Source organism: Lysobacter sp. MMG2, assembly GCF_016735495.2.
In the GTDB taxonomy this organism is placed as follows: Bacteria; Pseudomonadota; Gammaproteobacteria; order Xanthomonadales; family Xanthomonadaceae; genus Lysobacter_J.
The window spans coordinates 915,322-972,025 of sequence record NZ_JAERQY020000001.1; the positions used below are offsets into that span (position 1 = coordinate 915,322).

Below are 56,704 nucleotides of genomic sequence, written 5' to 3' on the forward strand. Positions count from 1 at the left end.
GCCGGGATCCATCTTGATCTCGACCTTCGCAGCGCCCACGTGCCTCGCGAACAGCCAAATGGATTCCAGCTTTCGCTGGAATGACGAGAGGGGGCGGGAGGCATGACGGCCTGGATTCCGGCCTTCGTCGGAATGACGGTAACGGAGGGGAAACGGCGTAGCCTGGGCAAGCGCAGCGCACCCGGGCGGGTCACACAAACCGCGCCAACACCTCACGCACGCCACCCAGATAACTGCCACCGAACAGATTGAGGTGGTTGAGCAGGTGGTACAGGTTGTAAACCGGCGCGCGCTCGCGCCAGTCCGGCGCGGGCTTGGCGATGCCCTCGTAGGCACGCCAGAACGCCTCCGGCGGTGCGCCGAACAGCGTGAGCATCGCCAGCTCCGATTCCGCCCAGCCGAAATGCACGGCGCCGGCATCGATCAGCGCGGGTGCGCCATCCCCACAGCAATGCAGGTTGCCCAGCCACAAATCGCCATGCAGCAGCACCGCCGGTTGCGGCGGGATCAGCTTGTGCAGGCGCGCGCACAGCGCGTCGACCGCATCCACGTCGTCGGCCGCGAGATGCCCTGCATCGAACGCGCGTCGCGCCTGCGGCAATAGACGATGCTGCGCGAAGAAGCGCCAACCGTCGTCCGCCCACGCATTCGACTGCGGCGTCGGCCCGCAGTAACCGTCGCGCTTGAAGCCGAACCGCGCGTTGCCGATCGCATGCTGCGCGGCCAGGCCTTCGCCGGCCTTCGTCCAGAAGCCGTCCTTCTGCACGCCGTCGCCGAGGTCCTCCAGCACCAGGCGTTCGGGTTCCAGCGCGAGCACGCGCGGGACACGCATCGCGCCCGCACCGGCCAATGTCGCCAGCCCTGCCGCTTCGGCACTGAAGAAATCCGCCGGCGCGCCCGGCCATCGCTTCACCACGACCGCGAGATTGCGGTACGTGGTGTGCTGGATCTGCTGGCGGCCGGTGTTCATCGCGTGCGTCTTACGCCGCTTCCGCGTCGGCACGACGATCGCGCTTGAGCACCGCCACCGGCTCCGCCCACGCATTGCCGCCACGGCGCTTGCTCGTGGCCAGCACCAGGTCGGACGGCTCGAACACGTTGAGGTTGTGCGTGATCGGCGTGGTCAGGATGTACTGCGCATCGGTCGAACGCAGGAAGCGGCCGACCTTCTCGATGTTGAACACGTCCAGATGCGCGAACGGTTCGTCGATGAAGACGAAGCCGCCCGGCTGATCCTCGTCGCGCAGCAGGCCGACGAGCAGCAGCAGCGACTTCATGACCTGCTGGCCGCCCGAAGCCTCGCCGTCGTCCAGGCCGATCCAGCCCTTGCGGTCGAAATCGAACTTCACCGTCAATCCCGCCTGCGCGAGTGCGACGTCCTCGTTCACCAGCTCCGGCATTTCAACGTCGACACCGATGCCCGCCAGTTCGCCCAGCGACGCCAGGTTCTTCTTGTAGCGACGCACGGTCGCGCGCAGCACGTTCATGTACGCACCGCGCGCTTCTTCGGTGATGCGGCGGGCGCGATGCAGATGCGCCTCGCGCTTGCCAATGGCCGATTCGAGTCCGTCGTGGTCGGCGGCAAACTTGTCGCGCATCGCGATGCAGGCCGCATCCACGATGTAACCGCCGCGTTGCAGGCGTTCGTCGATGCGTTCGATCTCGCGACGCACCGCGCCGGCGCTTTCGTATTCCTCGCGCGCCTGTCGCAGCGACTCGATCGAACGCCACGCCACCGGCATCAGCGCGCGCTTCCTGCGGAAGTCGACGATGCGTTGCACCAGCTGAGAGCGCTCCTGCGCGATCTGCTGGCCGCGCTCGCGCAGTTCGTTGTCGAGCGAACGGATCTCGCCCGCGCGCGTGGCGCCGGCGATGCCTTCGGCCTTGTCTTCGGCCTCCAGTCCGTCCAGTCGCGAACGCGCTTCGGCCAGCGCAAGGCCCGCCTGCTGCGCGGCCTCGGCCATCGCCGGCATGCGCTCGGCGGCGTCGGCGAATTCGGCCGCGCGCGTCACCAGCTCCTGTCCCGCGTCGAGCCCGAGCAGGCGCGACTGCTCGGCATCCACACGCTTGCCCAGCTCGCTCAGTTCGTCTTCGCGTGCGTGTGCGCGCTGCTGGATTTCGATCTGCTCGGCGCGCAGTTCCTCCAGCCTCACCTGGCGTGCGCCGCTGCCGAAGTGCGGTGCACCGCCGCCGATGTGGCGACCGCCGCGGTGCTCGCGCAGATAGCCCTTGCGCGTGATCCAGTCCTGCCCCTTCGGCAGTCGGCGGCCGTCGTCGATGTCCTCCACGCGCTGGACCTTGTCCAGTTGCTTGGGCAGCCACGCCGGCGGCTCGCTGGAGAACTTCACGATCTCCAGCAGCGAGCCCTTGGTCGCCTTCTCCACGGGCGCCCGCGCGCCGACGACGAAATGGCGGTACTGCATGCGTTCGCCGAGCTTCCACGCGGCGGCTTCATCGCGCGGGTTTTCCAGCACGATCAGGTGACGGTACGGCGCGAGCACGGCTTCCACCGCCACCGACCACTTCGGATCGACGATGTCGACCAGCTCGGTGAGCACGCGGTGCTCGATGCCCGCCTCGTCCAGCGCGTTACGGAAGTCGCGTTCGAACGGTTCGACGATGCGACCGCCGCCGCTGAGCGCGGCGACCTGCGCGGCGATCTCGCCCGTGCGCTTGCGGTCGCGCTCGCCTTCCAGCTTGAGTTCCGCCTGGCGACGGCGGCCTTCCTCGATGCTGCGGCTCAGCGCTTCGACGTCGACGACGCCGCGCTGGGCCTGCACGCGCGCCAGTTCGTCGCGACGCCGCACGAGCACTTCGGCGTCGCGCGCGTGGTCGCGCGCGGTGGTGAATTCGGCCTCGCATGCACGCACGTCGGCGCGGGCGCGCTCGATGGCGGCACGCAACTCGTCGCGCTGTCCGGTCGCACCGGACTCGCGCGTGCGCAGCTGGGCATGCACGCGTTCGCGTTCGCGCAGCGCGCGGCGCAGGCCGGTCAGGCGCGGGCGCGCGCCTTCCAGCGTGGCGCGCAGGTCGGCCAGTTCGATCTTCGGTGCGATCTCGGCCTGCAGGCGCTGGCGCTGGTTGTGCAGCGCCTGCCCTTCCTCGAACGAACGCACGTCCACGCGCGCCGATTCGAGCTTGAAATGCAGCTCGCCCAGGCCGTGGCGCAGCTGTTCGATTTCCTTCTCGACGTCGAGCTGTTCGTTCTTGGCGCGCTGGTAATCGTCCAGCACGGCCTTGTCTTCGAACACGTCGAACACCAGTTGCAGCAGCTCGCGCGGCGACAGCTGGCAGAGCTTGTCGGTCGCACCCTGTTCCAGCGTGAGCACGCGGCAGATCGCGCGCGTCAGGCCCGCGCCGGCCAGGCGCACGCGGTAGTCGCGCACGCCGAGCCATTCGCCGCCCTGATCGAGCTGTTCGACCGGCACGTCGCCGGCGACGATCTGGTAATCGCGCGACCAGTCGCCGCCACGCTTGCGGATGCGACAGGCCAGCGTCACGGCCTCGTCCTTGATCGGGAAGAACGGACGGCCGCCGCGGCGGTCGGGGCGGTTGCTGACGACGGCGCGCAGCCAGGCCTGGCCCTTGCCGTTGTGGCGCAGGTAGGTCTTGTAGTCGCGCGCGGTGTCGCGGTCCTCGATGGCCAGCAGCGTGCGCAGCGCATCGAGCAGCGTGGTCTTGCCCGAACCGTTCGGGCCGACGACGGTGATGACGGAGGCATCCAGCGGCAGCTGGAAGCGCTGCCAGTAATCCCAGTGCACGACTTCGAGGCTGCGGAACTCAAACATCGGCCTGCGCCTCCAGTGATTCGTCGGTGGTGTCGAGCACGTCGTCGTCCTCGATGCTGTCGGCATTGGCGGCCTGCGTCGCGCGCGCCTGTTCGACGACGTAACTCAGCGCGCCGTCCATCACGCGGCTGGCGATGCGTTCGTAGTCGAAGGCCAGGTCGAGCAGCGGGCCTTCGGCGATGCGCTCCTTGCGACGCACGATAAAGCCGTGGCGCTGCAACGCGCCCAGCGAAAGATTGATGCGGAACTTGCCGCCGAGCTTGTCGCCGAAGTCGGCGACGAGCGTGCGTTCGTTGATGGGCTCGACCATGTCCTGGCCGATGGGCACCGGCTTGAGTTCGGCGAACATCTGCTCCTGGTCCTGCTGGCGATCGCTTTCCTGCCGTGCGATCTGGCGCTGGCGTTTGGGCAGCACCAGCAGCGACCACAGCACGACCAGCAACGCGAGCGCGTCGCGGTCCAGTTGCAGGTTGCTCGCGGCCCAGGCGCGTGCGCTTCCGAAGACTTCGTTCTCCTGCGCGCGCGCCACGCCCACGGCGACGTATGCAGCGTAGGGATGTTCGAGCAGGCGCATGCCGGCGGCGGCGAGGCGACGGTCGAGTTCGTCGCGAAGTTCCGCGTCGACCAGGACCTGGCGCACCGCGTGGTCGTCGCGCGGCAGCCAGCGTTCGGCGAGCAGTCGGGCGATCAGGGTGGCGGTGGGGTCGCTCATTGGGGTTCCGGGGTAGTTGCGGCGGAGGTCGCGGGCTTCTGCCGCTTCGGCTTTTGTTCTTGCTCGTCATTCCCGCGAAGGCGGGGTCTTTCGGTCCGCCGCACGGCGGCACTCTCCAGTGCCTTGGCTGTTCCCTGTGCGCTTGTGGGTTTCAAGTCGCTGGATCCCCGCTTTCGCGGGGATGACGATGGGAGAGCGGCAGCGTCATCGGCTGTGGTGGCGTCGCCGTGGAGGGGCCATTCGTCGCCATCGGATACATCGCGCGCTCCGGATTCGACCATTGCATCGCCCTGCCCCACCAACCACGCCCGGCTCATGTACGCCACGCCCGCGCGCCCCACGTCCTCGAACTGCGTCCCCACTTTCCAGCGCAGCGGCAGTTGCGCGATGGAGGCGCTGACGCCGTTGCGGTTCTCCGCGCCGGGGTCGCCGATCAGGCCGAGCAGCGACAATCGGTACGCACTCACCGCGAAACCGTCCTGCGGCACCCAGTCCGACAGCGTGGTGTCGACGTCCGCATCCAGCGATGCCAGCTGCGACAGCCACTGCTCGGCGTGCGCGTAGTCGTTCTCGGCGACCGGCGCCTGCGTGTCGTGCGGTGCGCTCTGCGCCGGGGGCAGCGACGCGTCTTCCTGCGCTTCGCGCTCGCGTTCGACCAGTTCGTACTCGGCGATGTCCAGCGCGATGGGCGCCAGCACGAAGGCCGGCGCGACCACGTGCGCGAGCGCGTCGTGCGACAGCGCGGCGAGCGCGTCGGCGTCCATGCCGCGCAGGTAGCGGTTCACATCGGTGGACGACAGGCCGCTGGCGCCGATGTGCACGCGGTGGCGGTCGAGCTGGTTCAGCGCACGCTGGAACACCGAGGCCTGCCGCAGCATCGCGCTCTGCGCGCGGCCGATCTGCTGGGCGACGCGGTGCGTGGCCGCGTCGAGTTCTTCGTCGGCGGCGATTTCCTTGACGATCGCCGTGCCCTTCTCCACCCACTGCCACACCTGCTGCAAGGTGCCGGCGGCGCGCTGGATGCGGTGTTCGGAACCGCTGAGCACGGCCTGATCGAAGTCCTCGCGGTATTCGTTGAGGCGCGACAGCAGGTGCTGCAGGTCGTCGCCGCGCACCTTGCCGACCGACTGGCCGGCGGCAAGCTGCGCGGTGACGTAGGCCAGCTCGTCGCCTTCGCGGTTGAACTGCAGCAGCAGGCCGATGGACGACAGCGCCTGGCGGCCAACCGGACTGATGCGGTAACGCTGGGTGTCGTTGTCCCAGCGCAGCAGGTCGTTGTCGCGCAGGCGGCCCAGCACGGTGTCGAACTTCACCGGATCCAGGTAGGCGAAGTGATCGCGCAGTTCCTGCGGGGTCCAGTCCGGCGCGGCGCCGCGCTCGCCGATGGCACGCAGCACCAGCAGGCGCACCATCACGCTCTCCTCGCCGCCGTGGAACAGGGTCGAGAAGGCGCGCAGGAGGTCGCGGGCGGAAAGCAGCGGGTGCAGGTCGGGCAGATCGGCCGCGACGATGCCGTCGCGCAGATAGTCCTGCAGGGGTGCGGAAACGTCGTCCATGGAGGACCGGAAACTACGGGTGAGCCATGGTGGGTGAGGGGCGGGCGCGAGACAACTCTTGCGCGGCGGGCGGATTTGAGAGTGAGGCATGCCATCGAGGGCTAGGCTGCGGCGTAGCCCGGGTAAGGCGCAGCCGCATCCGGGGTTGGGGGGGCGTCGGATCGGTCTGGGCGTCGGATCGAACGTCCCGGGTGCGCTTCGCTTACCCGGGCTACGGGCTGTGTCACGTTTCCCGTTCCATCACTCCCGCCCACCCGCCGCCGGTCGCAAAGCCTGCTGCTGTCGATTCATTCCCGCGCCGTTCGTCGTATGCAGGAGGGCCGACGACCTGCCGTCCCCTCATCAACGAAGGAGTGACCTGATGAAACGATTCCTCGCCGTGTTCCTGGGTTCGCAGGCGTCGATGGACGCCTGGAAGGCCCTGTCCGAGGACGAGCGCAGCCGCCGCGAGAAGGCCGGCATGGAGGCCTGGGGCCAGTGGGTCGGCAAGCACCAGAAGGCCATCGTCGACAACGGCAGCCCGTTGGGGAAGACCAAGCGGATCAGCGCCAAGGGCGTGGGCGACGTGCGCAACGAGCTGGCCGCCTGGACGGTGGTCGAGGCGGACTCACACGAGGCCGCGGCGCGTATGTTCGAAGGCCACCCGCACTTCACGATCTTCCCGGGCGATGCGGTGGAGGTGATGGAGTGCCTGCCGATGCCGGAGGGGTGAAATAGGCCGACTGCCCTGCCTCTGCCCCTCCCCCTGCTTGCAGGGGAGGGAGATGACGGCCGAGAGGCTTCGTGCTTCCGGCGGCCTCCAATCAACTTCGGGCACCCGACCCGACGAACGCGCTTGAACGCCGCCGGCTTTCCCGTCATCGTGCCGGCTTCCGTACGCCAGCGTATTCATCATGACGATCGCCAGCCCGTTGAGCCCGGCCCCGGAGCCGATTTCGGTCCAGTCGCCGCACTCGCTCTACCCGCACCTGTTCGCGCCGCTGGACCTGGGCTTCTGCACCCTGCCCAACCGCGTGCTGATGGGGTCGATGCACACAGGGCTGGAGGACAAGGCCGCGGATTTCCCCAAGCTCGCCGCCTACTTCGCCGAACGCGCGGCCGGTGGCGTCGGCTTGATCGTCACCGGCGGCTTCTCGCCCAACCTCGCCGGCTGGCTCAAGCCCTTCGGCGGGACGATGCGCTTTCCGTGGGAGGTGAGCCGGCATCGCCAGGTGACCGGCGCGGTGCACGCGCACGGCGGGCGCATCTGCCTGCAGATCCTGCACGCCGGCCGCTACGGCTACAGCCCGCTGCAGGTGGCGCCGAGCAAGTTGAAGGCGCCGATCAACCCCTTCACGCCGCGCGCCCTGTCGGCCGGCGGCGTCGAGCGGCAGATCCGCGCCTTCGTGCGCAGCGCGACGATGGCGCGCGAGGCCGGCTACGACGGCGTCGAGGTCATGGGCTCGGAGGGCTACCTGCTCAACCAGTTCACCGCGCCGCGCACCAACAAGCGAAGTGATGCCTGGGGCGGCGACGCCGGCAAGCGCATGCGCTTCGCGGTGGAGATCGTGCGCCGCATCCGCGAGGCCTGCGGGCCGGATTTCATCATCGTCTACCGCTTGTCGATGCTGGACCTGGTCGACGACGGCCTGGCCTGGGACGAGGTCGTGCAGCAGGCCAAGGCGATCGAAGCCGCCGGCGCGACGCTCATCAACACCGGCATCGGCTGGCACGAGGCGCGTATCCCGACCATCGCCACTTCGGTGCCACGCGCGGCCTTCACCGGCATCACCGCGCGGCTGAAACCGCACGTGCGCGTGCCGCTGGTGACGACCAACCGCATCAACATGCCCGACGTCGCCGAGGGCATCCTCGCGCGCGGCGAGGCGGACATGGTGTCGATGGCGCGGCCGCTGCTGGCCGACGCGCAGTGGGTGAACAAGGCGCGCGAGCAGCGCGCGCTCGATATCAATACGTGCATCGCGTGCAACCAGGCCTGCCTGGACCACGTGTTCCAGAACAAGACCGCCAGCTGCCTGGTCAATCCGCGCGCCTGCGCGGAGACCGAACTGAACTACACGCCGACCGCGAATCCGAAGCGCATCGCGGTCGTCGGCGCCGGCCCGGCGGGCATGGCGACGGCGGCCGTGGCGGCCGAGCGCGGGCATCGCGTGACGCTGTTCGAGGCCTCGGGCGAGATCGGCGGCCAGTTCAATCTGGCCAAGCGCATCCCCGGCAAGGAGGAGTTCCACGAGACCCTGCGCTACTTCGGCCGCCGGCTGGAGCAGACGGGCGTGGAGGTCCGCCTGGGCACCTACGCCGAGGCCGCCACGCTGGCCGGCTTCGACGCGGTCGTGCTGTCCACGGGCATTCGCCCACGCGAGGTGGATTTCCCGGGTGCCGACCATCCCAAGGTCGTCTCCTACATTGACGTGCTCACCGGGCGCGTCGTGCCGGGGCGCAAGGTGGCGATCATCGGCGCCGGCGGCATCGGCTTCGACGTGGCGGAGTTCCTGGTCGAACATGGCCCCAGCGCCGCGCTCGACCCCGCGCGCTGGCGCGCCGAATGGGGCGTGGACCTGGGCTACGACGGCAACCGCGGCGGCCTGGCCGCGCCGGAGCCCGAGGCGCCCGCGCGCGAGGTCTGGCTGCTGCAGCGCAGCCCCGGTCGCCCGGGCGCCCGCCTGGGCAAGACCACGGGCTGGATCCACCGCGCCACGCTGAAGGCCAAGAAGGTGCGGATGCTCGGCGGCGTGGAATACCTGGGCGTGGACGACGAGGGCCTGCACGTGCGCGTGGACGGCAGCGATCAGGTGCTGGCGGTCGATCACGTGGTGATCTGCGCCGGCCAGGAACCCTTCAAACCGCTGGCCGATGAGCTGGCGGCGCAAGGCACTCCGGTGCACGTGATCGGCGGTGCGGACGTGGCCGCGGAGCTCGATGCCAAGCGCGCGATCAACCAGGGCAGCCGCCTCGCAGCCGCCCTTTGACCGAACTGCGCAAGCCTTGCAGGGCGGGGCCTGCAAGGCTGCCAAACGTACGAAACCGCATCGTCGAAACAGCGGCGCGGTCACCGGTTCGCTCCGAAGCTGAACAGGCCGTTGGGATTTCCGGGCATCGACAGTCCGGACAAATATCCTTTCGCAACAATCAGTTGCGCTGTCCGGTCGGATTTTCCAGCCGGATCGACAGGCCCCGGTCAAGTCCCCTGTATTCACGTAGCGTTTAGATTCGCAAAGCTACCGTGCGCCAACTTTTTCAGCCGCCCCGCTTGGGCGGCGACCCTCACCGCCCGCGCACCCGATCTTCCGCGCGGCTTTGGTGAATGGGCAAAAGCGCGCCGTAGAGTGCGCTGCCCTCCCCAGTACGCCATGCCGGTTCGTGCCGTGGTTGCCGTCCTCCTCATAGGAAGCGGACCTCGAAGCGGATCGGCGCAACGGAGCAAGGAGTCCGATTAGATGAAACTGGCTTGGATCCTGTGGCTGGCCTCTGTGCTTCCGCCGCAAACCGCCGATTCGCTGTGCCTGAGCACCACCGTCTACCTGGAAGCGCGCGACCAGTCGGTCCGCGGCCAGAAGGCGGTCGCCGAGGTCGCCCTGCGCCGCCGTGACAGCGGGCTGTGGGGCAACACCGTCTGCGACGTGGTGACCGCGCGCAAGCAGTTCGCGCCGACCCTGGTCTCGCCTGCCACGCGCCTGAGCAACACCGAGGCGTGGGCGGAGGCCGTCACCATCGCCCTCGACGCCGAGCGCAACTGGGCCCTGCCGCCCGGCCAGCGCAAGGAGATCGTCCCGGGCGCGAGCCACTTTGCCGCGCATGCGATCGCCAGCCCGTCGTGGCGCACGGCGTATCAGGTGGCGACGATCGGCGATCACACCTTCTATAAGGTGCAGTCGTTGAAGCCGAAGCGCTCGTAAGCGCTGCGCTTTTTCGGGTCGCCTGCGGCGGCCTGTCCCTCTCGCGCAAGGGAAGGGGCTGTGCATGACAGGCATCCATACCCCGTTCGCCCTGAGCGTAGGCCGCAGGCCGAAGTCGAAGGGTGGATGGGCCGGAAACACATCGGACTTCCCCGCCCTTCGACTTCGCCGCTCCGCGGCTACGCTCAGGGCGAACGGTTCCGTGGAAAACACCGCCTGGTCGCAACGGTAAATGCGTCCCCGGCCAGTGCGCCCAAGGCAATAGTCCGTTTCACACCGTCGCATTGAGGCGGGGACGGGCCATCGTCCATAGTTCGGGATTGCCGCACTTTCGAGGGATCCCCGCATGAAGCTCTACACCAAGCCCGGCGCGTGCTCGACCGCCGACCACATCGCCCTGCAGTGGACCGGCCAGCCCTTCGCGCTGGAGATCCTCGACAAGGAGACGATGAAGGCTCCGGCCTACCTGGCGATCAACCCGTCCGGCGCGGTGCCGGCGATCGTCGACGGCGACTTCGTGCTGACCCAGAACGCCGCGATCATGGGCTACATCGCCGACACCTTCCCCGAGGCCGGCCTGGCCGGCGACGGCAGCCCGCGCCAGCGCGGCGAAGCCGCCCGCTGGCTGGCCTTCGTCAATTCCGATATCCACCCGGCCTTCAAACCGCTGTTCGGACCGGCCGCCTTCATCGCCGACGAGGCCCAGCACGACGCCGTGAGGGACGCCGCGCGCAAGCGCGTGCGTGGGCTGTTCGAGTCGGCCGACCGCCAGCTCGCCGGCAAGCAGTGGATCGCCGGTTTCCGCAGCTACGCCGACCCCTACCTCTACATCACGCTGCGCTGGGCCGACGGCCTGGGCATCGACCTGTCCGGACTGGCCAACCTGGCGTCCTTCAAGGCGCGCATGGAAGCCGACCCGGGCGTGCAGAAGGCGCTGAAGATCGAAGGCCTGGCGTAAGCAAGGCGCACGGCGACGCGGAGGCGGTCCGGCCGCCTCCGTGTTCTCACCGCGGTGGCCTCAGGCTTCCGCGAGCGAGCGGAAACGCCGCTCCATCTCCATCGCGAATCCCACATCCCGGGCCTTGCCCAACGCCGTGTGGAAATCCGGCAACAGGGCCAGCAGGTCGCCGACGTCGCTGCAGCGTTCGACCTTGAGCTGCAGGAAGTACCCCCGCAGGCCCAGGTGCTCGCGCACCGTGTCGGACATCAGCGTGTACAGCGCGGAGTAGCCCACGGCCGATGCGATCGGCGCGGACGCCGTGGCGGCAGCCGGCTCGATCGCTGCGGGCCCCGGACGGGCGGCCTCGCGGATCGTGGCGGCCGCAGCGGCGGCCAGGCTCTGCGGCACGGCGATCAGCCCCATCGCTTCGAGCTGGGCCAATGCATCGTCCGGCCCCTTGAGCCCGCCGATCACGCCACGCAGCTGGCCGACATTGCGTTGGCCATCCACCATCAGCAGGATCGAGCGGAGCACGTTGGGCAGCTTCAGCGCGCGACTCTGAATCTCGTCGCGCCCGGCATCGGTCTTGTTCGGCACTTCGTCATCGCGCATGGTTTCCCCCAAACCACTAGCCACGAATGCCGGCCGACTATGCCACGGCCGGGCGTGGCGCGCGCGTGCCCGTGTTCATGGCCGCCTTCGGCAACGCAAAGGACTTCGTGCGTGCTGTTGCTGTTCCCTTCTCCCCTTGCGGGGGAAGGTGCCCCAAAGGGGCGGAAGAGGGGACGCGCGTAGCGCGTGCTGTACGGCAGCGGCCCTACCCTTTCCCTGGCCGCCTTCGGCGGCCTGTCCCTCTCCCGCAAGGGGAGAGGGATTTACACCCCTGAGTTCGTACTCGCCAAAGAAAAGGGCCGCATCGCGCGGCCCCTTCCTGTCTTGCAAACGTCGAATGCGATCAGCGCTTTTCGATCGGCACGTACGCGCGATCTTCCGGCCCGACGTAGTTCGCGCTCGGACGGATGATCTTGCCGTCCTCGCGCTGCTCGATCACGTGCGCGCTCCAGCCGGTGGTGCGCGCGATGACGAACAGCGGCGTGAACATCGGCGTCGGGATGCCCATCATGTGGTAGGCCGATGCGCTGTACCAGTCGAGGTTCGGGAACATCTTCTTGGTGTCCATCATCAGGTTTTCGATGCGCTCGGACACGTCGAACAGCGTCTGGTTGCCGCCGTCCGCGCACAGCTTGCGCGAGATCTCCTTGATGATCGGATTGCGCGGATCGCCGATGGTGTACACCGGGTGGCCGAAGCCGATGATGATTTCCTTCTTCTCCATGCGCGCACGGATGTCCGCCTCGGCCTCATCGGCGGTGCCGTAGCGGCTGATGATGTCCATCGCCACTTCGTTCGCGCCGCCGTGCTTGGGGCCGCGCAGCGCGCCGATGGCGCCGGTGATGCACGAATGCAGGTCCGAGCCGGTACCGGCGATCACGCGCGCGGTGAAGGTGGACGCATTGAACTCGTGTTCGGCGTAAAGGATGAGCGACTTGTCCAGCGACAGCGCATGCAGCGCGCTCGGCGCTTCGCCGTGCAGCAGGTGCAGGAAGTGCGCGGCGACGGAATCATCGTCCGTCTCGACGTCGATGCGGCGGCCGTTGCGGGTGAAGTGCCACCAGTACAGCAGCATCGAACCGAAGCTGGCGATGAGCTTGTCGGCGATGTCGCGGGCTTCGGAGGCCGGATGGCCTTCGCGCTCCGGCAGCACCGTGCCCAGCACCGAGCAACCGGTGCGCAGCACGTCCATCGGGTGCGCGTTGGCGGGCACCAGTTCCAGCGCTTCGGACACGATCGCCGGCAGGCCACGCAGGCGCTTGAGCTTGGCCTTGTAGGCCTTCAGTTGCGACGTCGTCGGCAGCGCGCCGTGCACGAGCAGGTGCGCGACTTCCTCGAACGTCGACTCGGTGGCCAGGTCGTGGATGTCGTAACCGCGGTAGTGCAGGTCGTTGCCGCTGCGGCCGACGGTGCACAGCGCGGTGTTGCCCGCGGCGGTACCGCTCAGGGCGACGGATTTCTTGGCCTTGGGCAGGACCTGGTTGGTCTCGGTCATGTGGGTATTCCTCCTCGTGCTTGTCCGGTCGTACCGGGGTGCGACGTTGTCAATTTTGCAGGGTGGCAAAGGGGATTCGATCAGATCAAAGCCTGACTGCGACGAGGTGTCGCAGGCGACCGTGGTGGGCACCTATCGCGCCCGCCACGGTCGAAATGGCGGACCGGACGCGCCGGCGGAGATAGGGACAGGGGGACTCAACGGGAAGGCCCTGTACGCTCCGTCGGCCGACCTTTTCATCGCGCCTTACTTCTTGCTCGCGAACAGCGCGTCGAGCTTGTCCTCGAACGCGTGGTAGCCGATGCGATCGTACAGTTCCTCGCGGGTCTGCATGGTGTCCACCACGTTCTTCTGGTGGCCGTCGCGACGGATGGCGGTGTAGACATTTTCTGCCGCCTTGTTCATGGCGCGGAACGCCGACAGCGGGAACAGCTGGATCGCCACGCCCACCGAGGCCAATTCGTCGCGGGTGAACAACGGCGTCTTGCCGAACTCGGTGATGTTGGCCAGCACCGGCACCTTCACCGCGTCGACGAAACGCTGGTAGGTGGGCAGGTCGTAGGCGGCCTCGGCGAAGATGCCGTCGGCGCCGGCCTCCACGCAGGCGATGGCGCGCTCGATCGCCGCGTCCACGCCATCCACGGCGATGGCGTCGGTGCGGGCGATCAGGAAGAAGTCCGGATCGGTCTTCGCATCGGCGGCGGCCTTGACGCGGTCGACCATCTCGCCCTGCGACACGACCTCCTTGCCCGGACGATGGCCGCAGCGCTTGGCCCCGACCTGATCCTCGATGTGACATGCGGCGGCGCCGGCCTTGATCAGCGACTTCACCGTGCGCTCGATGTTGAACGCGCTGGGCCCGAAGCCGGTGTCGATGTCCACCAGCAGCGGCAGGTCGCATACGTCGGTGATGCGGCGCACGTCGATCAGCACGTCCTCCAGCCCGGAGATGCCCAGGTCCGGCAGGCCCAGCGAGCCGGCGGCGACGCCGCCGCCGGAGAGGTAGATCGCGCGGTAGCCGGCGCGCTGGGCCAGCAGCGCGTGGTTGGCGTTGATGGCACCGATGACCTGCAGGGGCTTTTCGGCGGCGAGGGCGGCGCGGAAACGGGCGCCTGCGGAAGCGGAACTCATGGGGGAACTCCTGTCTGCGACGGGTGCCAATCTGGCACCATCCCACTGGTTGATCAATCTTGATCGTTCCAATCAATCTGTCTGGCAATCTATCGCCATGGACGACCTCCTCTCCGCCCGCGACACCTGCCGTCTGCTCGGCATCAGCCGGGCCACGCTGTACGCCTACGTCAGCCGCGGCCTGCTCGAATCGCGCCCCGGCCCCGACCACCGCAGCCGCCTGTACCTGCGCCAGGACGTGGAGCGGCTGGCGGAGCGCCAGCGCATCGGTCGCGGCGCAGCGCGCGGGGCGGCGCAGAGCCTGGATCGCGGTTTGCCCGTGCTGGAGACGCGGATCTCGCTGATCCGGCCGGACGGGCCGTACTACCGCGGCCGTTCGGCGATCGCGCAGGTGCGCGCCGGTGCCAGCCTGGAGGACACCGCGCGTCTCCTGTGGGACTGCGGCAGCGACGACCCCTTCGCGATGGCGGTGCCGGGCTGGCCGGACACCGTGGCGAGCATCGCCGTCGACGCACGTCTGCCGCCGCTGGAACGCACGATGGCGGCGATTCCGCTGCTGGCGCTGCAGGAGCGCCATTCGTTCAACTCGGCGCCGCAGGTGCGGCATCGCGTCGCGGCGACGCTGCTGCGTCAGAACGCCGCGCTGCTGGTCGCGCAACCGCCGTCGGCCGATCCCGTGCATCGCGTGCTGGCACGCGCGTGGCGGCCGGGCGATGCGGCATTCGAGGACCTCGTGCGCGCCGCACTGGTGCTGTGCGCCGACCACGAACTCAACGTCTCCGCCTTTGCCGCGCGCGTGGTCGCTTCGACCGGTGCGCATCTGCACGCGACGGTGTGCAGCGGATTGGCGGCCTTGTCGGGGCCGCGCCACGGCGGCGCCACGGCACGCGCCTACGCATTGATCGCCGAAGCGTCTCAGGCCGATTCGCCACGCGATGCGATCGCAGCGCGATGGCAGCGCGGCGACGACCTGCCCGGCTTCCGCCATGCGCTGTACCCGGACGGCGATCCACGCGCGGCGGAACTGCTGCAACGCCTGCGCGACGCGGCGCCGGATCCGGCGCAGCTGGATGCACTCAACGCGATGGTCGAAGCCACCGAGGAAATCAGCGGTCAGCACCCGAACATCGACTTCATGCTCGCCGCGATCTGCCACGCCTATGCATTGCCGGCGACGCCGGCGCTGGTGATGTTCGCCGCCGGGCGCCTCGCCGGCTGGCTGGCGCATGCGCTGGAGCAGCAGGCGCACGGTGGACTCATACGACCGCGTGCGCGCTATGCGGGTGTGCAACCGGGCGGAGTGGAAGAGCACGCCGCAGCGGTATCTCCTCACCATTCGCCCTGAGCGTAGGCGCGCAGCATCGGTCGGTCGCAGCCCCGTCCGCCCTTCGACTTCGCTCCGCTACGCTCAGGACGAACGGGAAATACGTCCGGTGTCAGCCTCCTGTATCGGGGCCCCGCTCCAGCGCGCGCTTCACTTCCTCCAGCGCACCGGGGTCGTCGAGCGTGGACAGATCACCCGGATCGCGACTCTCCGCCAGCGCCTGCAACGAACGCCGCAGCAGCTTGCCCGAGCGCGTCTTCGGCAACGCGTTGACCACGTACACGCGCGCCGGCTTCGCCACGCCACCGAGTTGTTCGACCACGCGCTGCTGCATCGCAGCGGCCGCATCGGCAGGCGATTCGTCGGGACGCTTGAGCGTGGCGAACACGACCGGTACCTGACCCTTGAGTTCGTCGTGCACGCCGATGACGGCGGCCTCGGCGACACTGGGATGCGTGGAGCACGACTCCTCGATCTCGCGCGTGCCCAGGCGGTGACCGGCGACGTTGATGACATCGTCGGTGCGGCCGAGGATGAAGGTGTAGCCGTCCTCGTCGCGGATCGCCCAGTCCAGCGAGCTGTAGACGAGCTGCTTGAAGTGGCTGAAGTAGCTGGAAAGGAATCGCGCGTCGTCGTTCCACACCGTCGTCAGGCAGCCCGGCGGCAGCGGCGGCTCGATCACCAGCACACCCTTCTCGCCGGCCTTCACGTCCTCGCCGCTGTTGTCGTCGATCACGCGCAGCTTGTAGCCCGGCGTGGGCAATCCGGGCGAACCGAACTTCACCGGTTTCAGGTCCAACCCCGGCATCAGCGACAGCACCGGCCAGCCGGTTTCGGTCTGCCAGTAGTTGTCGATGATGGTCTTGCCGATGCCGTCGGTGATCCAGTGCGCGGTGGGTTCGTCCAGCGGTTCTCCGGCGAGGAACAGCCACTGCAGCTTCGACAGGTCGTGCTTCTTCAGGAACGCGGGATCCTGTTTCTTCAACACACGGATGCCGGTGGGCGAGGAGAACATCGTGCGCACGCCGTACTGCTCGCAGATGCGCCACCACACGCCGGGGTCGGGATTCGTCGGTAGGCCCTCGTACAACACCGAGGTCGCGCCGGCGATCAGCGGCCCGTACACGTTGTACGAATGCCCCACCGCCCAGCCGACATCGGACGTGGAGAACATCACCTGCCCCGCGCGCACGTCGTAGATCGACCACATCGACAACGCCAGCGCGACCGCGTAACCGCCGACATCGCGTTGCACGCCTTTTGGCTTGCCCGTAGTGCCCGACGTGTACAGCAGATAGCTGGGCTCGTTGGATTCCAGCCATTCGACGTCGACTTCCTCGCCGTCGTACTGCGCGTGGAGCGCGGCATAGTCCGCGTCGCGGCCTTCCACGTTCGTACGTTGCGGATCGAGCCCGCGATCGACGATGAGCACCTTAGGAGGCGGCGATTTCGCCGCAGCGCAGGCGGCATCGACCAGCGGCTTGTACGCAATCACCTTGCCGCCGCGCATGCCGGCGTCGGCGCAGATCAGCAGCTTCGGTGTCGCATCGTCGATGCGCAGCGCCAGGTTGTGCGAGGCGAAACCGCCGAACACCACCGAATGCACCGCACCGATGCGCGCGCAGGCCAGCATCGCGAACACGGCCTCGGCCATGTTCGGCATGTAGATCACCACGCGATCGCCGCGGCCGACGCCGAGCGAACGGATCACCGCGGCGAAGGTGTTCACTTCGCGATGCAGCTCGCGGTACGTGATCTCGCGCGTGACCTTGGTTTCCGATGAGATCGCCACGAGTGCCAGCTGGTCGCCGCGTTCGTGCAGATGGCGGTCGACGGCGTTGAAGCACAGGTTGGTTTCGCCGCCGACGAACCACTTGCGGAATGGCGGAGTGGAATAGTCGAGGATCCGCTCCGGCGGCTTGTGCCAGTGGATCGCCCTAGCCTGCTCGCCCCAGAACTCCTCGGGCTGTTCGATCGAGCGGCGATAGAAGTCTTCGTAGCGCATGGCGGGGCCTTTCCAACGACGATCCGTCGAGGCTAGTCCGTGACACGTGAGCGTTCGTTACGACGATGGTCGAAGAGGCTGCGTGATGGCACGCCTGCGCACGTAAGCGGTTGATTTGGCAGGAACGCTCCCGAGCCCCGCTGCACGACATGGCGCGATGCAGCAAGGCGCGATGCGCGCAACGTCCAATTTTCAGCCGGTCGAGGCTGGCGCGTGGCGGCATTGTTGCGCCCCGTCCGCTTGCCTTGCTCGCACCGCTTGCAGCGCGAGCTGGCGAATCCGACGCCTGCGTCGGAACCGTTCAATGCGACCTCCAGCGTCGAAAGCGACTGACCCCTTCGCGTCCGTGCGCGACTTCGCACGCCTCCTTCTTCCGAACGACCGACTTCCCATGAATCCATCGATCCTGGCCGCCGCACTGGCCGGCCTGCTGCTTTGTGCGACCGACGCGACGGCCGGCGACTTCGACGCCTGGCCGACGCACCACACGTTCGCCGACGGCACCGATCTTTCCGCTTCCCTCAACTTCGCTTACGACCTCAACGATTTCTCCGGCGATCGCGGCTATGGAACGGCCACGACAACGCTGCACGACGACGATGGCATGCGCCGTCGCGAGTTCGGCGCCGCGCTGAAGAAGAAGGGCGTTTACGACGCCACTGTCGGCATGGACTTCGAAACGAACACCTGGCTCGATGTCGCACTGCGCGTGGAGACCAAGGCGTTGTTCGGACAGGACATGGGCCGCATCCGCGCGGGCTATTTCAAGACGCCTGTCGGTTTCGAGAGCAATTCGGCATCGCGCGCGGGCAGCCTGATGGAGAACGCGGCCGCGTCGCAGGCGGTGTTCGAAGGCCGACGCACGGGCGTTGAGTGGTCGCTCGCGCGACCTGATTACGCTTTCAGCGCCGCGTACTCCTGCAGGGCGACAACCCCGGCACGACGGCGGCGGCGCGCGCGTTCTGGCTGCCGCTTCACGGTGACGCGCGCGTGCTGCATCTGGGCGTGTCCGCGTCGGTGGAGAATCCGCACGGCAACACTGACGGGCGCGGCATCTACACGGCGCCGGGCGCGCGCTTCCGCGCACGTCCGCAAGCCGGCCTTACTGATGTGCGGCTGGTCGATTCGGGCAAGCTGATGCATGTGGACCGCATCGACCGTGCGGGGCTGGAGGCCCTGTGGATCGACGGCCCCTGGTCACTGCAGGGCGAATACCTGGTTGGCAGCGCGCAGCGCGATGATGGCTTGCGCGATTTCACCGCGCAGGGCGGCTACGTTACCGGCAGCTGGCTGCTCACGGGGGAATCGCGCCCTTACTCCGGCGGGAACGTCGCCAATGTGAAACCCGCGAAGGGCTTCGGTGCAGTGGAATTGCTGGCGCGCTACGGCCACCTCGATCTGAACGACGCGGGCATCGCCGGCGGCCGCCAGCGCGACATCACCTTCGGCGCGAACTGGTATCTCACTTCGCACTTCAAGTTCCAGGCGAACTACGTGCACGTTCTGGATGAGAAGCGCGCGGCGTATTCGGCGACCGACGAGGTGGAACTGCGGGCGCAGGTGCAGTTCTGATTCTGATCTCTTATCGACGCTCTTAATCTGTCATTCCCGCGGAATGACGACAGCAAGCACGAAGCGATGTAGCAGCCGACAGCTGCATCAACGAAAAAGGGCGGCCATTGGCCGCCCTTTTTCGTCTCGCGCGACTGCCGAAACAGTCGCGCGATGCGGATTACAGCAGGTGCGAAACGCCGGCGTGCTCTTCTTCCAGCTCGGCCAGCGTCTTGTCGATGGCCTTCTGGCTGAAGTCGTCGACCGGCAGGTCCTTCACCATCGTGTACTCGCCGTCCTTCGTGGTCACGGCGAAGCCGAACATCACGTCCTTCGGAATGCCGTAGCTGCCGTCGGACGGAATGCCCATCGTCACCCACTTGCCGTTGCTGCCCAGCACCCAGTCGCGCACGTGGTCAATGGCGGCGTTGGCAGCCGAAGCAGCCGACGACAGCCCGCGCGCTTCGATGATCGCCGCGCCGCGCTTGCCGACCTTGGGGATGAACTCGTTCGCGTTCCAGTCGGCGTCGTTGATCTTGTCCTTCAACGAAGCGCCGCCCACGGTGGCGAAGCGGTAGTCGGGGTACATCGTCGGGCTGTGGTTGCCCCACACGACCAGCTTCTCGATATCGCCCACGGCGACGCCGGCCTTGTTGGCCAGCTGCGACAGCGCGCGGTTGTGGTCCAGGCGCAGCATCGCGGTGAAGTTCTTCGCCGGCAGGTCCGGCGCCGACTTCATGGCGATGTAGGCATTGGTGTTGGCCGGGTTGCCGACGACGAGCACCTTCACATTGCGCGAGGCGACCTTGTTCAGCGCGGCGCCCTGGGCGGTGAAGATCTTCGCGTTTTCCAGCAGCAGGTCCTTGCGCTCCATGCCCGGGCCGCGCGGACGCGCGCCGACCAGCAGGGCGATGTCGGCGTCCTTGAACGCGACTTCCGCGTCATCGGTGCCGACCATGCCGACGAGCAGCGGGAACGCGCAGTCTTCCAGCTCCATCATCACGCCCTTGAGCGCGGCCTGGGCCTTCTCCATCGGCAGCTCGAGCATCTGCAGGATGACGGGCTGGTCCTTGCCGAGCATTTCGCCGGAAGCGATGCGGAACAGCAGCGAGTAACCGATCTGGCCGGCAGCACCGGTGACGGCAACGCGGACGGGGGTCTTCATGGTGAAACTCCGGGATTCGTGATTCGGGATTCGTGATTCGGAAACAGCGGCAGCGCTACGGGAGGATTCGGGATCCGCTTTTGCGAATCCCGAATCTCGAATCCCGAATCACTGCAGTTCCGCGAAGAATTCCTGGAAACGCTGCAGGCCCGGTGCGAGCTGCGGCGTCGGGCAGGTGTAGCTGATGCGCAGCGCGCGCGGCTCGCCGAAGGCCGAGCCCGGCACGCAGGCCACGCCCTTGGCTTCCAGCAGTGCGTTGCAGAAGTCGACGTCGTTGTTGATCTTCGTGCCCGTTGGCGTGTGCGTCTTGCCGAAGGCGACGCTGATGTCCGGGAACACGTAGAACGCGCCCTGCGGACGCGGGCAGACGACGCCCGGGATGGCGTTCATCACGTCCATCACCTGGTCGCGTTTGGCCTGGAACTCGGCGCACTTCTGCGTCGGCACGTCTTGCGGGCCGTTGAACGCGGCGATGGCCGCAGCGCAGACGACTTCCGGCACGTTGGTGATGTGGTTGGAATTCATCGTCACCAGCGCCTGCGCGACGACTTCCGGACCGGCCATGAAGCCCACGCGCCAACCCGGCATGCCGTAGGTCTTGGACAGCGAGTCGAGGAAGATCACGCGGTCCTTCAGCTCCGGGCGGGCGTGCACGAAGTTGTGGTAGCCCAGGCCGTCGAACACCATCCGGTTGTAGATGTCGTCGGTGATGATCCAGGTGTCCGGATACTTCACGATGACGTCGGCCAGCGCGTCGATTTCTTCCTTCGTGTACACCATGCCCGTCGGGTTGGACGGGTTGTTGAACAGGAACACGCGCGGCTTCTTGGCCAGCGCGACGTCGAGCTGCGCGGGCGTGAGCTTGTAGTTCTGTTCGGCCGGGCACGGCAGCAGGTCGATCTTCGCGCCGACGATCTCGGCGATGTCGAGGTAGCTGGTCCAGTACGGCGTCGGGAAGACGATGGTGTCGCCTTCGTCGAGCAGCGCTTCGGCGAGGTTGTAGATGACGTGCTTGGCGCCGATGCCGGTGGCGCAGTTGACGCGGCCGTAGCCGGTCAGACCGATTTTCGCCATGTGTTCGACGAACGCGTCGAGCAGCGCGTCGGGTCCGCGATTGCTGCCGTACTGGCCGCTGTCTTTCGACAGCGCTTCGCGTGCGGCGGCGTAGACGTGCTCGCCGGGGAGGAAGTTGGGAACACCAATCGAGAAACTGATGATGTCGCGGCCTTCGGCCTTGAGCCGCTTGGCCTTCTCGGCAACCTGCATGATCGCGCTGGGCTTGGCGCGACCGATGCGCCGGGCAAGCTGGGGCATCGCGGGAACCTCGTTGGGGTCGATGTGGGGTGTGCTCGAGGCTGGAACTGCAGCCGCGAAAACGGCCGCCATCGAGCCTTGCGATGTTAACACGCGGACCCGGGCGCCCCGCCCCGCCGGATGCGAAAACGCCCGCCCCGGCAAGCCGGAGCGGGCGCCTCAGTTCGACGGGGTATTCAAGCCGTCATCCCCGCGCAGGCGGGGACCCAGGCGTCCGACTTGTCACGCCCGGCAGCAGGCGCTGCGGGTACGGACAGTTGGATTCCCGCCTTCGCGGGAATGACATCGATCAGGTTACGGGCGCGCGTTCGCATCCAGGGTCTTGTTCCACTCGGCCACGCGGTCGGCCTTGGCGGCCAGCACGGCGGCAGTGTCGCCTTCGATCTTCACCGACTTGATCGTGTCGCCCTGCTTCACGCTGTCCACGATCTGCTGCCCTTCCAGCACCTTGCCGAACACCGTGTGCTTGCCGTCCAGCCACGGGCACGGGACGTGGGTGATGAAGAACTGGCTGCCGTTGGTGCCCGGGCCGGCGTTGGCCATGGACAGCACGCCGCGCTCGTGGGACAGGCCGGTGCGGGTTTCATCTTCGAAACGGTAGCCCGGGCCGCCGGTGCCGGTGCCCAGCGGGCAGCCGCCCTGGACCATGAAATCGTTGATGACGCGGTGGAAGCTCAGCCCGTCATAGAAGCCGCGCTGGGCCAGATTGACGAAGTTGGCGACCGTCAGCGGCGCCTTGTCGGCGGCCAGTTCCACGCGGATGGGGCCGCGGTCGGTGTCGAAAGTGGCGATCAGGCTCATGAATGCGTCTCCTGGACGTTGTTCGGGGAAAGGAATTGGTGGGAGAAAGGGGCAACTCGCCGTTCAGATGGCGGCGGTGGCGGGGCTTCACAAGGGTCCGCGAGCGCCTCCCGGCGCCGTCTGCCTGAACAAGCAACGGCCATGTTTGCAAGGTATAATATTCGGCTACCCCTCGCCTGAGCGCCGGTCTGCCGGCCTGTCCGCATGTCCATCGAACGCCTGCGCAATATCGCCATCGTCGCCCACGTCGACCACGGCAAGACCACCCTCGTCGACTGCCTCCTGAAGCAGTCCGGCACCCTTTCCGAGCGCACCGTGCTCGCCGAGCGCGCGATGGACAGCAATGACCAGGAAAAGGAACGTGGCATCACGATCCTCGCCAAGAACACGGCGATCACCTGGCAGGGCAACCGCATCAACATCGTCGACACCCCGGGCCACGCCGACTTCGGCGGCGAGGTCGAGCGCGTGCTGTCGATGGTCGACTCGGTGCTGATCCTCGTCGACGCGATGGACGGCCCGATGCCGCAGACGCGCTTCGTGACGCAGAAGGCGTTCGCGATGGGCTTCAAGCCGATCGTCGTGGTCAACAAGATCGACCGCCCGGGCGCGCGTCCGGACTGGGTCATCGACCAGGTGTTCGACCTGTTCGACAAGCTCGGCGCCACCAACGAGCAGCTCGACTTCCCGATCGTCTACGCCTCGGCGCTGCACGGCTACGCCAGCCTGGACGACGCCGCGCGTTCGGGCGACATGACCCCGCTGTACGAAGCGATCATGAAGCACGTCGCACCGCCGCAGGTGGACGAGGATGGCCCGTTCCAGATGCGCATCAGCCAGCTGGACTACAGCAGCTTCGTCGGCCTGATCGGCATCGGCCGCATCCAGCGCGGCAAGGTGAAGAAGAACATGCCGGTCAGCGTGATCGACCGTGAAGGCAAGAAGCGCCAGGGCAAGATCGTGCAGGTGCTGGGCTTCATGGGCCTGGAGCGCATCGAGACCGAGGAAGCCGGCGCCGGCGACATCGTCGCCATCGCGGGCGTCACCGACCTGTCGATCTCCGACACCGTCTGCGCGCTCGACGCGCCGGAAGCGCTGCCCGCGCTGACCGTGGACGAGCCGACGATCAGCATGACCTTCCAGGTGAACAACTCGCCGTTCGCCGGCCACAAGGAATACAGCGGCGGCAAGTTCCTCACCAGCCGCCAGCTGCGCGAGCGCCTGGAGCGCGAGACGCTGCACAACGTGGCGCTGAAGGTCGAGGAAGGTTCCGATCCGGACAAGTTCCTGGTGTCGGGCCGCGGCGAACTGCACCTGTCGGTGCTGATCGAGAACATGCGCCGCGAAGGCTTCGAACTCGCCGTGTCGCGTCCGGAAGTGATCATCAAGGAAATCGACGGCCAGCTCATGGAGCCGATCGAGCAGCTGGTGGTCGACATCGAAGAGCAGCACCAGGGCGGCGTGATGGAAAAGCTGGGCATCCGCAAGGCCCAGCTGAAGAACATGGAGCCCGACGGCAAGGGTCGCGTGCGCCTGGACTACATGATTCCGGCGCGCGGCCTGATCGGTTTCCAGAACGAGTTCCGCACCCTGACGCAGGGTTCGGGCCTGCTGTTCCACGTGTTCGACCATTACGGTCCGAAGGAAACCGGCGCGATCGCCAAGCGCCTCAACGGCGTGATGATCGCCAACGCCGCCGGCGCCACGCCCGCCTACGCGCTGGGCCCGCTGGAAGAGCGCGGCCGCCTGTTCGCCGCCGAAGGCGACAACGTGTACGAAGGCCAGCTGGTCGGCATCCATTCCAAGGACAACGACCTGACCGTCAACGCGATCAAGACCAAGCCGCTCACCAACATGCGCGCTTCGGGCAAGGACGACGCGATCAAGCTGACGCCGGCGATCAAGTACTCGCTGGAGCAGGCGCTGGACTTCATCGAGGACGATGAGCTGGTCGAAGTCACGCCCAAGGAAATCCGCCTGCGCAAGAAGCAGCTCACCGAGAGCGAGCGCAAGCGCGCCTCCCGCGCGGCTTGAACCAAAACGGTGGCGCCGTGTCTGATCACGCCATGACCGACGCCACCTACGACTCCCGGCCGCAGGCCCATCCGGGCCTGCATGCCATCGCGATCTTCGAGGCCGCCAAAGGCCTGCTGGCCTTCGCCGCCGCCAGCGGCCTGGAGCTGCTCGGCCCGGCCCCGCTGCTGCGCTGGCTGCACGAACTGATGACGCGGTTCCAGTTGGATCCGCAGACCGGCGCGCTGGCGCGCTTCTCCGACCTCATCAATCCCGACAGCGTCCATCTGGCCGCGGGTTTGATCTTCGCCTACGGCATCCTGCGCTTCGTCGAGGCCTGGGGCCTGTGGCGCGTCAAGGTCTGGGCGTCGTGGCTGGGCTGCATCAGCGCCGCGATCTACCTGCCGCTGGACGTGTACGCCCTGTTCCGCCACCCCGGCTGGATGTCGGTCGCCGTCCTGGCGATCAATTTGATCGTCGTCGCAGTGCTGGCACGCGACATCCGTAAGCGGCGCCCCTGAGCCCCCGCCAGCCAAGCTGAATGGCGTATCCTCGGGTCAGCCACCTGCGACCGGGGAATCGCAATGCGCTCTTTGATCGTCAAGACGTTGCCACTGGCAACGCTGCTCGCGCTCCTGCCCGCCTGTAACCGCGCCGACGTACCCGGCACGGCCAAAGCCGGTCCGACCGCGACGACTTCCGCCAAGCCGGCCGCCGCGCCCGCACCGGATGGAAACTTCGCCTTCGCCGAAGTCGGTATCGACGAACTTCAAGCCCGCATGGGACGTGGCGAGCTCACCAGCCACGCGCTGACGCAGGCGTACCTGGACCGCATCGCCGCGATCGACGACGCCGGCCCGCATCTCAACGCGGTGATCGAAGTCAATCCGGCCGCGCTGAAGGAAGCCGATGCACGCGACGCCGAGCGCAAGGCCGGCCGCGTGCGCGGCCCGCTGCACGGCGTGCCGATCCTGCTGAAGGACAACATCGACGCGACGCCGATGGCGAACTCCGCCGGCTCGCTCGCCCTCGCCTCGCACCATCCGCGCACCGACGCCTTCGTCGTCGCGCGACTGCGCGATGCGGGCGCGGTGATCCTGGGCAAGACGAACCTCAGCGAGTGGGCGAACTTCCGTTCCTCGCGTTCGACCTCCGGCTGGAGCGCGCGCGGCGGGCAGACGCGCAACCCGTACGCGCTGGACCGCTCGCCCTGCGGTTCCAGCTCCGGCAGCGGCGCGGCCGTGGCCGCCAACCTCGCAGCCGCCGCAATCGGCACGGAGACCGACGGCAGCATCGTCTGCCCGTCTTCGGTCGCGGGGTTGGTGGGCATCAAGCCGACGGTCGGCCTGGTGAGCCGCAGCGGCATCATCCCGATCTCGCACAGCCAGGACACACCCGGCCCGATGGCGCGCAGTGTCGCCGACGCGGCAATCCTGCTGTCGGCCATGGTCGGTCGCGACGACACCGATTCCGCCACGGCCGAAAGCACCGGCCGGGCGATCTTCGACTACCACGCGCGCCTCAACCGCGACGGCCTGCGCGGCGCCCGCATCGGCGTGCTGCGCAAGGCGATGGGTTTCCATCCCGCCGCCGACGCCGCGCTCGAGCGCAGCCTGGAGGCCATGCGCCAGGCCGGCGCGGAGATCGTCGACGTCGAACTGCCCACCGACGGGCAATGGAACGACGCCGAGATGGACGTGCTGCTGTACGAGTTCAAGCACGGCCTCAACGGCTATCTGTCGCGCAGCGGCGCGCCGGTGAATTCGCTGGAGGGGCTGATCGAATTCAACCGCCGCAACACCAAGACGGAGATGCCGTTCTTCGCGCAGGAGCTGTTCGAACGCGCGCAGGCGAAGGGCACGCTGGACGAGATGGCGTACATCGACGCGCGCAGCCAAGCCAAGCGACTGGCCGGCAGCGACGGCCTGCAGGCCGCGCTCACGGCTTCCACACTCGATGCCATCGTCGCGCCTGCCACCGCGCCGGCGTGGCTGATCGACCCGGTCAACGGCGATCATTTCCTCGGTGAAGGCTACGGCGCCGCCGCCGTCGCCGGTACGCCGAGCGTCACCGTGCCGATGGGCGATTATTTCGGCCTGCCGATGGGCATCGTCTTCATGGGCCCGGCGTGGAGCGAACCGCGTCTGATCGAGCTGGCGTTCGCATTCGAACAGAAGACGCGCGCGCGCAAGGCGCCGCAGTTCCTGGCGACGGCACCGCTAGGAACGACCAAGGGCTGATGTATGTCGCCCCCGCTGAAAATGCAAAAGGCCCGCCGAAGCGGGCCTTTTGCTTGCATGAGCCTACAGGTCAGGCCGGTGCCGCGATCTGCGCCTGCTTGCGCACGATCAGCATCGCGATCTCCAGTGCCTGCTCGTAGTTCAGGCGCGGATCGACCGTCGACTTGTAAGCGCGCGCCAGATCGCTCTCGGTGAGCTCACGCGCGCCGCCGAGGCATTCGGTGACGTCCTCGCCCGTCAGCTCCAGGTGCACACCGCCCAGCCGCGTGCCGGCGGCGGCGTGCAGTTCGAACGCGTCCTCCAGCTCGCTGCGGATGTTGCGGAAGCGGCGCGTCTTGTAGCCGTTGCTCGTGCTCTCGGTGTTGCCGTGCATCGGGTCGCACACCCACAGCACGCGGCGGCCGTCGCGGCGCACCGCCTCCAGCAGCGGCGGCAGCTTCTCGGCGATGCCGGTCGCGCCCATGCGGTGGATGAAGCTCAGGCGGCCCGGCTCGTCTTCCGGATTGAGCAGGTCGATGATGCGCAGCAGTTGGTCGGGCGTCACCGACGGACCGACCTTCAGCGCGATCGGATTGCGGATGCCGCGGAAGTATTCGGCGTGCGCGCCGTCGACCTGCGCGGTGCGCATGCCGATCCACGGGTAGTGCGTGCTGAGGTTGAACCAGCCCCAATGGCGCGGCACCTGGCGCGTCAGCGACTCCTCGTAGGGCAGCAGCAGCGCTTCGTGCGAGGTGTAGAAGTCGACGCGGTTGAGGTTGTGGACCTCGCTGCCCGACAGCGTTTCCATGAACCGCACGGCGTCGCCGATGGCATTGACCATGCGGCGGTATTCGTCGGCGAGCGGCGAATGGCCGACCCAGCTCAGGTTCCAGTATTCGGGATGGTGCAGGTCGGCGAAGCCGCCGTCGATCAGCGCGCGGACGAAGTTCATCGTCATCGCCGAACGCGCATGCGCCTTGATCATGCGACGCGGATCGGGCGTGCGCGCTTCGGGCGTGAACTCCGGCGCGTTGACCATGTCGCCGCGGTAACTGGGCAACGTGACCTCACCGATCGTTTCGGTGTCGGTCGAACGCGGCTTGGCGTACTGGCCGGCGAAGCGGCCCACGCGCACCACCGGCTTGCGCAAGCCGTGCACGAGCACCAGGCTCATCTGCAGCAGGACCTTGAGCCGGTTGGAGATGACGTCGGAGGTGCAGCCGGCGAAGCTCTCCGCGCAATCACCGCCCTGCAGCAGGAAGCGCTTGCCTTCCTGCGCGTCGGCGAGCTGCTGCTTGAGCGAGAGGATCTCCCACGAGGTCACCAGCGGCGGCAGCGAGCGGAGCTCGCCCAGCGCGGTCTCCAGCGCCTGCGCGTCGGGATACTGCGGCAACTGCATCGCAGTGCGGTTGCGCCAGGACTGGGGCGACCAGTCAGCGGGCAGGTTCACGGCGCGGAGGGTGCGGTCGGACGTAGGCATGACACGATGCTGCAATGCGGCGAACCACTATGGGCGCTCGCACGGCGCGCTGCAACCGTTACAGCGGCAACCGAGCCGGGCCACCCTTTCACGGGTCCGGGATAACTGGGGTAACGCAGTCAGCGGCGGCGAAAGGCCGCATAGCCCGCCCACGCCGCCAGCACGACGAAGCAGATGAGGCTCCACCACGGCATCGACAGGCCCCAGAAGGTCCAGTCGATGTCGCCGCAGTTGCCGGTGGCGGTCATCACCTTGCGCACGACATCCCACGTCGACATCGTCTCGCGCATGAAGGACAGCGGCGCGCCGCACGAGACGGCGCCCTGCGGCTGCATCTGCACCCAGACATGTCGACCGGCGACCGCGATGCCCGCCAGCGCAGCCAGCAGCGCGGCGGTGCCGTAACCGACCCGGCCCGCCGGCCGCTTCGGTCCGTGCAGTGCACCGATCAGGAACACCACGCCCAGCGCCGCGAACGCCACACGCTGGAAGATGCACAGGTTGCAGGGCTCCAGGCCGTCATGCAGCTGCAAGTAGATCGCATACGCCAGCAGGCCGGCACAGGCGAGGAAGCCGAGGAAGAACTGGAGGCGGAACGAGCCGCGCGGGAGTTGGGTCGTCATGGCGACAAAGCTTAACCGCCCAACCCTGTCCGTGGCATGGGCATTGGCCGCGGTTGCGCGCGTGGAGCGAACGTTTCGTCGCAGCGCCCTGCCATTGGACGCAGAAAGCAAAAGCCCCGGAAGAACCGGGGCTTTGCTGGATCGTCCCGATGGCAGGCCATCGAGTCGGCCGACGGATTACTCCGCAGCGGCTTCCGGACGATCGACGAGTTCGACGTAGGCCATCGGCGCGTTGTCGCCAGCGCGGAAACCGCACTTGAGGATGCGCAGGTAGCCACCCGGACGCGACTGGTAGCGCGGGCCGAGGGTGGTGAACAGCGTGCCGACGGCTTCCTTGTCGCGCAGGCGCGAGAAGGCGAGGCGGCGGTTGGCAACGCCATCGACCTTGGCGAGGGTGATGAGCGGCTCGGCGACGCGACGCAGCTCCTTGGCCTTCGGCAGGGTCGTGCGGATGAGGCCGTGCTTGATCAGCGAGGCCGCCATGTTGGTGAACATGGCATCGCGGTGTGCACTGGTGCGGCTGAACTTACGGCCGGCTTTCTGGTGGCGCATGACGGTGATTCCTGTGGAATGTTGGGACGTTGGATTTCGCTGTCGCCATCCAGGCGTTGGAACTTGGACTGCGGATGGTCCGAACCGACCGCTCCCTGGTCGGAGAACCGCGGGGCTTAGGCTCCGTCGGTTGAAACACGCTGCGCTTCACTCTTGAAGCGCAGCGCTTGAAACGTTGTTGCTGTCATCGACGCGCGGCAGTGCCGCGCAAGCGCCGATGCTTAGCCCATCATGCCGTGGGAGGCGATGCCTGCCGGCGGCCAGTTCTCGAGCTTCATGCCAAGGGAGAGACCGCGCTGGGCGAGCACTTCCTTGATTTCCGTGAGCGACTTCTTGCCGAGGTTCGGCGTCTTGAGCAGCTCCACTTCGGTCTTCTGGATCAGATCGCCGACGTAGTAGATGCTCTCGGCCTTGAGGCAGTTGGCCGAACGCACGGTCAGCTCGAGGTCGTCGATCGGACGCAGCAGGATCGGGTCGATGCCGCTGGTGGCCGGCTTCGCCGCACCGCGATCGCGGTGGGTGAAGTCGCCGAACACCGACAGCTGGTCGGTGAGGATGTCGGCCGCGGTGCGGACGGCTTCCTCGGCGTCGATCGTGCCGTTGGTCTCGATGTCCAGGACCAGCTTGTCCAGGTCGGTGCGCTGCTCGACGCGGGCCGCTTCCACGGCATAGGCGACGCGGCGGACCGGCGAGAAGCTCGCATCCAGCATCAGGCGACCGATGGCGCGGGTTTCCTCATCCGGACGACGACGCGCGGCAGCCGGCTGGTAGCCGAAGCCGCGTTCGATCTTCAGACGCATGTTGAGCGCGGTGTCCTTCGTCAGGTGCGCGATCACGTGCTCGGTGTTGAGGATCTCGACGTTGTGGTCGGTCTTGATGTCGCCGGCGGTGACAATGCCGGGACCCTGCTTGGCCAGCGACAGCGTCGCCGACTCGCCGGTGTGCATGCGGATCGCGACGTCCTTGAGGTTCAGCAGAACCTCAAGGACGTCTTCCTGCAGGCCTTCGACCGTGGTGTACTCGTGCAGCACGCCATCGATCTCGACTTCCGTGATTGCGAAGCCCGGGATCGACGACAGCAGCACGCGGCGCAGCGCATTGCCGAGCGTATGGCCGTAGCCACGCTCCAGCGGTTCGATGACGACCTTGGCACGGTTGCCCGTAAGGCGCTCGATCTGAGGGCCGCGCGGGCGCAGCACCTGGTTTGCGGTAACCGTCATGTGTTGGCGTCTCCTGGGATTACTTCGAGTACAGCTCGACGATCAGCGCTTCGTTGATGTCGGCCGGCAGGTCGGCACGGTCCGGAACGGCCTTGAACACGCCAGAGAACTTCTTGCTGTCGACTTCGACCCACGACGGCGAGAGGTCCATCTGCTGCGCCACGGTCAGGGATTCCTGCACGCGGAGCTGCTTCTGGGCACGCTCGGCGAGCGCGATCGCGTCGCCAGCCTTGACCTGGTACGACGGCAGGTTGACCGACTTGCCATTGACCGTGACACCGCGGTGCGAAACCAGCTGGCGGGCGGCCGGACGCGTCACCGCAAAACCCATGCGGTAGACGACGTTGTCCAGGCGGGTCTCGAGAAGCTGCAGCAGGTTTTCACCCGTGTTGCCCTTCTTGGTCGAGGCCTTCTTGTAGTAGTTGCGGAACTGACGCTCCAGCAGACCGTAGATACGCTTGACCTTCTGCTTTTCACGCAGCTGGGTGGCGTAGTCCGACAGCTTGCCCTTGCGGGCGGTCGGGCCGTGCTGACCGGGCTTCTGCTCCAGCTTGCACTTGGAATCGAGGGCGCGGGCCGACGACTTCAAGCCCAGGTCGGCGCCTTCGCGACGGGCGAGCTTACAGGTGGGACCAATATAACGAGCCATGTTCTTTCAGCTCCTCAGACGCGGCGCTTCTTCGGCGGACGGCACCCGTTGTGCGGGATAGGCGTCACGTCGATGATGTTGATGATCTTGTAACCGACGTTGTTCAGCGAACGAACGGCGGACTCACGACCCGGACCCGGGCCCTTGATGCGGACTTCCAGCGACTTCACGCCGTAGTCCAGCGCGGCACGGCCGGCCTTTTCGGCGGCGACCTGCGCGGCGAACGGGGTCGACTTGCGCGAACCGCGGAAACCCGCGCCGCCCGAGGTCGCCCACGACAGCGCGTTGCCCTGGCGGTCGGTGATCGTGACGATGGTGTTGTTGAAAGAAGCGTGGACGTGAGCGATGCCGTCGGTGACGACGCGCTTGATCTTCTTCTTGGTTTTGGCAGCAGCCGGCTTAGCCATGGTCTAAGTCCCTTACTTCTTGATGGCCTTGCGCGGACCCTTACGGGTACGTGCATTGGTCCGGGTGCGCTGGCCACGCAGCGGGAGGCCGCGACGGTGACGCAGGCCGCGGTAGCAGCCCAGGTCCATCAGTCGCTTGATCGCGATACCGACTTCGCGGCGGAGGTCGCCCTCCACCACGTACTTGCCGACTTCGGCGCGCAGACGCTCGACTTCGGGTTCGGACAGGTCACGGATCTTGGTGGTCGAGGTGACGCCGGCGGCATCACAGACCTTCTTCGAACGGGTACGGCCGATGCCGTAGATGCTTTGCAGCCCGACCCAGACATGCTTCTGGGCAGGCAGATTGACGCCCGCAATACGCGCCATAACGCGATCTCCAACTGATTTGGCGGCCAGGACGGATTAATCCCGGCGGAGTGAACTGGAAAGTTTAACAAGGTCTCGGGTTAATAGGAAGCCCTGCCGCATCCCTAGGGACGCGGCAGTGCCCGGCATGGGGAGTGTGCCCATGCTCCGGCGACGAAACCGGACTGGTCAGGCAAGGCGTTGAACTGCCCTGCCCTCCCCCGCGCGCTACTCTGGCGCGCGTAAGGTCCGGGATCACCCGCGCGCGAGACCGCCGCGCGAGCCGCCCTTCAAGTTCGCCTTCTTCAGCAGGCTCTCGTACTGATGCGACATCAGATGAGCCTGGATCTGGGCGATGAAATCCATGACCACCACGACCACGATCAGCAGCGAGGTGCCGCCGAAGTAGAACGAAGTGCTCAACTCGGTGCGCATGACCTCCGGCAGGAGGCACACCATTACCAGGTAGGCCGCGCCGGCCGCCGTAAGGCGGGTAAGCACGCCGTCGATATAGTCTGCCGTGGCCTTGCCCGGACGAATGCCCGGAATCAGCGCGCCCGACTTCTTCAGATTATCGGCGGTTTCCTGCGAGTTGAACACCAGCGCGGTGTAAAAGAACGCAAAACCGACGATCAGACCCGCGTACAGGATCATGTGGAGCGGCTCGCCCGGGTTCAGCCATTGGCTGACACGGTGCAGGAACGACCCCGAATTGCCCTGGCTGAACCAGTTGGCCGCCGTCGCCGGGAACATCACGATGCTCGAGGCGAAGATGGCCGGGATCACGCCCGACATGTTCAGCTTCAGCGGCAGGAACGAGGACTGGTTCATGTACGCGCTGCGGCCGCCTTGGCGACGCGCGTAATTGACCGTGATCCGACGCTGGCCCCGCTCGACGAACACCACGAAGAACGTGAAGCCCAGGACGATCGCGACGACCAGGATGGCCTTCAAAGCGCTCATGTCGCCGTTGCGGATCTGCTCGAACATGCCGAACACGGCCGCAGGCAAGCCCGCCACGATACCCGCGAAGATGATCAGCGAAACACCGTTGCCGATGCCGCGCTCCGTCACCTGCTCACCGAGCCACATCAGGAACATGGTGCCTGCCGTGAGGGCCAGCACCGCGGTCAGGATGAAGCCCGGGCCCGGGTTGTAGACCACCTGGATGCCCTGGCTCGCGCCGCCGGCCTGGAGGGCCGTGGCGATGCCCCAGGCCTGGAACACGGCCAGCGGGATCGCACCCATGCGCGACCACTGGTTGATCTTGCGACGGCCCGACTCGCCTTCCTTCTGGATGGCCTTCAGGCTCGGCACGATCTGCACCAGCAGCTGCACGATGATCGACGCGGAGATGTACGGCATCACGTTCAGCGCGAACAGGCTGAAGCGATGGAGGGCGCCACCGGAGAACATGTTGAACATGTCCACGATGGTGCCCTTCTGGGTTTCCATCAGCCGAAGCATTGCTTCCGGATTGACGCCCGGCACCGGGATGTAGCAGCCGATGCGGTAGACGATCAGGGCACCGACCACGAAAAGCAGGCGCTGGCGGAGCTCGGCGAACTTACCGAGTCCGCCACCGAGGCCGGCTACCGCGTTGCTACCGCTGCGCGCCATCCGTCGATTACTCCTCGACCTTGCCGCCGGCCGCTTCGATCGCGGCCTTCGCACCGGCCGTAGCGGCCAGACCCTTCAGGACGAACTTCTTGGTGACTTCGCCCTTGACCACGATCTTGGCCTGCTTGGCGGTGCTCGGCACCAGCTTGGCGGCCTTCAGCGCGGCGAAATCGACGTCGCCGGCCGGCAGCTTGTCCAGCTGGTACAGCAGCACTTCGGCCGTGTCCTTGGACAGCTTGGAGCGGAAACCGATCTTCGGCAGACGGCGCTGCATCGGCATCTGACCGCCTTCGAAGCCGGCCTTGATCTTGCCCTTGCCCGAACGCGCGAACGAGCCCTTGTGGCCACGACCGGCAGTCTTGCCCAGGCCGGAACCGATACCACGACCGACGCGGGTGCGCTCGGTGCGGGCGCCCTCGGCGGGCTGCAGAGTGTTGAGACGCATGTTGATTACTCCTCGACTCGGACGAGGTAATGGAGCTGATTGATCAGGCCACGCACCTGCGGGCTGTCCTTCAGTTCACGCACGTCATTGAGCTTGTTCAGGCCCAGGGCGCGCACCGACAGGCGGTGACGCGACTGGGTGCCACGAAGACCCTTGACCAGGCGCACCTTCACGGTGCCGCCGGCGACAGCTTCCTTCTTAGCCATGGACCAGGTCCTCCACCTTCTTGCCGCGCTTGGCCGCGATCTTGGCCGGCGAGTGCATGTCGGACAGGCCCTTCAGCGTGGCGCGAACCAGGTTGATCGGGTTACGCGAACCCACGGCCTTGGCCAGCACGTTCTTCACCCCGACGGCTTCGAGGACGGCGCGCATCGCGCCACCGGCGATGACGCCGGTACCCTCGGAAGCGGGCTGCATGAACACGCGGGCTGCGCCGTGGCCGGCCTTGACGGAGTGCCACAGGGTGCCGTTGTTCAGATCGACGTTGGACATCGACTTGCGGGCGTACTCCATCGACTTCTGGATGGCGACCGGCACTTCGCGCGCCTTGCCGTAGCCAAAGCCGACTTTGCCGTTGCCGTCGCCCACCACCGTCAGCGCGGTGAAGGTGAACTGGCGACCACCCTTGACGGTCTTGCTGACGCGGTTGACCGCGATCAGCTTCTCGATCATGCCATCGTCGATCTCTTCGCGGTTGCGGTCGCGATCACGACCCCGCGGTGCACGTTGTTCTTCTGCCATTTCGATTGCTCGGTAGTTAAAGGGATTTGCGGCTTCGCCGCTTATGGTTGTGAGGTACACCGGGTGCTTCGCGAAGGCGGCAATCCGTCGTCGCGCCCGGCATAGCCCATGCCGGCGGGAAGAAACCTAGGCGTGGGGATGGAACCCCACGCCTTCAAGGCATCAGAACTGCAGGCCGCCCTCACGAGCGGCGTCGGCCAGAGCCTTGATGCGGCCGTGGTACCGGTAGCCCGAGCGGTCGAAAGCGACCTTCTCGACGCCGGCAGCCTTGGCCTTCTCGGCGATGGCGCGACCGACCTTGGCGGCCGCGTCGGCGTTCTTGCCGTTCTTCAGACCTTCCTTGACGTCGGCCTGCACGGTCGAGGCCGAAGCCAGAACCTTGGAACCGTCGGCAGTGAAGACCTGGGCGTACAGATGCTGGCCGGTGCGCAGCACCGACAGGCGCGGCACGCCGAGTTCGCGGATGTGCGCGCGGGTCGACTTGGCACGGCGCAGGCGGGCGGTGTTCTTGTTCATGTGCGTTCTCCGAAAGCTGAAGACCCGGTTAGGCCTTCTTGGCTTCCTTGCGGATGATGACTTCGCCGGCGTACTTCACACCCTTGCCCTTGTAGGGCTCCGGCGGACGGACGGCGCGAACCTTTGCGGCGAACTCACCGACGGCCTGCTTGTCCGCGCCGGCGATGACGATCTCGGTCTGCGTCGGCGTGGCAATCGTGATGCCGGCCGGAGCCTGCAGCAGCACCGGATGCGAGAAGCCCAGCGCGAGGTTCAGGTCCTTGCCCTGCATCGAGGCGCGGTAACCGACGCCGACCAGCTCGAGCTTGCGCTCGAAGCCATCGGAGACGCCCTTGACCATGTTGGCCAGGATCGCGCGCAGCGTGCCGGACAGCGGAATCAGCGCAGCGTCCTCGGTGGAGAACGTGGCCTGGCCGTTTTCGACCTTGAGGTTGATGGCGGCCGGCTTGGCAACGCTCAGGGTGCCCTTCGGGCCCTTGGCGCTGATCGAATCGGCCTGGATGTTCAGCTCGACGCCCTTCGGGAGGGCAACCGGCTTCTTGGCAACTCGGGACATGTCTATTCCTCCCTTAGGCCACGAAGCACAGAACCTCACCGCCGACGCCCTGTTGGCGCGCCTGCGCATCGGTCATGATGCCCTTCGAGGTGGAGATGATGGCGATACCAAGGCCGTTGAGGACCTTCGGCAGCTCAGCCTTGCCGCGGTACTGACGCAGACCCGAACGGGAGAAGCGCTCAAGACGCTCGATCACCGGCTTGCCTTCGTAGTACTTCAGCGAGATTTCGAGTTCGGACTTGCCCGCACCGACGTCGGTCACGCGGGAATCCAGGATGTAGCCCTCGTCCTTCAGAACCTTGGCGATGGCTACCTTGATCTTCGAAGACGGCATCTTCACCGTCTGCTTCCGAACAGCCGCCGCATTCTTGATGCGGACCAGCATGTCGGCGATGGGATCAGTCATGCTCATGTATATGCACCTATGAGTAGCACCGATATCCGCGGAATTGCGAATTCAGTTGTAGTGCCGACCCAGGAACGGAAAGTTCCCGTCGGCGGTCCCGCCCTGTTCGGCCGGGACCGGACGCGAGCGAGCCGGCAAGTCTAGCAGACTTGCCGGCGTCTCGTGTTACCAGCTGGCCTTGCGCAGACCCGGGACGTCGCCGTTCATGGTCGCCTTGCGCAGCATGTTGCGGCCGAGGCCGAACTTGCGGTAGACGCCACGCGGACGGCCCGACAGCTCGCAGCGGTTGCGCTGGCGGCTCGGCGAGGAGTCGCGGGGCAGCTTCTGCAGCTTGGTGACGGCGTCCTGCTTCTCTTCGTACGAAGCGGTCTGGCTGGAGATGATCTTCTTCAGCGCGTCGCGCTTGGCGCCGTGCTGCTTCGCCAGCTTCGCCCGCTTGATCTCGCGGTTGACCATGGAGGTCTTAGCCATTGTTCAATCCTCGAGTTAGTTGCGGAACGGGAAGCGGAAGGCTTCCAGCAGGGCCTTGGCTTCGGCGTCGGTCTTCGCGGTCGTGGTGATCGCGATGTCCATGCCGCGGATCGCGTCGACGGCGTCGAAGTCGATTTCCGGGAAGATGATCTGTTCCTTCACGCCCATGTTGTAGTTGCCACGGCCGTCGAACGAACGACCCGACACGCCGCGGAAGTCACGCACGCGCGGCAGCGAGATGTTGATCAGACGGTCCAAGAACTCGAACATGTGGGCGCGACGCAGCGTCACCTTGCAGCCGATCGGCCAGCCGTCGCGGATCTTGAACGAAGCCACCGACACGCGGGACTTGGTCACGATCGGCTTCTGACCGGCAATCTTGGTCAGATCGGCCACGGCGTTTTCCAGGATCTTCTTGTTGGTCGCGGCTTCGCCGACGCCCATGTTGATCGTGATCTTGGACAGGCGCGGCACTTCCATCGGGTTCGTGTAACCGAACTTCTTGGTCAGGGCCGGGACGACTTCGTCCTTGTAGAACTTTTCAAGACGGGTGGTCATTTGAGCATTCCTCAGGCGTCAACCGCCTCACCGCTGGAGCGGAACACACGCAGTTTGCGTCCATCCTCCAGCACCTTGAAACCGATGCGCTCGCCCTTGCCAGTGGCAGGGTTGAACAGCATCACGTTGGAAATGTGGATCGGCGACTCGCGCTCGACCACGCCGCCCGGCTGTCCAGCCTGCGGATTCGGCTTGGTGTGGCGCTTGACGACGTTGATGTTCGACACGACGACCTTCTCGCCGAGCACGCGCACCACTTCGCCCTTCTTGCCCTTGTCCTTGCCGGTGGTGACGATCACCTGATCGCCCTTGCGGATACGGTTCATATCTATTCCTCCGCTCAGAGCACTTCAGGAGCGAGCGAGACGATCTTCATGAACTTCTCGGTACGCAGCTCGCGGGTCACAGGCCCGAAGATGCGGGTACCGATCGGTTCCTGCTTGTTGTTCAGGAGCACGGCGGCATTGCCGTCGAAGCGGATCAGCGAACCGTCCGGACGACGCACACCCTTGCGGGTACGCACGACGACGGCGTCGTAGACGTCGCCCTTCTTGACTTTGCCACGCGGGATCGCGTCCTTGACCGTGACCTTGATGATGTCGCCGATGCCGGCGTAACGGCGCTTCGAGCCGCCCAGCACCTTAATGCACATCACTTCCTTGGCACCGGAGTTGTCGGCCACATCGAGGTAGCTCTGCATCTGGATCATGACTTAGCCTCCTCTTATTCGGCCGCGCGGCTGACGATTTCAACCACGCTCCAGTTCTTGGTCTTGGACATCGGAGCAATCTCCTTCACGCGCACGACATCGCCTTCTTTGCAGGCGTTGTCGGCATCGTGGGCGTGGAGCTTGGTCGAGCGACGGATGTACTTGCCGTACAGCGCGTGCTTGACCTGGCGCTCGACGAGCACGGTGACGGTCTTGTCCATCTTGTTGCTGACGACCCGGCCTTCAACCGTGCGGACAGCCTTCTCTGTATTGTTGTCGGTCATGACTGGGGTCCTTACTTCTTCTCGCCGAGCAGCATGTTCACGCGAGCGATCTCGCGGCGCACGCGGCGGGACTCATGGGTCTTGGCGAGCTGGCCGGTGGCCTTCTGCATGCGGAGAGCGAAGCTCTCCTTGTGCAGCTCGGCCAGGTGGGCCTGCAGCTCGGCAGCCGACTTCTCGCGCAGTTGCTTGAGTTCCATTAGCGCACCGTCCGGGTAACGAAAGTGGTGGTCACCGAGAGCTTGGCGGCGGCCAGACGGAACGCTTCACGCGCCACGTCCTCTGCCACGCCTTCGATCTCGTAAATCATGCGACCGGGCTGGATCTGGGCGACCCAGTACTCAACGTTGCCCTTACCGGAGCCCATTCGGACTTCGATCGGCTTCTTGGTGATCGGCTTGTCGGGGAACACGCGGATCCACATCTTGCCGCCGCGCTTGACGTAGCGGCTGATGGAACGACGCGCTGCCTCGATCTGGCGCGCGGTCAGCTGACCGTGCGCCGTCGCCTTAAGGCCGTATTCGCCGAAGCTGACGGCATTGCCGTTCCAGCTCAGGCCCTCATTGCGGCCCTTGTGTACCTTGCGGTACTTGGTTCGCTTGGGTTGCAACATGGTCGATTACCTCTGTTCGCGGGCGCCACGGCCCGGACGGTCGCTGCGATCACCGCGGTCACCACGGTCACCGCGATCGCTACGCGGCGTGTCGTCCTGCTTTTCCTGGCCGACCTGGGAGAAGTCGAAGACCTCGCCCTTGTAGACCCACACCTTGATGCCGATGATGCCGTAGGTCGTCTTGGCTTCAGCGAAGCCGTAGTCGATGTCGGCACGCAGCGTGTGCAGCGGCACGCGACCTTCGCGATACCACTCCGAACGCGCGATTTCGGCGCCATTGAGACGGCCGGCGACGTTGACCTTGATGCCCAGGGCGCCCAGGCGCATCGCATTGCCCACGGCGCGCTTCATCGCGCGACGGAACATGATGCGGCGCTCGAGCTGCTGCGCTATCGACTCCGCGACCAGCTGCGCGTCGAGTTCCGGCTTGCGGACCTCGGTGACGTTGATGTGCGCCGGAACGCCCATCACCGCACTGACTTCCTTGCGCAGCTTCTCGATGTCCTCGCCACGCTTGCCGATCACCACGCCCGGACGGGCGGTGTGGATCGTCACGCGGGCGTTGTTCGCCGGACGCTCGATGAAGATCTTCGAAATGCCGGCCTGAGCCAGCTTCTTGCGCAGCAGATCACGGACCTTCAGGTCCGCTGCCAGGAAACCGGCGTACTGCTTCTTGTTGGCAAACCACTTGGAGTTCCAGTCCTTGGCGATGCCCAGGCGGATGCCAGTCGGATGTACTTTGTGACCCATTGTCTGACTCCGCCTTACTTGCCCGCGCCCACAACCACAGTGATGTGGCTGGTGCGCTTGAGGATGCGGGTGCCGCGGCCCTTCGCACGCGCCATGAAGCGCTTCAGTGCGGGACCCTCGTCCACCATGATGGTCGTGACCTTGAGCTCGTCGATGTCGGCGCCCTGGTTGTTCTCGGCGTTGGCAATAGCGGACTCGACCACCTTCTTGATCAGGTGGGCGGCCTTCTTGTCCGAGAACTTCAGCAGGTTGACGGCGCGCTCGGCCGACAGACCACGCACCTGGTCAGCGACCAGGCGGGCCTTCTGCGGGGAGATGCGCGCGGTGCGCAGGATGGCTTTCGCTTCCATGGTCATCTCCTTACTTGCCCGACTTCTTGTCGCCGCCATGACCCTTGAACGTACGGGTCAGGGCGAATTCGCCAAGCTTGTGGCCAACCATGTTCTCGTTGACCAGCACCGGGATGTGGTTCTTGCCGTTGTGGATGGCGAGCGTGAAGCCCACCATTTCCGGCAGCACCATCGAGCGACGCGACCAGGTCTTGATCGGCTTCTTGTTGTTACCCGCGGTCTCCACCTTCTTCATCAGGTGGTGGTCGACGAACGGGCCTTTCTTCAGTGAACGTGCCATGGCCGATTAGCTCCTGCGATCGCGCACGATGAACTGCTGGGTGCGCTTGTTCTTGCGGGTCTTGTAACCCTTGGTCGGAACACCCCACGGGGTGACCGGATGCGGGTTACCCTGGCCGGCCTTGGCCTCACCACCGCCGTGCGGGTGGTCGACCGGGTTCATGGCCGCACCGCGGACGGTCGGGCGAACACCGCGCCAACGCTTGGCGCCGGCCTTGCCGAGCTTCTCAAGGTTGTGCTCGTCGTTGCCGACTTCGCCGATGGTGGCGCGGCACTCGGCCGGCACCTTGCGCATTTCGCCGGAGCGAAGACGCAGCGTGGCGTAGCCCTGCTCGCGAGCGATCAGCTGCACGCCGGCGCCAGCGGCGCGGGCCAGCTGGGCGCCCTTGCCCGGCTTCATCTCGATGCAATGCACCGTCGAACCGACCGGGATGTTGGTCAGCGGCAGCGTGTTGCCCACGCGGATCGGGGCGTCGCGGCCCGCGATCACCTGATCGCCGTCCTTCAGGCCCTTCGGGGCGATGATGTAACGGCGCTCACCGTCGACGTAGCACAGCAGCGCGATGTGCGCGGTGCGGTTCGGGTCGTACTCGATGCGCTCGACGCGGGCGGGGATACCTTCCTTGTCGCGCTTGAAGTCGATGATGCGGTAGTGCTGCTTGTGACCACCACCCACGTGACGGGTGGTGATGCGGCCGTGGTGGTTACGACCGCCGGTCTTGCCCTGCTTCTCTACGAGGGCCGCGTGCGGCGCACCCTTGTGGAGGCCCGGGGTCACCACGCGAACCGCGCTGCGGCGGCCGGCGGAGGTGGGCTTGAAAGTCATCAATGCCATGGGTCTTTCCTCAGGCCTTGGCCATAACGTCGATCGACTGGCCTTCGGCCAGCGTCACATACGCCTTCCGCCAGCTGCCGCGGCTGCCAGCGCGGAAACGGAAGGACTTGTTCTTGCCCTTGACGTTCACGACGTTGACCGCCTCGACCTTCACTTCGAACAGCTTTTCCACGGCGACCTTGATGTCGGCCTTGGTAGCGTCCGTCGCGACTTCGAAGACGTACTGGTTGGAAACTTCCTGCAGACGTGCGGTCTTTTCGGACACGCGCGGCGCACGGATGATGTTGTAGAGCTTGGCCTCGTTCATGCCAGCCACTCCTCGATCTTCTTGACCGCGTCGGCGGTGACCACGACCGAGTCGGCGCCCACGAGGGAGACCGGATCCAGGCCCTGGACGTCACGCACTTCGACGTACGGCAGGTTGCGCGCCGAGAGGTACAGATTCTCGGTGGCATCTTCGGTGACGATCAGCGGACGCTTGCCGACTTCCAGGCTCTTCAGCTTGGAGATCAGGCCGGCGGTCTTCGGGGCGTCCAGATCGAACGACTCGACGACCATGATGCGGCCCTGGCGGTTGAGTTCCGACAGGATCGCCGCCATCGCGGCGCGGTACATCTTGCGGTTGACCTTCTGCGCGAAGCTGCGCGGCTTGGCCGCGAAGGTCACGCCGCCGCCGACGAAGATCGGAGCCGTCAGCGCGCCATGACGCGCACCGCCGCCCTTCTGCTTCTTCGACTTCTTGGTCGTGCCGTTGACTTCCGAACGGGTCTTCTGTGCCTTGGTACCGGCGCGACCGGCGTTGCGATAGGCAACGACCACCTGGTGAACCAGGTCTTCGCTGAATTCGCGGCCGAAGATCGCGTCGGAAACCGACAGCGTCTTGCTGCTATTGGTGATGGCGAGTTCCATCGTCATCTCTCCTTATGCCTTGCTCGAGGGACGCACGATGACGTCGCCACCCGGCGCACCCGGCACGGCACCCTTGATGGCGATCAGGCCGCGCTCGGCGTCGACCTTCACCACTTCCAGGCGCTGCGTGGTCTGGGTTTCTGCGCCCATGTGACCGGACATCTTCTTGCCCGGGAACACACGACCCGGCGTCTGGCGCTGGCCGATGGAGCCCGGCGAACGGTGCGACAACGAGTTACCGTGCGTCGCGTCGCCCATCGTGAAGTTCCAGCGCTTGATCGTGCCCTGGAAGCCCTTGCCCTTGGTGACGCCCTGGACGTCGACCAGCTGGCCGGCGCTGAAGATGTCGGCCTTGATTTCGCCGCCCACTTCAAAGCCGCCGATCTGGTCGGCTTCCACGCGCAGCTCCCACAGGCCGCGACCGGCTTCGACCTTCGCCTTGGCGAGGTGACCGGCAATCGGCTTGTTGACGAGCGCGGCGCGGCGCACGCCCACGGTCACCTGCACGGCGCTGTAGCCGTCGGTGTCCGAGGTCTTGATCTGGGTGATGCGGTTCGGCGTCGCCTCGATCAGGGTCACCGGAACCGACTTGCCGTCTTCAGTGAAGAAACGGCTCATGCCGGCCTTGCGACCGACGATGCCCAACGAATACTTCTTCGCGGTCATGGTGGTGGCCTCAGGTCAGCTTGATCTGGACGTCAACGCCCGCCGCGAGCTCGAGCTTCATCAGCGCGTCCACGGTCTTGTCGTTGGGGTCGACGATGTCGAGCACGCGCTTGTGCGTGCGGGTCTCGTACTGGTCGCGCGCATCCTTGTCGGCGTGCGGCGAAACGAGAATGGTGTAACGCTCGATCTTGGTCGGCAGCGGGATCGGGCCCTTGACCTGGGCACCGGTACGCTTCGCCGTCTCGACGATCTCGCTGGCCGAACGGTCGATCAGGCGATGATCGTACGCTTTCAGCCGGATTCGGATCTTTTGGTCCGCCATGACGGAATTCCTTGGTTAAAAGAGCGACGGGCCGGCCTCTGGGTGTGCCGAACCCCTGGAAAACGCGAATACCCCGGGGCTGCACCCTCGCCCCGGAGCTTCCTTGCCTGAAAAACAAGGCGGGCCGGTTTCCCGGTCCGCCCAGACGGAGTAGAACGCACGAAGAGCCCCGTTTAGCGTTCCTTGGAAGCCCGAAGGCCCAGAACGTACGGAGCGCGCCGTGCGACATGTCCCTGTCTGGCGAATACGAGGCGCATCCTGCACCTCATTTCGCTGGTTGCGGCTTCCCGAAAGACGCCGCAGTGGTCGAGCATTCTAACCGGATATCCACAGCCCTTGCAAGCGGGCGGCGGACCGGAAGTGCGCAACGCTGTTCAGCTGGTTTCGACGCCACCTTGGGACGCCGAACTTGCCAGTCGTCGCCCCGCTCTGGCGGGGATACGAACCAGCAAAGCCGTGGTCGCTTTACGCGACCACGGCCCGGTTCATTACTTGAGGATCTTCGCCACGACGCCGGCGCCGACCGTACGACCGCCTTCGCGGATCGCGAAGCGCAGGCCTTCGTCCATCGCCACCGGGTTGATCAGTTGCACGACCATCTTGATGTTGTCGCCCGGCATGACCATCTCGACGCCTTCCGGCAGCTGCACCGCGCCGGTGATGTCCGTCGTGCGGAAGTAGAACTGCGGGCGGTAGCCCTTGAAGAACGGCGTGTGGCGGCCGCCCTCGTCCTTCGACAGCACGTACACCTCGGCTTCGAACTCCGTGTGCGGGGTGATCGAACCCGGCTTGGCCAGCACCTGGCCACGCTCCACGTCGTCACGCTTCGTGCCGCGCAGCAGCAGGCCCGCGTTGTCGCCCGCCTGGCCCTGGTCCAGCAGCTTGCGGAACATTTCAACGCCCGTCACCGTCGTCTTCTGCGTCGGACGGATACCCACGATTTCGATTTCGTCGCCGACCTTGATGATGCCGCGCTCGATACGACCGGTCACCACGGTGCCGCGGCCCGAGATCGAGAACACGTCTTCCACCGGCATCAGGAACGGCTTGTCGACGTCACGCTGCGGCTCCGGAATGAACGTGTCCAGCGCTTCCACCAGCTTCAGGATCGCCGGCACGCCGATTTCCGACTGGTCGCCTTCCAGCGCCAGACGCGCCGAACCCTTGATGATCGGGGTGTCGTCGCCCGGGAACTCGTACTTGGTCAGCAGCTCGCGGACTTCCATCTCCACCAGCTCCAGCAGCTCGGCGTCGTCCACCATGTCGGCCTTGTTCAGGAACACGACGATGTACGGCACGCCCACCTGGCGCGACAGCAGGATGTGCTCGCGCGTCTGCGGCATCGGGCCGTCTGCGGCCGAGCACACCAGAATCGCACCGTCCATCTGCGCCGCACCCGTGATCATGTTCTTCACGTAGTCGGCGTGGCCCGGGCAGTCCACGTGCGCGTAGTGACGGTTCGGGCTTTCGTACTCAACGTGCGCCGTCGAGATCGTGATGCCGCGCGCCTTCTCTTCCGGCGCCGCGTCGATCGCGTCGTACGCCTTGAACTCGCCGCCGAAACGCTCCGCACCCACCTTCGTCAGTGCCGCCGTCAGCGTCGTCTTGCCGTGGTCGACGTGACCGATCGTGCCCACGTTCACGTGCGGCTTGGTGCGCTCAAACTTACCCTTGGCCATGGCTTTCTCTCTTTAAAAATGAATTGCTTGTTGATCTTGCTTGTCGCGAGGCCGGCAAGCCGGCCTCGCCAGAGGTGTCACGCTCAGCCGCCCTTCTTCATCACCGCGTCGGCGATGTTGGTCGGGGCTTCGGCGTAGTGATCGAACTCCATCGTGAACGTTGCGCGGCCCTGCGACATCGAACGCAGCGACGTCGCGTAGCCGAACATTTCGCCCAGCGGCACCATCGCGTTGATGACCTTGCCCGACGGGCTGTCGTCCTGACCGGACAGCAGACCACGACGACGGCTCACGTCGCCCATGACGTCGCCGACGTAGTCTTCCGGCGTCACGATCTCGACCTTCATCATCGGCTCGAGCAGGACCGGATCCGCCTTGCGGAAGCCTTCCTTGAACGCCATCGACGAAGCGAGCTTGAACGCCATTTCCGACGAGTCGACGTCGTGGTACGAGCCGAACACCAGCTTGACCTTGACGTTCACGACAGGGAAGCCAGCCAGCGGACCGCTGGTGATGGTTTCGCGCAGGCCCTTCTCGACCGCCGGGATGAATTCCTTCGGAATCACGCCGCCGGTGATGTCGTTGACGAACAGGAAATCGTTCTCGACATCCGGGTTGGCGCGATCGGCTTCGTTCATCGGCGACAGCTCGATCACGACGTGACCGTACTGACCCTTACCACCCGACTGCTTGGCGTGCTTGTAGTCCGACTTCACGTCCGACTTGCGGATCGTTTCGCGGTAAGCCACCTGCGGCTTGCCGACGTTCGCTTCCACGTTGAACTCGCGGCGCATGCGGTCGACGATGATGTCCAGGTGCAGCTCGCCCATGCCGGCGATGATCGTCTGGCCGGATTCCTCGTCGGTACGAACGCGGAAGCTGGGATCTTCCTGAGCCAGACGGCTCAGGGCCATGCCCATCTTTTCCTGGTCCGACTTGGTCTTCGGCTCGACGGCCATCGAGATGACGGGCTCCGGGAACGTCATGCGCTCAAGCGTGATGATGTGATCGCCCGAGCACAGCGTGTCGCCCGTCGTCACGTCCTTCAGGCCCACGGCGGCAGCGATGTCGCCCGCGCGCACTTCCTTGATCTCGTCGCGCTGGTTGGCGTGCATCTGCAGGATGCGGCCGATGCGCTCCTTCTTCGACTTGACCGGGTTGAACACCTGGTCGCCGGAGTTGAGCACGCCCGAGTAGACGCGGAAGAACGTCAGCGCACCGACGAACGGGTCGGTCATGATCTTGAACGCGAGCGCCGAGAACGGCTCGGAATCGGACGCCTTGCGGCTGTCTTCCTTGTCGTTCTCGTCGATGCCCTGCACCGGCGGACGATCGGCCGGCGACGGCAGCAGGTTGATCACGCCGTCGAGCATGGCCTGCACGCCCTTGTTCTTGAACGCCGAACCACAGAACACCGGAACGATCTCGACCTTCAGCGTGCGCATGCGCAGGCCTTCGACGATCTCGGCCTCGGTCAGCTCGCCTTCGGAGAGGTACTTCTCCATCAGCTCTTCGGTGGCCTCGGCGGCGGCTTCGATCATGAAGCTGCGCGCGCTCTCGGCCTTCGCCTGAAGGTCGGCCGGAATGTCGCGGTACTCGAACTTGGTGCCCTGCGAAGCGACATCCCAGTGGATGGCCTTCATCTTGAGCAGGTCGACCACGCCCTCGAAGCCGTCTTCGGCGCCGATCGGCACCTGCATCGGAACAGCGTACGCGCCCAGGCGCGACTTCAGCTGCTCGACGACCTTGTCGAAGTTGGCACCGGTGCGGTCCATCTTGTTGACGAACGCCATGCGCGGCACGGAGTACTTGTTGGCCTGACGCCACACGGTCTCCGACTGCGGCTGCACGCCGCCCACGGCGCACAGCACGAACACCGCACCGTCGAGCACGCGCAGCGAACGCTCGACTTCGATGGTGAAGTCGACGTGGCCGGGGGTGTCGATGATGTTGAAGCGGTGCTGCGGCAGGGATTTGTCCATGCCGGTCCAGAACGCGGTCGTCGCGGCCGACGTGATCGTGATGCCGCGCTCCTGCTCCTGCTCCATCCAGTCCATCGTCGCGGCACCTTCGTGCACTTCGCCGATCTTGTGGCTGACACCGGTGTAGAACAGGATGCGTTCGGACGTGGTGGTCTTGCCGGCATCGATGTGGGCCATGATGCCGAAGTTGCGGTAACGCTCGATGGGAGTGGTGCGAGCCACGGGACCCTCTCGTAAGTTTTCGAATTCCAGATGGCCAGATGCCGGCTCGTGGCCGGCGTCCGGTTCGCATGGCGGCTGTCTTGCCGCCGCGGCAGCTCAGCGGGCTGCCGGGGCTGACGCCCCCTATATGGGGGCGCCTCGCTCAGATCACCAGCGGTAGTGGGCGAACGCCTTGTTCGCTTCCGCCATGCGGTGGGTTTCTTCGCGCTTCTTGATAGCGCCGCCACGGTTTTCCGAGGCGTCCATCAGCTCGGCCGCAAGCTTGCGCGGCATCGAGTTTTCGCCACGCTTGCGGGCCGATTCGATCAGCCAACGCATCGCCAGCGCCATGCGGCGCGAGGCGCGCACTTCGACCGGCACCTGGTACGTGGCACCACCGACGCGGCGGGACTTCACCTCGACGGCCGGGGACACGTTGCCCAGCGCCTTCTCGACCAGCTCGAGGGCGTTGGGGTTCTTCTCGCCGATGACTTCCATCGCGCCGTAGACGATCTTCTCGGCGACCGACTTCTTGCCGCTCTGCATGACCATGTTGATGAAACGGGCGATCGTCTCGCTGCCGTGCTTGGGATCGGGCAGGACCGAACGCTGAGGGGTGGAACCTTTACGCGACATGGTGCGTACCTATTCTCGTGATTCTTGTACGGGGCCGCCGGAGCGACCAACCGGGATTAGGACTTCGGACGCTTGGCGCCGTACTTAGAGCGACCCTGGCGACGCTTGGTGACGCCGGCGGCGTCGAGCGAACCGCGCACGGTGTGGTAACGCACGCCCGGGAGGTCCTTGACGCGACCGCCGCGGATCAGCACCACCGAGTGCTCCTGCAGGTTGTGGCCTTCGCCGCCGATGTACGAGATGACCTCGTAACCGTTGGTCAGACGCACCTTGGCCACCTTGCGCAGCGCCGAGTTCGGCTTCTTCGGGGTGGTCGTGTAGACGCGGGTGCAAACGCCACGACGCTGCGGGCAGTTCGCGAGCGCCGGCGAGGCGCTCTTGTAGGTTTCAGGGCTGCGCGGCTTGCGCACCAGCTGATTGATCGTCGCCATCTGGAACTCTTTGAAGAAAGACCGGATCGGCCTTTGCGTGGAAAAAACCAAACGGCATGCAGGGACACCCGGCACACCGAGACGAAAAAGTATAGCCCGCGTCAGACGTCACCGTCAACGCGGACTAAACCGGATGCCCCGCTCGGCCATCTGAGCGGCCACGACATGGGGCTTCACTGCGATCCCGCCCATCCTGGGCCGAACACGAGGGCCATCCTGGCACCTCATTTCGTGATCTGGGCGGCCCCACGTGGGGGCCGCCAAAGTGCCGGGATTGTACCGGCTATTGCACTTCGATGGAACCCGCGCCTCAGGAGGCGCTGGACTCCTCGCCTTCGACGTCCGCGGTCTCGACCGGCTCGGCGGCGGTCGTCACCGGGCCCGCGAGGGTCTCCAGCTCCGATTCCGTCAGGCCCGTGGCGCCGCGACGGCGCTGGGTGTGGTACGCCAGACCAGTACCGGCCGGGATCAGGCGACCCACGATCACGTTTTCCTTCAGGCCACGCAGGCTGTCGCGGGTACCGCGGACGGCCGCCTCGGTCAGCACGCGGGTGGTCTCCTGGAAGGAGGCCGCCGAGATGAACGACTCGGTCGCCAGCGAGGCCTTGGTGATGCCCAGCAGGACCGGCTCGAAGCCGGCCAGGATCTCATTGCGGGACGCCAGCTTGGCGTTCTCCTCGATGAGACGCTGACGCTCGACCTGCTCGCCGTTGAGGAACTTGCTGTCACCCTGGTCGGTGATCTCAACCTTGCGCAGCATCTGGCGAACGATCACCTCGATGTGCTTGTCGTTGATCTTCACGCCCTGCAGGCGGTAGACGTCCTGGATTTCCTTGGTCAGGTACACGGCCAGCGGCTCGACACCCAGCAGGCGCAGGATGTCCTGCGGGCTCGGCTCGCCGTCCACCACGGTCTCGCCCTTCTCCACGTGCTCGCCTTCGAACACGATGATCTGGCGGTACTTCGGGATGAGCTCTTCGTGCTCGTTTCCGTCGGTGTCCTTGATGATCAGGCGCTGCTTGCCCTTGGTGTCCTTGCCGAACGAGACGATGCCCGAACGCTCGGCCAGCACGGCCGGATCCTTCGGCTTGCGGGCTTCGAACAGGTCGGCCACGCGCGGCAGACCGCCCGTGATGTCGCGGGTCTTGGACGCTTCCTGCGGGATCTTGGCGACCACGTCGCCCACGCCCACCGGCGCGCCGTCCTGCAGGTTCACGATCGAGCGCGGCGGCAGCAGGTACTGCGCCGGCAGGTCGGTACCCGGGATCGACAGGTCCTTGCCGTTCTTGTCGACGATGCGGACGATCGGACGCAGGTCCTTGCCCTGCGAACCGCGACGCTTCGGATCGGTGATCTCGCGCGAAGCCAGGCCGGTCAGTTCGTCGGTCTTCTCGATGACGGTCACGCCGTCGACGAAGTCGATGAAGCGAACGAAGCCCGCCACTTCCGACACGATCGGGTGGTTATGCGGATCCCAGTTGGCGACGGTCTGGCCGGCCTTGATCTCCGCGCCGTCCTTGACGTTGACGGTCGCGCCGTACGGCAGCTTGTAACGCTCGCGCTCACGGCCGTGGCCGTCGAGCACCGACAGTTCGCCCGAACGCGAGACCGCCACCAGGTTGCCGCTGGCGTGCTCGACGTGCTTGAGGTTGTTGAACTTGATCGTACCGGTGGTCTTCACCGTGACGTTGTCGATCGCAGCCGCACGCGACGCCGCACCACCGATGTGGAACGTACGCATCGTCAGCTGGGTACCCGGCTCACCGATCGACTGCGCGGCGACGACACCGACCGCTTCGCCGTGGTTGACCAGGTGACCACGACCGAGGTCGCGACCGTAGCAGTGCGAGCACACGCCGAAGGAGCTGGAGCAGGTGATCGTCGAGCGCACCTTGATCGACTGGACGCTGGCGTCCTCAAGCTTCTGCACCCAGGCTTCGTCGAGCAGCGTGTTGCGCGTGACGATCGGTTCCTCGTCATTGCCCGGCAGGAACACGTCCTCGGCCACAACGCGACCCAGCACGCGATCACGCAGCGGCTCGACCACGTCGCCGCCTTCGACGATCGGGGTCATCGTGAGGCCTTCCAGCGTGCCGCAATCGCTCTCGGTGATCACCACGTCCTGCGCCACGTCGACGAGGCGACGGGTCAGGTAACCCGAGTTCGCCGTCTTCAACGCGGTATCGGCCAGACCCTTACGGGCACCGTGGGTCGAGATGAAGTACTGGAGAACGTTCAGGCCTTCGCGGAAGTTCGCGGTGATCGGCGTCTCGATGATCGAGCCGTCCGGCTTGGCCATCAGGCCGCGCATACCGGCCAGCTGACGGATCTGCGCCTGCGAACCACGCGCGCCGGAGTCGGCCATGATGTAGATCGAGTTCATCGACTTCTGGTCGATGGTCTCGCCCTTGGCGTTCTCGACCTTCTCGGTGCCGATCGCGTCCATCATCGCCTTGGCCACGCGCTCGTTCGTGCGCGACCAGATGTCGACGACCTTGTTGTAACGCTCACCGGCGGTGACCAGGCCCGACTGGTACTGCTCCTGGATTTCCAGGACTTCGGCTTCGGCCTCGTCCAGGATGCCCTTCTTCTCGACCGGGATCAGCATGTCGTCGATGCCGATGGAGACGCCGGCGCGCGTTGCATACGCGAAGCCGGTGTACATCAGCTTGTCGGCGAACACGACCGTGTCCTTCAGGCCGAGCATGCGGTAGCACGAGTTGATCAGGCGGCTGATGTTCTTCTTGGTCAGCTCGACGTTGGTCAGCGCGAACGGCAGGCCTTCCGGCAGGATTTCACGCAGCAGGGCGCGACCCACGGTCGTGTCGACGATCGAGGTCTTCTGCTCGCTGGTGCCGTCCTCGTTCTTCACCGTCTCGGTGATACGCACCTTGCACTTGGCGTGCAGCTGGACGGCTCGATTGTCGTAGGCGCGCTTCACTTCGGCGACGTTGGCGAACACCATGCCCTCGCCCGCCTTGTTCTCAAGGCCGCGGGTCATGTAGTACAGGCCGAGCACGACGTCCTGCGACGGCACGATGATCGGCTCGCCGTTCGCCGGCGACAGGATGTTGTTGGACGCCATCATCAGCGCACGCGCTTCCAGCTGGGCTTCCAGCGAGAGCGGCACGTGGACGGCCATCTGGTCACCGTCGAAGTCGGCGTTGAACGCGGTGCAGACCAGCGGGTGCAGCTGGATCGCCTTGCCTTCGATCAGCACCGGCTCGAACGCCTGGATGCCCAGGCGGTGCAGCGTCGGCGCGCGGTTCAGCAGGACCGGATGCTCGCGGATCACTTCTTCCAGGATGTCCCACACCTCGGCCTCTTCGCGCTCGACGAGCTTCTTGGCGGCCTTGATGGTCGTGGCCAGGCCACGGCGCTGCAGCTTGGCGAAGATGAAGGGCTTGAACAGTTCCAGCGCCATCTTCTTCGGCAGGCCGCACTCGTGCAGGCGCAGGGTCGGGCCGACCACGATGACCGAACGGCCCGAGTAGTCCACGCGCTTGCCGAGCAGGTTCTGGCGGAAGCGACCCTGCTTGCCCTTGATCATGTCGGCCAGCGACTTGAGCGGGCGCTTGTTGGTGCCGGTGATGGCACGGCCGCGACGGCCGTTGTCCATCAGCGCGTCGACCGATTCCTGCAGCATGCGCTTCTCGTTGCGCACGATGATGTCGGGCGCATTGAGCTCAAGCAGGCGACGCAGGCGGTTGTTGCGGTTGATGACGCGGCGGTACAGGTCGTTCAGGTCGGAGGTCGCGAAGCGGCCGCCGTCCAGCGGAACCAGCGGACGCAGGTCCGGCGGCAGCACCGGCAGCACGGTCATGACCATCCACTCCGGACGGTTGCCGGACTCGAGGAAGGCTTCGACCAGCTTGATGCGCTTGGTGAGGCGCTTGAGCTTGGTTTCGCTGTTGGTGGCGGCGATCTCTTCCTTCAGCGTCACCATTTCCGACTGCAGGTCGATCGTGCGCAGCAGCTCGTACACGGCCTCGGCGCCCATCGCGGCTTCGAAGTCGTCACCATGCTCCTGACGCGCCTGCAGGAACTGCTCTTCGGTGAGCAGCGTGCCGCGCTCCAGCGCGGTCAGGCCCGGCTCCGTCACCACGTAGGCTTCGAAGTACAGGATGCGCTCGATGTCACGCAGCGTCATGTCCAGCATCAGGCCGATGCGGGACGGCAGCGACTTCAGGAACCAGATGTGCGCGACCGGCGAGGCCAGGTCGATGTGGCCCATGCGCTCGCGGCGCACCTTGGCCAGCGTCACTTCCGTGCCGCACTTCTCGCACACCACGCCGCGGTGCTTCATGCGCTTGTACTTGCCGCACAGGCACTCGTAGTCCTTGATCGGACCGAAGATGGCGGCGCAGAACAGGCCGTCGCGCTCCGGCTTGAAGGTGCGGTAGTTGATCGTTTCCGGCTTCTTCACTTCGCCGTAGGACCACGAGCGAATCAGGTCCGGCGAGGCGAGCGCGATCTTGATCGCGTCGAAGTCGATCGCCGCGCGCTGCTGGTTGAAGAGGTTGAGCAAGTCTTTCATGTCTTTCTCCAATCGGAGGAATTCGTCGATGGGCTGTAGTTCGCTGAATCAATGAAACGGGAGACGCGCGAGTCGCTGCGTTTCCCGCCCACCGGTCAGGTCTCTTCCAGCTCCATGTTGATCGCGAGCGAGCGGATTTCCTTCACCAACACGTTGAAGGACTCCGGCATGCCGGCCACCATTTCGTACTCGCCATCGACGATGTTCTTGTACATCTGGTTGCGGCCCTGCACGTCGTCGGACTTCACCGTCAGCATTTCCTGCAGGGTGTAGGCCGCGCCGTAGGCTTCCAGCGCCCAGACTTCCATTTCGCCGAAACGCTGGCCGCCGAACTGCGCCTTGCCGCCCAGCGGCTGCTGGGTGACGAGCGAGTACGGACCGGTCGAACGCGCGTGCATCTTGTCGTCGACCAGGTGGTTCAGCTTCAGCATGTGCATGTAGCCGACGGTGACCTTGCGCTCGAACGCTTCGCCGGTACGACCGTCGAACAGTTCGGTCTGGCCGCTGGACGGAAGTTCCGCCAGTTCCAGCATGCGCTTGATCTCGGACTCGGCCGCACCGTCGAACACCGGCGTCGCCATCGGCACGCCGTCGGTCAGGTTCTTCGCCAGGCGCAGCAGTTCCTCATCGGTGAACTGCGTCAGGTCGACACGCTCACCCACCACATTGTTGTCGTGGTTGTAGATGTCGTTGAGGAACTTGCGCAGCTCGCTGATGGCCTGCTGTGCATCCAGCATGCGCTGGATCTTCTGGCCCAGGCCCTTCGCGGCCCAGCCCAGATGCACCTCGAGGATCTGGCCGATGTTCATACGCGACGGCACGCCCAGCGGGTTCAGGACGATGTCGACGGTCTGGCCGTCGGCCGCGTACGGCATGTCCTGCACCGGCACGATGGTCGACACGACACCCTTGTTGCCGTGACGGCCGGCCATCTTGTCGCCCGGCTGGATGCGGCGCTTCACCGCGAGGAACACCTTCACCATCTTCAGCACGCCCGGAGCGAGGTCGTCGCCCTGGGTGATCTTGCCGCGCTTGTCGGCGAAGCGCTTCTCGAACTCCGCCTTGTGCACTTCGATCTGCTTCTGCGCGCGCTCGATCGCCTCGACGGCGTCGTCGTCCTTCATGCGCAGGGTGAACCAGTCCTTCTTCGACAGGCCATCGAGCACCAGCGAGGTGACGGTGTCGCCCTTCTTCAGGCCACCGCCGCCGTTGGCGGTCTTGCCAACCAGCTGCGTCTTCAGGCGGTCGTAGATGGCCGCTTCGAGGATGCGGTACTGGTCGTCGAAGTCCTTCTTGACGCGACGGATCTCGTATTCCTCGATCTGGCGCGCGCGCTTGTCCTTCTCGATGCCGTCGCGGGTGAAGACCTGCACGTCGATGACGGTGCCGTCCATGCCCGGCGGCACGCGCAGCGAGCTGTCCTTAACGTCGGACGCCTTCTCGCCGAAGATCGCACGCAGCAGCTTCTCTTCCGGCGTCAGCTGGCTCTCGCCCTTCGGCGTGACCTTGCCGACGAGAATGTCGCCCGCACGCACTTCAGCGCCGATGTACACCACGCCCGACTCGTCGAGGCGGTTCAGCGCCTGCTCGGAGACGTTCGGGATGTCGGCGGAGATTTCCTCCGGACCCAGCTTGGTGTCGCGCGCGACGCAGGTCAGCTCTTCGATGTGGATCGTGGTGTAACGATCCTGTTCGACCACGCGCTCGGAGAGCAGGATCGAGTCTTCGAAGTTGTAGCCGTTCCACGGCATGAACGCGACCAGCATGTTCTGGCCCAGCGCCAGCTCGCCGATGTCGGTCGAGGGACCGTCGGCCAGCACGTCGCCGCGCGCGACCACGTCACCCACGTTCACCAGCGGACGCTGGTTGATGCAGGTGTTCTGGTTGGAACGCGTGTACTTGATCAACGTGTAGATGTCGACGCCGGCGTCGGTCTCGCCGACGATCTCCGACTCGTTCACCTTGACCACGATGCGGCCGGCGTCGATCTGTTCGATCACGCCACCACGACGTGCATTGACCGTCACACCCGAGTCGCGCGCCACGGCGCGCTCGATGCCGGTGCCGACCAGCGGCTTCTGCGCACGCAGCGTCGGCACGGCCTGGCGCTGCATGTTCGCGCCCATCAGTGCGCGGTTCGCGTCGTCGTGCTCGAGGAACGGCACGAGCGCCGCGGCGACCGACACGGTCTGCATCGGCGAGACGTCCATGAAGTGGATCTCGCTCGGCGGACGCAGCATCGACTCGCCCTGGTAACGGCAGGCGACGAACTGGGCGGTGATGTGGCCCTTGTCGTCGGCCGGCGCGTTGGCCTGCGCGATGACGTACTCGTTCTCTTCGATCGCCGACAGGTACTCGACCGCGTCGGTGATGCGACCGTCCACGACCTTGCGGTACGGCGTCTCGAGGAAGCCGTACTTGTTGGTGCGGGCGAACACGGCCAGCGAGTTGATCAGGCCGATGTTCGGGCCTTCCGGCGTCTCGATGGTGCAGACGCGACCGTAATGCGTCGGGTGCACGTCGCGCACTTCGAAGCCGGCGCGCTCGCGGGTCAGGCCGCCCGGGCCGAGGGCCGACACGCGACGCTTGTGCGTGACTTCCGACAGCGGGTTGTTCTGGTCCATGAACTGCGACAGCTGCGAGGAGCCGAAGAACTCCTTGATCGCGGCGGCCACCGGCTTGGCATTGATGAGCTCCTGCGGCGTCAGGCCTTCGGACTCGGCCATCGACAGGCGTTCCTTCACGGCACGCTCGACGCGGACCAGGCCGACGCGGAACACGTTCTCGGCCATTTCGCCGACCGAACGCACGCGACGGTTGCCCAGGTGATCGATGTCGTCCACCACGCCGCGACCGTTGCGGATCTCGGTCAGCACGCGGATGACGTCGAGGATGTCCGACGTGTTGCCGCACTCACCGCGCAGGCGCACGGACTCTTCGTCCTTGCGCTCGGCGAAGTACTTGGCGTCGTACAGCACCGAAGCGCCCTCGGTGGCCTTGCGGCCGAGGCGACGGTTGAACTTCATGCGGCCCACGGCCGAGAGGTCGTAGCGCTCGAAGGTGAAGAACAGATTGTGGAACAGGTTCTGCGCGGCGTCCTTGGTCGGCGGCTCGCCCGGACGCATCATGCGGTAGATCTCGACCAGCGCTTCCAGCTGCGTCTTGGTCGCGTCGATGCGCAGGGTGTGCGACAGGTAGGCGCCACGATCCAGATCGTTCACCCACAGGGTGCCGACGGACTCGATGCCGGCCTTGCGGAACGCGGCCAGCTGGTCTTCGCTGATCTCGTCGTTCGCGGTGGCCAGCAGTTCGCCGGTCTTCGCGTCGACGACATCGTGCGAGAGGATGCGGCCGACGAGGTACTCGTCCGGCACCGCGAGGGCAGCCACGCCGGCCTGCTCGAGCTGCTTGACGTGACGCGCGGTGATACGACGACCGGCTTCGACGATGACCTTCTCGCCGTCGGCCAGGTCGAAGTTCAGCGTTTCGCCGCGCAGGCGCTCCGGCACGAGCTCCAGCTGCACGCCTTCGTTCGGATCGACGTGGAACGTGTTGATCTCGAAGAACTCACGCAGCATCTCTTCGTTGTTGTAACCGAGCGCGCGCAGCAGCACGGTCACCGGCAACTTGCGGCGACGGTCGATACGGGTGAACAGTGCGTCCTTCGGGTCGAACTCGAAGTCCAGCCACGAACCGCGGTAAGGAATGATGCGGGCGCTGTACAGCAGCTTGCCCGAGCTGTGCGTCTTGCCACGGTCGTGGTCGAAGAACACGCCCGGCGAACGGTGCAGCTGCGAGACGATGACGCGCTCGGTACCGTTGACGATGAAGGTGCCGTTGTCGGTCATGAGCGGAATCTCGCCCATGTAGACCTCCTGCTCCTTCACGTACTTGATGGCCTTGGTCGACGACTCGCGGTCGTAGATCACCAGGCGCACGGTCACGCGCAGCGGGGCGCCGTAGGAGAGACCCCGGTTGCGGCACTCGCGCTCGTCGAACGGGGGATCGCCGAGCTTGTAGCCGACGTATTCCAGCGCGGCATTGCCGCTGTAGCTGACGATCGGGAACACCGACTTCAGCGCGGCATGCAGACCGCGGTCGGCGCGCTTGGACGGATCGGTGTGTTCCTGCAGGAACTCGCGGTAGGAATCGACCTGGATGGCCAACAGGAAGGGCACTTCAAGGATCGACTTACGCTTGCCGAAGTCCTTGCGGATGCGCTTCTTCTCGGTGAACGAATAATTCGTGGACGCCGTGGTCATGTGAGCTGCCGCCTCGGGTTTTCTTGATGCCGGGATTCGGGATTCGGGACTCGGGATTCGCGTGGTACGCAGGCGTGTCGGCCGGCGGAGGCTATGCAGGTTCGGCCCGTTGCGGCGCCGTGCGTGCTCAGTTTGCGAATCTCGACTC

54 protein-coding genes and 1 pseudogene are annotated in these 56,704 nt (G+C 66.0%); 9 read left to right on the top strand and 46 right to left on the bottom strand.

Going from position 1 to position 56,704, the window contains the following annotated elements; translation table 11 throughout:
* Positions 1–190: 190 nt before the first annotated feature.
* The 4 genes from JI752_RS04020 to JI752_RS04035 are packed head-to-tail and all read right to left on the bottom strand — an operon-like array spanning position 191 to position 6,056.
* A complete protein-coding gene (locus JI752_RS04020) occupies positions 191–970 on the bottom strand; it encodes a fructosamine kinase family protein (RefSeq protein ID WP_216959557.1) in 780 nt (259 codons plus the stop codon).
* 10 nt (positions 971–980) lie between these two features.
* The gene (locus tag JI752_RS04025; RefSeq protein ID WP_216959560.1) at positions 981–3,788 is read right to left on the bottom strand and encodes an AAA family ATPase; all 2,808 of its coding nucleotides are present in this window, start codon (positions 3,786–3,788) and stop codon (positions 981–983) included.
* Entirely contained in the window at positions 3,781–4,500 is a 720-nt protein-coding gene (locus JI752_RS04030) for a hypothetical protein (protein WP_216959564.1), read from the bottom strand. The genes JI752_RS04025 and JI752_RS04030 overlap by 8 nt, the downstream gene beginning before the upstream one ends.
* A complete protein-coding gene (locus JI752_RS04035) occupies positions 4,497–6,056 on the bottom strand; it encodes a hypothetical protein (protein ID WP_216959567.1) in 1,560 nt (519 codons plus the stop codon). Before JI752_RS04035 ends, JI752_RS04030 begins: the two co-directional genes overlap by 4 nt.
* Before the next feature lie 361 nt (positions 6,057–6,417).
* On the opposite strand from JI752_RS04035, the gene JI752_RS04040 reads away from it, so the two are divergent.
* The 4 genes from JI752_RS04040 (at position 6,418) to JI752_RS04055 (ending at position 10,910) form a co-directional block, all read left to right on the top strand.
* A complete protein-coding gene (locus tag JI752_RS04040) occupies positions 6,418–6,768 on the top strand; it encodes a hypothetical protein (RefSeq protein WP_216959571.1) in 351 nt (116 codons plus the stop codon).
* A gap of 199 nt (positions 6,769–6,967) precedes the next feature.
* Entirely contained in the window at positions 6,968–9,025 is a 2,058-nt protein-coding gene (locus JI752_RS04045) for an NADPH-dependent 2,4-dienoyl-CoA reductase (RefSeq protein ID WP_254200350.1), read from the top strand.
* A 468-nt stretch (positions 9,026–9,493) separates the two neighbouring features.
* On the top strand, positions 9,494–9,952 hold the full coding sequence (locus JI752_RS04050; protein ID WP_216959577.1) for a cell wall hydrolase: 459 nt from the start codon (positions 9,494–9,496) through the stop codon (positions 9,950–9,952).
* A 346-nt stretch (positions 9,953–10,298) separates the two neighbouring features.
* Entirely contained in the window at positions 10,299–10,910 is a 612-nt protein-coding gene (locus JI752_RS04055; RefSeq protein ID WP_216959580.1) for a glutathione S-transferase N-terminal domain-containing protein, read from the top strand.
* A 60-nt stretch (positions 10,911–10,970) separates the two neighbouring features.
* Here the strand turns inward: JI752_RS04055 and JI752_RS04060 are convergent, their stop codons facing one another.
* From JI752_RS04060 to prpB, 3 genes are all read right to left on the bottom strand, one after another.
* The gene (locus JI752_RS04060; protein ID WP_216959583.1) at positions 10,971–11,504 is read right to left on the bottom strand and encodes a hypothetical protein; all 534 of its coding nucleotides are present in this window, start codon (positions 11,502–11,504) and stop codon (positions 10,971–10,973) included.
* A gap of 343 nt (positions 11,505–11,847) precedes the next feature.
* Positions 11,848–12,999 carry a 2-methylcitrate synthase gene (gene prpC / locus JI752_RS04065; RefSeq protein ID WP_216959586.1) on the bottom strand — a complete coding sequence of 384 codons (1,152 nt, stop codon included), beginning with the start codon at positions 12,997–12,999 and terminating at the stop codon, positions 11,848–11,850.
* 246 nt (positions 13,000–13,245) lie between these two features.
* Complete coding sequence (gene prpB, locus JI752_RS04070; RefSeq protein ID WP_216959588.1) at positions 13,246–14,130, bottom strand: methylisocitrate lyase; 885 nt, start codon at positions 14,128–14,130, stop codon at positions 13,246–13,248.
* Positions 14,131–14,227: 97 nt separating this feature from the next.
* On the opposite strand from prpB, the gene JI752_RS04075 reads away from it, so the two are divergent.
* Positions 14,228–15,475 carry a citrate synthase family protein gene (locus JI752_RS04075; RefSeq protein ID WP_254200181.1) on the top strand — a complete coding sequence of 416 codons (1,248 nt, stop codon included), beginning with the start codon at positions 14,228–14,230 and terminating at the stop codon, positions 15,473–15,475.
* Positions 15,476–15,566: 91 nt separating this feature from the next.
* On the opposite strand, the gene prpE is transcribed toward JI752_RS04075, so the two are convergent.
* Complete coding sequence (prpE, locus tag JI752_RS04080) at positions 15,567–17,459, bottom strand: propionate--CoA ligase (RefSeq protein WP_216959591.1); 1,893 nt, start codon at positions 17,457–17,459, stop codon at positions 15,567–15,569.
* A 391-nt stretch (positions 17,460–17,850) separates the two neighbouring features.
* Here prpE and JI752_RS04085 point away from each other — a divergent pair.
* Positions 17,851–19,031 (top strand): annotated as a pseudogene (locus JI752_RS04085) (porin).
* Between the two features lie 160 nt (positions 19,032–19,191).
* On the opposite strand, the gene JI752_RS04090 reads toward JI752_RS04085, so the two are convergent.
* The 3 genes from JI752_RS04090 to JI752_RS04100 form a co-directional block, all read right to left on the bottom strand.
* Positions 19,192–20,175 (bottom strand): malate dehydrogenase, encoded by a 984-nt coding sequence (locus tag JI752_RS04090; protein WP_216959593.1) that lies wholly within the window; start codon positions 20,173–20,175, stop codon positions 19,192–19,194.
* A gap of 108 nt (positions 20,176–20,283) precedes the next feature.
* Complete coding sequence (locus tag JI752_RS04095; RefSeq protein WP_216959596.1) at positions 20,284–21,489, bottom strand: pyridoxal phosphate-dependent aminotransferase; 1,206 nt, start codon at positions 21,487–21,489, stop codon at positions 20,284–20,286.
* A 294-nt stretch (positions 21,490–21,783) separates the two neighbouring features.
* On the bottom strand, positions 21,784–22,290 hold the full coding sequence (locus JI752_RS04100) for a peptidylprolyl isomerase (protein ID WP_216959598.1): 507 nt from the start codon (positions 22,288–22,290) through the stop codon (positions 21,784–21,786).
* A gap of 204 nt (positions 22,291–22,494) precedes the next feature.
* Between JI752_RS04100 and typA the strand changes: the two genes are divergently transcribed.
* The 3 genes from typA to JI752_RS04115 all read left to right on the top strand — a co-directional run bounded on the left by typA (position 22,495) and on the right by JI752_RS04115 (position 26,543).
* Positions 22,495–24,324, top strand: a complete 1,830-nt coding sequence (gene typA, locus JI752_RS04105; RefSeq protein WP_216959617.1) for a translational GTPase TypA — start codon at positions 22,495–22,497, stop codon at positions 24,322–24,324.
* Positions 24,325–24,356: 32 nt separating this feature from the next.
* On the top strand, positions 24,357–24,824 hold the full coding sequence (locus JI752_RS04110) for a DUF2127 domain-containing protein (RefSeq protein ID WP_216959620.1): 468 nt from the start codon (positions 24,357–24,359) through the stop codon (positions 24,822–24,824).
* Positions 24,825–24,887: 63 nt separating this feature from the next.
* The gene (locus JI752_RS04115; RefSeq protein ID WP_216959622.1) at positions 24,888–26,543 is read left to right on the top strand and encodes an amidase; all 1,656 of its coding nucleotides are present in this window, start codon (positions 24,888–24,890) and stop codon (positions 26,541–26,543) included.
* A 70-nt stretch (positions 26,544–26,613) separates the two neighbouring features.
* Here the strand turns inward: JI752_RS04115 and JI752_RS04120 are convergent, their stop codons facing one another.
* The 35 genes from JI752_RS04120 to rpoB form a co-directional block, all read right to left on the bottom strand.
* Positions 26,614–28,002 (bottom strand): 3-deoxy-7-phosphoheptulonate synthase class II, encoded by a 1,389-nt coding sequence (locus JI752_RS04120; protein WP_216959625.1) that lies wholly within the window; start codon positions 28,000–28,002, stop codon positions 26,614–26,616.
* A gap of 119 nt (positions 28,003–28,121) precedes the next feature.
* Positions 28,122–28,625, bottom strand: coding sequence for a disulfide bond formation protein B (locus JI752_RS04125; RefSeq protein WP_216959628.1), 504 nt, complete (start codon positions 28,623–28,625; stop codon positions 28,122–28,124).
* Between the two features lie 177 nt (positions 28,626–28,802).
* Positions 28,803–29,177, bottom strand: coding sequence for a 50S ribosomal protein L17 (rplQ, locus tag JI752_RS04130; RefSeq protein WP_200606488.1), 375 nt, complete (start codon positions 29,175–29,177; stop codon positions 28,803–28,805).
* Positions 29,178–29,398: 221 nt separating this feature from the next.
* Positions 29,399–30,397, bottom strand: coding sequence for a DNA-directed RNA polymerase subunit alpha (rpoA, locus tag JI752_RS04135; protein WP_115843835.1), 999 nt, complete (start codon positions 30,395–30,397; stop codon positions 29,399–29,401).
* A gap of 19 nt (positions 30,398–30,416) precedes the next feature.
* Positions 30,417–31,046 (bottom strand): 30S ribosomal protein S4, encoded by a 630-nt coding sequence (rpsD, locus tag JI752_RS04140; RefSeq protein WP_216959637.1) that lies wholly within the window; start codon positions 31,044–31,046, stop codon positions 30,417–30,419.
* 14 nt (positions 31,047–31,060) lie between these two features.
* Positions 31,061–31,453, bottom strand: coding sequence for a 30S ribosomal protein S11 (rpsK, locus tag JI752_RS04145; RefSeq protein ID WP_158982354.1), 393 nt, complete (start codon positions 31,451–31,453; stop codon positions 31,061–31,063).
* Between the two features lie 12 nt (positions 31,454–31,465).
* Positions 31,466–31,822, bottom strand: a complete 357-nt coding sequence (gene rpsM / locus JI752_RS04150) for a 30S ribosomal protein S13 (protein ID WP_216959641.1) — start codon at positions 31,820–31,822, stop codon at positions 31,466–31,468.
* Between the two features lie 234 nt (positions 31,823–32,056).
* Positions 32,057–33,421: a preprotein translocase subunit SecY gene (secY, locus tag JI752_RS04155; protein WP_216959644.1), complete on the bottom strand. Its 1,365-nt coding sequence runs from the start codon at positions 33,419–33,421 to the stop codon at positions 32,057–32,059.
* 7 nt (positions 33,422–33,428) lie between these two features.
* Complete coding sequence (gene rplO / locus JI752_RS04160; protein ID WP_216961790.1) at positions 33,429–33,872, bottom strand: 50S ribosomal protein L15; 444 nt, start codon at positions 33,870–33,872, stop codon at positions 33,429–33,431.
* Positions 33,872–34,072 carry a 50S ribosomal protein L30 gene (gene rpmD / locus JI752_RS04165; RefSeq protein ID WP_216959647.1) on the bottom strand — a complete coding sequence of 67 codons (201 nt, stop codon included), beginning with the start codon at positions 34,070–34,072 and terminating at the stop codon, positions 33,872–33,874. Before rpmD ends, rplO begins: the two co-directional genes overlap by 1 nt.
* Positions 34,065–34,607, bottom strand: a complete 543-nt coding sequence (gene rpsE, locus JI752_RS04170; protein WP_216959650.1) for a 30S ribosomal protein S5 — start codon at positions 34,605–34,607, stop codon at positions 34,065–34,067. Before rpsE ends, rpmD begins: the two co-directional genes overlap by 8 nt.
* A 162-nt stretch (positions 34,608–34,769) precedes the next feature.
* The gene (gene rplR, locus JI752_RS04175; RefSeq protein ID WP_216959653.1) at positions 34,770–35,123 is read right to left on the bottom strand and encodes a 50S ribosomal protein L18; all 354 of its coding nucleotides are present in this window, start codon (positions 35,121–35,123) and stop codon (positions 34,770–34,772) included.
* A 28-nt stretch (positions 35,124–35,151) separates the two neighbouring features.
* Complete coding sequence (rplF, locus tag JI752_RS04180; RefSeq protein ID WP_216959656.1) at positions 35,152–35,679, bottom strand: 50S ribosomal protein L6; 528 nt, start codon at positions 35,677–35,679, stop codon at positions 35,152–35,154.
* 13 nt (positions 35,680–35,692) lie between these two features.
* Positions 35,693–36,091, bottom strand: a complete 399-nt coding sequence (rpsH, locus tag JI752_RS04185; RefSeq protein ID WP_216959658.1) for a 30S ribosomal protein S8 — start codon at positions 36,089–36,091, stop codon at positions 35,693–35,695.
* A 159-nt stretch (positions 36,092–36,250) separates the two neighbouring features.
* On the bottom strand, positions 36,251–36,556 hold the full coding sequence (rpsN, locus tag JI752_RS04190; protein ID WP_216959661.1) for a 30S ribosomal protein S14: 306 nt from the start codon (positions 36,554–36,556) through the stop codon (positions 36,251–36,253).
* A gap of 15 nt (positions 36,557–36,571) precedes the next feature.
* The gene (gene rplE, locus JI752_RS04195) at positions 36,572–37,114 is read right to left on the bottom strand and encodes a 50S ribosomal protein L5 (protein WP_216959664.1); all 543 of its coding nucleotides are present in this window, start codon (positions 37,112–37,114) and stop codon (positions 36,572–36,574) included.
* Between the two features lie 11 nt (positions 37,115–37,125).
* The gene (gene rplX, locus JI752_RS04200) at positions 37,126–37,440 is read right to left on the bottom strand and encodes a 50S ribosomal protein L24 (RefSeq protein WP_216959667.1); all 315 of its coding nucleotides are present in this window, start codon (positions 37,438–37,440) and stop codon (positions 37,126–37,128) included.
* Between the two features lie 14 nt (positions 37,441–37,454).
* Positions 37,455–37,823 (bottom strand): 50S ribosomal protein L14, encoded by a 369-nt coding sequence (gene rplN, locus JI752_RS04205; RefSeq protein ID WP_056136003.1) that lies wholly within the window; start codon positions 37,821–37,823, stop codon positions 37,455–37,457.
* 14 nt (positions 37,824–37,837) lie between these two features.
* Positions 37,838–38,107, bottom strand: a complete 270-nt coding sequence (gene rpsQ, locus JI752_RS04210) for a 30S ribosomal protein S17 (RefSeq protein ID WP_115843866.1) — start codon at positions 38,105–38,107, stop codon at positions 37,838–37,840.
* A gap of 11 nt (positions 38,108–38,118) precedes the next feature.
* A complete protein-coding gene (rpmC, locus tag JI752_RS04215; protein WP_137835389.1) occupies positions 38,119–38,304 on the bottom strand; it encodes a 50S ribosomal protein L29 in 186 nt (61 codons plus the stop codon).
* A complete protein-coding gene (gene rplP / locus JI752_RS04220; RefSeq protein WP_055902334.1) occupies positions 38,304–38,717 on the bottom strand; it encodes a 50S ribosomal protein L16 in 414 nt (137 codons plus the stop codon). Before rplP ends, rpmC begins: the two co-directional genes overlap by 1 nt.
* 6 nt (positions 38,718–38,723) lie before the next feature.
* On the bottom strand, positions 38,724–39,467 hold the full coding sequence (gene rpsC, locus JI752_RS04225; protein ID WP_137835390.1) for a 30S ribosomal protein S3: 744 nt from the start codon (positions 39,465–39,467) through the stop codon (positions 38,724–38,726).
* Between the two features lie 14 nt (positions 39,468–39,481).
* On the bottom strand, positions 39,482–39,817 hold the full coding sequence (gene rplV / locus JI752_RS04230) for a 50S ribosomal protein L22 (protein ID WP_137835391.1): 336 nt from the start codon (positions 39,815–39,817) through the stop codon (positions 39,482–39,484).
* A 10-nt stretch (positions 39,818–39,827) separates the two neighbouring features.
* The gene (rpsS, locus tag JI752_RS04235; protein ID WP_216959670.1) at positions 39,828–40,097 is read right to left on the bottom strand and encodes a 30S ribosomal protein S19; all 270 of its coding nucleotides are present in this window, start codon (positions 40,095–40,097) and stop codon (positions 39,828–39,830) included.
* 6 nt (positions 40,098–40,103) lie between these two features.
* On the bottom strand, positions 40,104–40,931 hold the full coding sequence (gene rplB / locus JI752_RS04240; RefSeq protein ID WP_216959673.1) for a 50S ribosomal protein L2: 828 nt from the start codon (positions 40,929–40,931) through the stop codon (positions 40,104–40,106).
* Between the two features lie 10 nt (positions 40,932–40,941).
* The gene (gene rplW / locus JI752_RS04245; protein WP_115843875.1) at positions 40,942–41,238 is read right to left on the bottom strand and encodes a 50S ribosomal protein L23; all 297 of its coding nucleotides are present in this window, start codon (positions 41,236–41,238) and stop codon (positions 40,942–40,944) included.
* Complete coding sequence (gene rplD, locus JI752_RS04250) at positions 41,235–41,840, bottom strand: 50S ribosomal protein L4 (RefSeq protein ID WP_216959676.1); 606 nt, start codon at positions 41,838–41,840, stop codon at positions 41,235–41,237. Before rplD ends, rplW begins: the two co-directional genes overlap by 4 nt.
* 12 nt (positions 41,841–41,852) lie before the next feature.
* On the bottom strand, positions 41,853–42,506 hold the full coding sequence (gene rplC, locus JI752_RS04255) for a 50S ribosomal protein L3 (protein ID WP_137835396.1): 654 nt from the start codon (positions 42,504–42,506) through the stop codon (positions 41,853–41,855).
* A gap of 10 nt (positions 42,507–42,516) precedes the next feature.
* Positions 42,517–42,828 carry a 30S ribosomal protein S10 gene (gene rpsJ / locus JI752_RS04260; protein ID WP_036137876.1) on the bottom strand — a complete coding sequence of 104 codons (312 nt, stop codon included), beginning with the start codon at positions 42,826–42,828 and terminating at the stop codon, positions 42,517–42,519.
* 488 nt (positions 42,829–43,316) lie between these two features.
* Positions 43,317–44,507, bottom strand: coding sequence for an elongation factor Tu (gene tuf / locus JI752_RS04265; RefSeq protein WP_216959677.1), 1,191 nt, complete (start codon positions 44,505–44,507; stop codon positions 43,317–43,319).
* A gap of 83 nt (positions 44,508–44,590) precedes the next feature.
* Positions 44,591–46,711 carry an elongation factor G gene (fusA, locus tag JI752_RS04270; RefSeq protein WP_216959680.1) on the bottom strand — a complete coding sequence of 707 codons (2,121 nt, stop codon included), beginning with the start codon at positions 46,709–46,711 and terminating at the stop codon, positions 44,591–44,593.
* 147 nt (positions 46,712–46,858) lie between these two features.
* Positions 46,859–47,326: a 30S ribosomal protein S7 gene (rpsG, locus tag JI752_RS04275; RefSeq protein WP_216959683.1), complete on the bottom strand. Its 468-nt coding sequence runs from the start codon at positions 47,324–47,326 to the stop codon at positions 46,859–46,861.
* A 56-nt stretch (positions 47,327–47,382) separates the two neighbouring features.
* Complete coding sequence (rpsL, locus tag JI752_RS04280; protein ID WP_216959686.1) at positions 47,383–47,757, bottom strand: 30S ribosomal protein S12; 375 nt, start codon at positions 47,755–47,757, stop codon at positions 47,383–47,385.
* A gap of 310 nt (positions 47,758–48,067) precedes the next feature.
* Positions 48,068–52,294, bottom strand: coding sequence for a DNA-directed RNA polymerase subunit beta' (gene rpoC, locus JI752_RS04285; RefSeq protein ID WP_216959689.1), 4,227 nt, complete (start codon positions 52,292–52,294; stop codon positions 48,068–48,070).
* Between the two features lie 95 nt (positions 52,295–52,389).
* A complete protein-coding gene (gene rpoB / locus JI752_RS04290) occupies positions 52,390–56,556 on the bottom strand; it encodes a DNA-directed RNA polymerase subunit beta (RefSeq protein ID WP_216959692.1) in 4,167 nt (1,388 codons plus the stop codon).
* Between the last annotated feature and the right edge of the window lie 148 nt (positions 56,557–56,704).

Bases quoted from the DNA above. Each gene is read 5' to 3' on its own strand.
- rpsC (WP_137835390.1), bottom strand. From the start codon at position 39,467: ATGGGTCACAAAGTACATCCGACTGGCATCCGCCTGGGCATCGCCAAG.
- JI752_RS04020 (WP_216959557.1), bottom strand. From the start codon at position 970: ATGAACACCGGCCGCCAGCAGATCCAGCACACCACGTACCGCAATCTC.
- rpmD (WP_216959647.1), bottom strand. From the start codon at position 34,072: ATGGCTAAGAAGGAAGCTGTCGCCGGCGGCACCGTGAAGGTGCGCCTG.
- JI752_RS04030 (WP_216959564.1), bottom strand. From the start codon at position 4,500: ATGAGCGACCCCACCGCCACCCTGATCGCCCGACTGCTCGCCGAACGC.
- rplQ (WP_200606488.1), bottom strand. From the start codon at position 29,177: ATGCGCCACCAGAAAGCCGGCCGTAAGTTCAGCCGCACCAGTGCACAC.
- rpsK (WP_158982354.1), bottom strand. From the start codon at position 31,453: ATGGCTAAGCCGGCTGCTGCCAAAACCAAGAAGAAGATCAAGCGCGTC.
- rplR (WP_216959653.1), bottom strand. From the start codon at position 35,123: ATGAACAAGAACACCGCCCGCCTGCGCCGTGCCAAGTCGACCCGCGCG.
- JI752_RS04110 (WP_216959620.1), top strand. From the start codon at position 24,357: ATGACCGACGCCACCTACGACTCCCGGCCGCAGGCCCATCCGGGCCTG.
- JI752_RS04050 (WP_216959577.1), top strand. From the start codon at position 9,494: ATGAAACTGGCTTGGATCCTGTGGCTGGCCTCTGTGCTTCCGCCGCAA.
- JI752_RS04115 (WP_216959622.1), top strand. From the start codon at position 24,888: ATGCGCTCTTTGATCGTCAAGACGTTGCCACTGGCAACGCTGCTCGCG.
- rpsE (WP_216959650.1), bottom strand. From the start codon at position 34,607: ATGGCAGAAGAACAACGTGCACCGCGGGGTCGTGATCGCGACCGCAAC.
- rpsJ (WP_036137876.1), bottom strand. From the start codon at position 42,828: ATGGCGGACCAAAAGATCCGAATCCGGCTGAAAGCGTACGATCATCGC.
- rplW (WP_115843875.1), bottom strand. From the start codon at position 41,238: ATGAACGAGGCCAAGCTCTACAACATCATCCGTGCGCCGCGCGTGTCC.
- rpsQ (WP_115843866.1), bottom strand. From the start codon at position 38,107: ATGACCGACAACAATACAGAGAAGGCTGTCCGCACGGTTGAAGGCCGG.
- rplB (WP_216959673.1), bottom strand. From the start codon at position 40,931: ATGGCATTGATGACTTTCAAGCCCACCTCCGCCGGCCGCCGCAGCGCG.
- rpoB (WP_216959692.1), bottom strand. From the start codon at position 56,556: ATGACCACGGCGTCCACGAATTATTCGTTCACCGAGAAGAAGCGCATC.
- JI752_RS04090 (WP_216959593.1), bottom strand. From the start codon at position 20,175: ATGAAGACCCCCGTCCGCGTTGCCGTCACCGGTGCTGCCGGCCAGATC.
- rpsD (WP_216959637.1), bottom strand. From the start codon at position 31,046: ATGGCTCGTTATATTGGTCCCACCTGTAAGCTCGCCCGTCGCGAAGGC.
- rplD (WP_216959676.1), bottom strand. From the start codon at position 41,840: ATGGAACTCGCCATCACCAATAGCAGCAAGACGCTGTCGGTTTCCGAC.
- rplN (WP_056136003.1), bottom strand. From the start codon at position 37,823: ATGATCCAGATGCAGAGCTACCTCGATGTGGCCGACAACTCCGGTGCC.
- JI752_RS04075 (WP_254200181.1), top strand. From the start codon at position 14,228: ATGGACGACCTCCTCTCCGCCCGCGACACCTGCCGTCTGCTCGGCATC.
- JI752_RS04120 (WP_216959625.1), bottom strand. From the start codon at position 28,002: ATGCCTACGTCCGACCGCACCCTCCGCGCCGTGAACCTGCCCGCTGAC.
- secY (WP_216959644.1), bottom strand. From the start codon at position 33,421: ATGGCGCGCAGCGGTAGCAACGCGGTAGCCGGCCTCGGTGGCGGACTC.
- rpsG (WP_216959683.1), bottom strand. From the start codon at position 47,326: ATGTCGCGTAAAGGTTCCACCCCTCAGCGTTCGGTCCTGCCCGATCCC.
- prpC (WP_216959586.1), bottom strand. From the start codon at position 12,999: ATGACCGAGACCAACCAGGTCCTGCCCAAGGCCAAGAAATCCGTCGCC.
- rplV (WP_137835391.1), bottom strand. From the start codon at position 39,817: ATGGAAGCGAAAGCCATCCTGCGCACCGCGCGCATCTCCCCGCAGAAG.
- JI752_RS04125 (WP_216959628.1), bottom strand. From the start codon at position 28,625: ATGACGACCCAACTCCCGCGCGGCTCGTTCCGCCTCCAGTTCTTCCTC.
- JI752_RS04035 (WP_216959567.1), bottom strand. From the start codon at position 6,056: ATGGACGACGTTTCCGCACCCCTGCAGGACTATCTGCGCGACGGCATC.
- rpsH (WP_216959658.1), bottom strand. From the start codon at position 36,091: ATGAGCATGACTGATCCCATCGCCGACATGCTGGTCCGCATCAAGAAT.
- JI752_RS04055 (WP_216959580.1), top strand. From the start codon at position 10,299: ATGAAGCTCTACACCAAGCCCGGCGCGTGCTCGACCGCCGACCACATC.
- tuf (WP_216959677.1), bottom strand. From the start codon at position 44,507: ATGGCCAAGGGTAAGTTTGAGCGCACCAAGCCGCACGTGAACGTGGGC.
- rplX (WP_216959667.1), bottom strand. From the start codon at position 37,440: ATGAACCGTATCCGCAAGGGCGATCAGGTGATCGTCACCACCGGCAAG.
- rpoA (WP_115843835.1), bottom strand. From the start codon at position 30,397: ATGACGGTTACCGCAAACCAGGTGCTGCGCCCGCGCGGCCCTCAGATC.
- rpmC (WP_137835389.1), bottom strand. From the start codon at position 38,304: ATGGAACTCAAGCAACTGCGCGAGAAGTCGGCTGCCGAGCTGCAGGCC.
- JI752_RS04095 (WP_216959596.1), bottom strand. From the start codon at position 21,489: ATGCCCCAGCTTGCCCGGCGCATCGGTCGCGCCAAGCCCAGCGCGATC.
- rplP (WP_055902334.1), bottom strand. From the start codon at position 38,717: ATGTTGCAACCCAAGCGAACCAAGTACCGCAAGGTACACAAGGGCCGC.
- JI752_RS04040 (WP_216959571.1), top strand. From the start codon at position 6,418: ATGAAACGATTCCTCGCCGTGTTCCTGGGTTCGCAGGCGTCGATGGAC.
- prpE (WP_216959591.1), bottom strand. From the start codon at position 17,459: ATGCGCTACGAAGACTTCTATCGCCGCTCGATCGAACAGCCCGAGGAG.
- typA (WP_216959617.1), top strand. From the start codon at position 22,495: ATGTCCATCGAACGCCTGCGCAATATCGCCATCGTCGCCCACGTCGAC.
- rplF (WP_216959656.1), bottom strand. From the start codon at position 35,679: ATGTCCCGAGTTGCCAAGAAGCCGGTTGCCCTCCCGAAGGGCGTCGAG.
- prpB (WP_216959588.1), bottom strand. From the start codon at position 14,130: ATGAGTTCCGCTTCCGCAGGCGCCCGTTTCCGCGCCGCCCTCGCCGCC.
- rplE (WP_216959664.1), bottom strand. From the start codon at position 37,114: ATGACCACCCGTCTTGAAAAGTTCTACAAGGACGAAGTCGTCCCGGCC.
- rpoC (WP_216959689.1), bottom strand. From the start codon at position 52,294: ATGAAAGACTTGCTCAACCTCTTCAACCAGCAGCGCGCGGCGATCGAC.
- rpsS (WP_216959670.1), bottom strand. From the start codon at position 40,097: ATGGCACGTTCACTGAAGAAAGGCCCGTTCGTCGACCACCACCTGATG.
- JI752_RS04025 (WP_216959560.1), bottom strand. From the start codon at position 3,788: ATGTTTGAGTTCCGCAGCCTCGAAGTCGTGCACTGGGATTACTGGCAG.
- rpsN (WP_216959661.1), bottom strand. From the start codon at position 36,556: ATGGCTAAGACCTCCATGGTCAACCGCGAGATCAAGCGGGCGAAGCTG.
- rpsL (WP_216959686.1), bottom strand. From the start codon at position 47,757: ATGGCGACGATCAATCAGCTGGTGCGCAAGCCGCGCAGCCCTGAAACC.
- JI752_RS04060 (WP_216959583.1), bottom strand. From the start codon at position 11,504: ATGCGCGATGACGAAGTGCCGAACAAGACCGATGCCGGGCGCGACGAG.
- rplC (WP_137835396.1), bottom strand. From the start codon at position 42,506: ATGACCGCGAAGAAGTATTCGTTGGGCATCGTCGGTCGCAAGGCCGGC.
- JI752_RS04100 (WP_216959598.1), bottom strand. From the start codon at position 22,290: ATGAGCCTGATCGCCACTTTCGACACCGACCGCGGCCCCATCCGCGTG.
- rpsM (WP_216959641.1), bottom strand. From the start codon at position 31,822: ATGGCGCGTATTGCGGGCGTCAATCTGCCTGCCCAGAAGCATGTCTGG.